This window comes from Pseudomonas sp. P7779, from assembly GCF_013386315.1.
Classification (GTDB): Bacteria; Pseudomonadota; Gammaproteobacteria; order Pseudomonadales; family Pseudomonadaceae; genus Aquipseudomonas.
On record NZ_JACARZ010000027.1, the window covers coordinates 1 to 54,230 of the forward strand.

Genomic DNA, 54,230 nt, shown 5'->3' on the forward strand with positions numbered 1-54,230 from the left:
CGGAACCATAGGCCGCCGTTACCCAAATAACGGATATGCCCCCTCAAATCCCCCGCAACGCCAACATCGCCAGATACAGCAGCACCACCCCACAAGCCCCATAGCTAACCCTCTGCCACATGGGCGAAGCATTCCGCCGCAGCAAGTTGACCAACCCCGCAATCAAAAAGCACGACAACACCGACGCCAGCATAAACCCCGCAAAAAACATCAACGTCTGCCCATGGCTAGGCGCCGCCCCGACTATCCCCGATAACGCACTCCCCAGCGCCCCCCAATAGACAATGTTCTTCGGATTGGCCAGGGAAATCGCCGCCCCCACCACCAGCGCATTCTGCCCGGACCTGGGCGGCGCACTCCCGGCCTCTGGCAAGTGCCAGGCATCCATCAGGCTGCGAATCCCGAGCCAGGCCAGATACAGCCCACAAACGGCCGTCAGCGGCACCCGCACCGACTCATGCTGGATCAACAACGCCATGCCCGTAAGCCCGATCACCGCCCACACGGCATCGCCCACCAGCGAACCGATCTGCACCAACAGCGCAGGGGTAAACCCATGCAGCAGCCCACGGCGCAGCGTCTCCGCCAGCACCGCCCCCGGCGACAGGCAAAACACAAACCCAAACACCAGCGCCGAAAAAAAGATCGTCAACATGCCTGCCTTCCTTCAAGTGATGGCCGGCATTTTAGGGAAGGGTGTGTAAGTCGTCTTGAACCAGATTGCGCTTTTCAGCCCTTGAGCACGCGTTGATAGCGCCCCGGTGTGATCCCGTAGGCCGCCCGGAAATGCCGATTCAGATGGCTCTGGTCAGCAAACCCCAAGGCATGGGCAACCTGCGACGCCGCAACGCCTGAGCGCAACAGCCCCTTGGCGCGCCGGGTACGCAGTTGCATCGCCCACTGGCGTGGACTCAGCCCGGTTTCTTTCTGAAAAGCCCGCAGCAGATGGAATTTCGACAGGCCCAACTCGTCACCAAGGGTCTCGAGTGCCACCGCCTGGTGCAGGTTTTCAGCCAGCAATTCCTGGGCCTTGATCACCAACCCGCGTCCCACCGCAGTGCTGCCAGGCAAGCGGACGCCGCTGCAACCGACGACTTCGCCGAGCAGCACCACCAGGGCTTCCTCACTCAGCTCACGGGCCAGCGGATCGACACTCAACGCACCTTCAATCGCCCCGGCGAGTTTCATCGCCAACGCCGGCTGGAAGCACAGCGAACGGTCGAACTCCAGGTGCGCCAGACCCAGATCAGCCGCCAATTGCTCGGCAGTCGCATACAAGCTGACAAACCGCCACGGCTGCCCTTCGGCCGCGCCTCCGCCTTGAATCTGCCCCGGGTTGTAGAGGGTGATGCTGCCGGGGCCGGCCTCGAAGGTGCGACGATCCAGCCACACCTGTTCCTCGCCGAGCAGGTTGACGCCGATCACGCATTCATCATGGCTGTGGCGGGCAAATGTCAGGCCGGTGCAGGCGGTGCTGCTGACTTCGTAGTTGCCCAGCCAGGCGTGCTGCATGGAACTCATTGAGGGGGCTCGCTGTGACCGTTGCCCGCGAGCATACGCCGGAAAAGACCTTCAGATCGACTACTCGCCCGGCTCTTCGGTTACGGCGTGGCGATGCGATCAAGCTCGGCCTTGATTTCGATGGGACTGAGGCTGGCGAACGGAATCTCGAAAAAAGCCCGGCAGCGCCGTTCAATGATTTCCAGGGTGGCGCGGAACGCGGCGTCGACCTGGGCTTCATCGCCTTGAACATCCGACGGGTCCTCCAACCCCCAATGTGCCTTCATGGCCGGGCCGAAATACACCGGGCAAGCTTCTCCAGCAGCCTTGTCGCATACGGTGACGACGATGTCTGGCGGGCTGCCTTCAAAGGCGTCGTTGCCCTTGCTGTACAAGCCTTCGGTGCTGATGCCGGCGGCTTTCAGCGTGGTCAGGCTGCGTGGCAGCACCTGGCCCTTGGGGAAGCTCCCGGAGCTGATGGCCTGGAAACCGTCCGGCGCCAGATGGTTGAACAAGGCTTCCGAGAGAATGCTGCGGCAGCTGTTGGCGGTGCACATGAACAGGACTTTCATCAAGCGAACTCCGTCAGAAACTCAGGCGCAAGGCCAGGGCGGCGAGGGTGATCAACAGTACCGGCAGGGTCAGCACGATCCCGACCTTGAAGTAGTAACCCCAGGTGATGGTGATGCCTTTGCGTGCCAGGATGTGCAGCCAGAGCAAGGTCGCCAGGCTGCCGATAGGGGTGATTTTGGGGCCGAGGTCGCTGCCGATCACGTTGGCGTAGATCATCGCGTCCTTGACCACGCCCACGGCGTGGCTGGCCTCGATGGAGAGCGCGCCGATCAGCACGGTTGGCAGGTTGTTCATCGCCGAAGACAGCAGCGCGGTGAGTACACCGGTGCCCAAGGCCGCGCCCCATACGCCATAGCTTGCGAAGGTGTCGAGCCAGGTCGCGAGGTAGTCGGTCAGCCCGGCGTTACGCAGGCCGTAGACCACCAGGTACATGCCCAGGGAGAAAATCACGATCTGCCAGGGCGCTTCCTTCAGCACCTTGCGGGTGGAGATTTTGTGGCCCTTGGCGGCGATCACCAGCAGTAATATGGCGCAGGCGGCAGAAATTGCGCTGATGGGAATACCCAGCGGTTCCAGGGCAAAGCAGCCCACCAGCAGGATGCCCAGCACCCACCAGCCGGCGCGGAAGGTGGCGCGGTCGTGGATCGCACTGGCAGGGTCGTCGAGGTCGGCCGGGTCGTAGGTTTGCGGAATGTCCCGGCGGAAAAACCATAGCAATACGGCGAGGGTCGCGGCGACGCTCACCAGGTTCACCGGCACCATCACTGCGGCGTATTCGTTGAAGCCGATCTTGAAATAGTCGGCCGAGACGATGTTCACCAGGTTGGAGACTACCAGCGGCAGGCTCGCGGTGTCGGCGATAAACCCGGCGCCCATGACGAACGCCAGGGTGGCTGCCGGGGAAAAGCGCAACGCCAACAGCATCGACATCACGATGGGCGTGAGGATCAGCGCCGCGCCGTCGTTGGCGAACAAAGCCGATACCAGCGCGCCCAGCAGCACCATGTACGCGAACAGTCGCCGACCGCGCCCACGGCCCCAGCGCGCCACATGCAAGGCAGCCCAGGCAAAGAAGCCCGCCTCATCCAGCAGCAGGCTGATGACGATCAACGCGACAAAGGTCCCGGTGGCGTTCCAGATGATGTGCCACACCACCGGGATGTCGGCCAGGCTGATAACCCCACAGGCCAGGGCCAGGATCGCACCCATCGTGGCGCTCCAGCCCACGCCCAGGCCCTTGGGCTGCCAGATGACCAAAATGATGGTGAACAGAAAGATAGCAACGGCAACAAGCATGAAAAGCTCTCCGCAGGATCAGCAGCAGGCGCTGGCCCGTTGTGGTCGGTCACCCATGGTTTCCAGACGCTGGGCGTCTGTTTTTAACCAGGCTTGGTTGGCTTGCAGGGTGGTGTCGAGCACTGCCGTCACCCACTCCGGCAAGGCCGGGTTGAGGCGGTAATAAATCCACTGGCCCTGGCGACGGTCCAGCAGCAACCCGCAACTGCGCAGTTGCGCCAGGTGGCGGGAGATTTTCGGCTGGCTGTCGTCCAGAGCATGGATCAATTCGCACACGCAAAGTTCGCCTTCACGCAGGATCAACAACGTCAGCCTGGCGCGGGTGGCGTCGGCCAGGCATTTGAAGACGTTGGGCGGGGAGAAAAGATCTGACATGGTCAGTGCCTTGATACATATGGAAATTCGAATATACGGATTTCCATATGTATTGGTCAAACCTTGTTTCGATTGACCTGCGTCAAGTGCCCGACAATCGATGACAAGTGGTTGAAATTAAACTGAAACACAAATGTCCTAAAGTGCCTGCCCATTGGTGATGAAGGAAGAAAACGTGTGACCCGTGCCACTCGCAACCTGCGCAAGACCCTGGATTCCGTCGCGGACAATAACGAAACCGCGGCGTTTGACCTGATGCGCGCCGTCGAAAAGCTCAGCGATGAAGTGCTGCGCCAGCGCCTGCTCAATACCATCCACCGGCTCAACCAGGACGCCCACGAACTGCGCGAAGCCCGGGACGCGGTGGAGCGGGTGTCGGTCAAACTGGCTTGAGCACGATCGTTCAAGACAATCCCTGATACCGCTGGCATGCTTGTCGACTGACTGTCGATGAGCTTGTTGTGTATGCCTAACGCTCTGCCTCTGAACGCCTTTTCCCGTGGCGCGATTGCGATCATTCCATTGTCCCTGGCGTGTGCGCCGTGGGGATTGCTGGCCGGTTCGACTGCAATTGATGCCCAATTCACGCCGCTGGAAGCCCAGGGGCTGTCGACCATCGTGTTTGCCGGTGCCGCACAATTGGTGGCCATCGGCATGGTCAAGAGCGGCGCCAGCCTGATTTCGATCCTGCTGACCACCTTGCTGCTGACCTCCCAGCATTTGCTCTACGGCATGCACATGCGTCCCACGCTGTCGCCGCTCAAGCCACGGTGGCGCATGAGCCTGGGCTTTTTGCTGACCGACGAATTCTTCGCCCTGGTCAGCCAGTACGACCGCCAGACCTTCAATCGCTGGTACGCCCTGGGCGTCGGCCTGACGTTCTATATCATCTGGAACGTCTTTACCTTCGCCGGCATCGTGCTCGGCAAAAGCATTCCCGGGCTGGATCAACTGGGCCTGGAATTCTCGATCGCAGCGACCTTTATCGCCCTGATCACCCCGGTAGTGCGCGACGTGCCGACCATCGTCTGCGTAGCCGTGTCGTTGCTGTGCTCGGTTTGGCTGAGCTACCTGCACTGGGAATCGGCGGTGGTGGTGTCCGGTGTGTTGGGGATGAGCGCAGGGTTTGCCTGCAAGCGGCTGGGAGTAGGGCAGCAATGATCTTCGTGATGATTTTTGGCATGGGCCTGATCGTGTTTCTCAACCGCTACCTGTTTCTCGAGCCGCGCCTGCCGGTGCGCCTCAATCGCGGGGCGCGGGAGTTTCTCGGGTTTGCCGTACCGGGGATGCTCACCGCCATCTGCGGCCCGATCATTTTCCTGGCTGATCACAAGCTCAACCTGAGTGTGGGCAACCCCTACCTGCTGGCCGGAATCAGCGCCGTGGCGTTGATGTTCTGGACCCGTAGCGTGCTGATCACCGTGTTGCTGAGCATGGCGCTGTTCTATCTGTTCCGCTGGCTGCTCTGACCAACAAACTCCTGCTACGGGGGGAGCAAAACCAAGGCAAAAAAAAGCCTGCGGGAGGGCAGGCTGGAAGGGAGACTTCTTAAAAATGAGCCTGCCGACTATAGGCGGCGAGGTCTTCCTTCACAGTGAAACAAAGTTCATGAATCTGTCAGCTATTCGATAACCGGGGCGGCGGCTTTCTTGTTGGCTTTCGCCTCGGCCGCCAGGCATTCCAGGGCAAATTGCTCGGTGTAGGTCATCTGGATCGGGGTGCTTTCGCCCTTCACGGTGCGCTCGCCGTCAAGGATGTAGCGGATGCGCTTGTCGGTCACGCCGATGCGTTTGGCGATCCACGAAGGCGTCTGGCCGATGCGGCTGATCAGCTTGTCGGCGTAGTCGGTGGAGGGGTTGTAGCGCTCGGCATTGGGTGTCATGGGGTTTCCGGGTAAAAGCGGGTTCGTAAGTAGGCGGCAGGGTGACGCAATAATCCTTCGGTGTCGCCTGCTAATGGTACAGTCGCGTTTTTTCCAAGGAAGCTTCGGTATGCGGATGGTGGTAATTGGCGCTTTGGTCCTGGCATCGCTGGCCGGTTGCGCGGGCTCGAAGATGAAAGAGGCGCGTACCGGCGCGCCCTACAAAACCCTGGCCTCGGACAAGGCTCCGCTGGTGGTTGCCCAGTGCATCCAGTTCGGCTGGCAGGATGAAGCGGTGTTCGGGGTGGATGCCGGTGGTTTCATGGAGCCTGCACAGGCTGGTGGCTTCACCATCTACACCACGGCAGGTGACTATTTTGTCGACGTGCGCAGTGCCGGCGCCGGCGCCTCCGTCAACTATTACGCGGCCCAGGATGACTATCCGGCCAAGCGCCGCCTGGCGGCACTGGCGACCTGCCTGTAATCCATTCCGTTAGAAAAGTTCAGAAATGCCCTGCGGACAGTCCCGCAGGCATTGTTTTAGTATTTTCCCGCTCACCCGGCGTGACGGCTCTTTACCGGTACAGGGATGTCGAGGCCGGAGCGTCGGGAGGGCAACTGTTTTCTAGCGGGGCATGTACCCCAGGTGCCAGCGCCGCGGAATCTTCAGCGACACCAGCCCCAACAGCGCCGACAGCACCCCGCTGACCAGCAGCGCACGAATCCCCATGTGGTGCTCCAGCAACGCACCGATCACCGCACCCACAAACATCCCGGCCCACGGGATCAGTTGCACGCGCCAGCCGTTGCGGCGTTCACCGAGCATCCAGCGGCCCAGTCCGCGACCAAAGCGTGACAGAGCCCCGGTGACATAGGTAAGCCCCACGGGCAACCCGTTCACTTCTTCGACGGCGGCATTCAGCATGCCCATGGCGATGATCGCTGCCAGCAACGCCGGCAATTGATCGGCAAACGGCCAGGCCGCAGCCCCGCACAGCAGGGTGGCGATGCACAGCAACAAGGGCAGGGCGTGGCGCCGGCTGACGCGGCTGACCATCACGCCCAGCGCATTCCCGGCGATAAACGTCGCCACCAGCAACGTCAGGCGCCCGGTAAGGCCCAGGTCGCCTTCGCTGATCGCCACGGCGAGGCGCGTGGTGTTGCCGCTCATGAACGACACAAAATCCCCGCTGGCCATGAAACCAATCGCATCGGTCATGCCCGCCAGCACGGAAAGGCTGGCCACCAGCAGCAACCCGACACGCCCGCGCCATTTGTGGCGATGCAGCAAGGCGGCGTTGGTGTAGGGCTTCAGGGATGAAGGCAGCATGGGGCCGGGTTCCTCGGTGAGATTATCCGGCCACTACCGTAGGGCGCTTCGTGCTCCGCTGCAATGACTTGGCGCACTTACAGGCGTTCGGCCAGTTGCTCCAGAAACATCGCCAGCCCGACTTCCTCGGCCTTCAAGCCTTTGCGCACTCGGGGCTTGGGCAGTTTCGCCAGTTCGCCCAGGCTGAAATGCTCCAGCACCGCCGGGTGGATGTAGCACTTGCGACACACCGCCGGCGTGTTGCCCAGTTGCTTGGCAACGTTCTTGACCATCTCCACCACATGTTTCCTGGCGTCGGATTCCGGCTGCCACTCAAGCTCGCGCAGCACTGCCAGCGCCAGGGCGCTGCCGGCCCAGGTGCGGTAGTCCTTGGCGGTAAAATCCGCGCCGGTCAGGGTGTGCAGGTAGGCATTCACATCGGTGGAACTGACGGTATGGCGCTCGCCGTTCTCGTCCAGGTACTGGAACAGGTTCTGCCCCGGCAACTCCAGGCAACGCTTGATCACCGTGGCCAGGCGCCGGTCCTTGACGCTGATCTGGTGCTCGATGCCGCTCTTGCCGCGAAACTGGAACAGGATCTCACTGCCCTTGATATCCACATGGCGGGTGCGCAGGGTGGTCAGGCCGTAGGAGCGGTTGTCGCGGGCATATTGGGTATTGCCGACGCGGATCAGGGTGGCGTCGAGCAGCAGCACCACCGTGGCCAGGACCTTTTCCCGATTGAACCCGGGCGCCTCGATCTGTGCTTCCAACTGTTTGCGCAACTTGGGCAGCGCGCTGCCGAACTGTTGCAGCCGGGAGTATTTGTCGGTGTCGCGCACCTCGCGCCAGCGCGGGTGGTAGCGGTACTGCTTGCGCCCCCGGGCATCCCGCCCGGTGGCCTGCAGATGGCCGCGCGGGTCGGCGCAGATCCACACATCGGTATAGGCCGGCGGCACTGCCAGTGCGTTGATGCGTTTGATTTCGTCGGCATCGGTTATGCGTGTGCCGTCGGCCTTGAAGTATTGGAATTTGCCCCGCAGCTTTTTGCGGGAGATCCCGGGCTGGGTATCGTCGACGTAATGCAGGTCGCGGGGCAGGTCGGCAAGCAACGCAGGATCGGGCATGGCGCAAATTCCTTGGCAGGTATTTCTGATTGACCGCAGGGTTTTGCGGTCGTGCCAACAAGTTTGCTCCCCCATAGCAGCTGTCGGGCAGTCAAGCCAGTACCGCCACCGCCTTGATTTGCGCCCACAGCGTCTGGCCGGGATGCAGCTGCAACTGGTCCCGCGAGTAACGGGTGATGCGCGCCAGCAGCGGCGTGCCGGCGGCGTCCAGGCTTACCAGCACGTGGGCTGCGTTGTCCGCCGGGATTTCCTGGGTCACCGTCACCGGCAGGCGATTGAGGATGCTGCTGTGTTCCTCGGCCTGCAGGCTCAAGCTGACGTCCCGCGCCTGGATCTTGAAACGCAACTGTTTGCCCAGCGCCAATGGTGCATGGGCCACGCGCATCTGCAATTGGCTCGCGGGCAATTGCAGGGTGAGCAACTGGTAGTGCGCGTCGTAGGCGCAGACCGTTCCGTTGATCACCACGCCGGCGTCGTCGCCCAGGGCCATGGGCAGGTCAAGCCGGGCCAGGGTTTCGCCGATGGGGCCGCTGGCCAGGGCCTTGCCGTCACTGAGCAACACGATGTGATCAGCCAGGCGCGCCACTTCGTCCTGGGCATGGCTGACGTACAGCACCGGAATCTCCAGTTCGTCATGCAGGCGTTCGAGATACGGCAGGATCTCGCTTTTGCGTTTGCTGTCCAGCGCGGCCAACGGTTCATCCATCAGCAACAGGCTCGGGCTGGTGAGCAGGGCGCGGGCGATGCCGATGCGCTGGCGCTCACCGCCGGAAAGGTGCTGCGGATGGCGGTCCAGCAGGTGGCCGATGCCCAGCAACTCGGTGGCGTGGGCCATCTCCACCCGGCGTTGCTGGCGCGGGATGCGCTTGAGGCCGAACTCCAGGTTGGCCAGTACCGACAAATGCGGGAACAGGCTGGCTTCTTGAAACACGTAGCCCAGGGCGCGTTTGTGGGGTGGCACGAACAGTCCTTTGCGGCTGTCTTGCCAGACCTCGTCGTTGATCTGCACGAAACCCTCTTCAGCCCGCTCCAGCCCGGCGATGCAACGCAGGCAGGTGGTCTTGCCGGAGCCGGAATGGCCGTACAGCGCCGTCACCCCACGACCGGGCAGGTGCAGGTCGACGTCCAGGGCAAACCCGGAATACTTCAGTTGCAGGCGTACCTCGATCATCGACATCAGCTCCAGCCCGCCTTGGTTTTACGGCTGGAGTAGAGCGCCAGCAACACCAGGAAAGAAAACACCACCATGGACCCGGCCAGCCAGTGGGCCTGGGCATATTCCATGGCTTCGACGTGGTCGTAGATCTGCACCGAGACGACCCGGGTCTTGTTGGGAATATTGCCGCCGATCATCAGTACCACGCCGAACTCGCCGACGGTGTGGGCAAAACCGAGAATCGACGCGGTGATAAACCCCGGGCGCGCCAGGGGCAGGATCACCGTGAAAAAGGTGTCCCAGGGATTGGCCCGCAAGGTCGCGGCCACTTCCAGCGGGCGAGTGCCAATAGCGGAGAAGGCGTTTTGCAACGGCTGCACCACAAACGGCATGGAATAGATCACCGAGCCAATCACCAGCCCGGCGAAGCTGAAGGTCAGGGTGCCCAGGCCCAGCCATTGGGTGAACTGGCCGAAGTAGCCGTTGGGGCCCATGGTCAGCAGCAGGTAGAAGCCGATCACCGTGGGTGGCAACACCAACGGCAAGGCCACCACCGCGCCAATGGGGCCGCGCCACCACGAGCGGGTGCGTGACAGCCAGAGGGCTATCGGAGTGCCGATGATCAGCAGGATGACCGTGGTCAGCGACGCCAGTTTCAGGGTCAACCAGATCGCGGAAAAATCGGCACTCGACAGCGGCATTTACAGCTCGTAACCGTAGGACTTGATCACCGCGGCGGCTTTCGGACCCTTGAGGTATTCAACCAGGGCCTTGGCGGCGGTGCTGTCCTTGCCCTTGTTGAGGATTACCGCGTCCTGCTTGATCGGGTCATGCATCGAAGACGGTACGATCCAGGCCGAACCGCTGGTGACTTTGCCGTCCTTGTAGATCTGCGACAGCGCTACAAAACCCAGTTCGGCGTTGCCGGTGGAGACGAACTGATAGGCCTGGGTAATGTTCTGGCCCTCAACGAGCTTGTCCTTGACCTTCTCGGTCAGGCCTTCCTTCGCCAGCACCTGGGTGGCGGCCAGGCCATAAGGCGCGGCTTTCGGGTTGGCGATGGACAGGTGCTGGAACTGGTTTTTCTTCAGCACTTCGCCCTTGGCATCGACGTAGCCTTCCTTGGCCGACCATAGCGCCAGGGTGCCGATCGCGTAGGTGAAGCGCGAGCCCTTGACGGTGTCGCCTTCGGCTTCGAGCTTCTGCGGGGTGGTGTCGTCGGCGCTGAGGAACACTTCAAACGGCGCGCCGTTCTTGATCTGGGTGTAGAACTGGCCGGTAGCGCCGTAGGCAGCGACCAGTTTATGGCCGGTGTCTTTTTCAAAGTCGGCGGCAATCGCCTGGATCGGTGCGGTGAAGTTGGCAGCCACGGCCACCTGTACTTCATCGGCATTCGCCGAGGAGAAGCCAAACGCGGCGATCAGGGTAGCGAGGGCCGTGGGGGCCAGGCGTGAGGCGCGAATCATCATCAAGAAGCTCCTTGGGGTTTGCGGCTTGTTAGGCAGAGGGGGACTACCGCTATGTATGGGAATATATAGCGGTTGGCCGCTGCCGGTACAGCGCAAAGTTGTCCCGGGAGTTCAGGTTCAGCGTCGGCCGAGTTTTTCCAGGGTTTGCGCGGCCAGTTCGAGCGTCAGGTCATGGCTGGAGATGTCTTTGCCGAGGCGCAGCGCCTGGCCCGACCACAAGTTGCTGAAGCCGGCTTCGTCCTTGGCCTTGAGCGGCATCAACGCACCGCCGGACAGCGGGAACGCCGGCGCCGTGGGGTTGATCGCGCCCAACTCACGCATTACGCGGTTGATGATGCCCCGCGCCGGGCGCCCGGTGAACAGGTTGGTCAGCGCGGTTTCACTGGCCTGGGCAGTGCGCAAGGCGTGGTGGTGTGACTTCGAGACGGTGGCCTCGGGGGTAAACAGGTACGCGGTGCCAATCTGCACCGCTGACGCGCCAAGGGCGAAGGCCGCGACAATGCCCCTGGCATCCCCGATGCCGCCGGCCGCAATCACCGGCACGCGCACGGCATCGACAACCTGTGGCACCAGCGCCATGGTGCCGATCTGGCTGTTCAGGTCGTCGCTGAGGAACATCCCGCGATGGCCACCGGCTTCGTTGCCCATGGCGATGATTGCATCGCATCCGTGCTGTTCCAGCCAGATGGCTTCTTCGACGGTGGTAGCCGACGACAGCACTTTCGCCCCGGTGGCCTTGACCCGGTCCAGCAGGGATTTTTCCGGCAGGCCGAAGTGAAAGCTCACCACTTCCGGGCGGAATTCTTCCACCACTTCACAGGCGGCGTTGTTGAACGGTGCGCGGTTGGAGACGGGCGTCGGCGCGTCAAAATCGGCGCCCAGCTCACGGTAGTAGGTTTCCAGCAGGTTCTTCCACTGAAGGTCGCGGTGAGCATCCGGCGTCGGTGGCTGATGGCAGAAGAAATTTACGTTCAGCGGCCGCGAACTGGCCTGGCGAATCGTGGTGAGTGCTTCGCGCAGTTGCTCGATGCTGAGCGCCGCCGCCGGCATCGAACCGAGGGCGCCGGCCTGATTGGCCGCAATCACCATGGCCGTGCTCGTGGCATTGGCCATGGGCGCCTGAATGATCGGTAACTCGATGCCCAGCAGGTCAAGAATTCGGGTGTCTGGCCAGGTGCTCATGGGACGCTTCTCCAACGGTGGAATGCTGTTCCGTCGTTTTAGCAGGGCCAGGCAGCACCAGGCCAGTCTGTATTATTCACTGGACGAATCCAGTGTTTCATGGGCGGTTATCAGTTGATGGCGTCACCCAGTACTGCATGAATCCGCTGGGCAATGTGCGCGGCGTGGGTTTCCAGGGCGAAGTGGCCGGTGTCGAGTAATTCCACCACGGCATTGGGGTTGTCGCCTTTGTAGGCATGGGCGCCCGGCGGGATGAAGAAGGGATCGTTCTGGCCCCAGATCACCAGCGCCGGAACTTGCGTGGCCTTGAAAAACGCCTGGAACGCCGGGTACAGCGTCAGGTTGTTGCGGTAGTCGAGGAACAGGTCCAACTGGATCTCGTCATTGCCGGGACGCTGCATCAGGAGCACGTCGAGCATGTAGGACTCCGGCGCCACCAGCTCCGGTTGCGACACGCCATGCAGGTACTGATAACGCGTGCCTTCCAGGCTGATGACCGCGTTGCGAATCACCTCGCGATTGGCCTGGCTCGGCTCGGCCCAGTAGGCCCGGATCGGAGCCCAGGCGTCACCCAAACCTTCCAGGTAGGCATTGCCGTTTTGCGATATCAGCGCGCTGACCCGTTCCGGGTGGGCCACGGCGAGGCGCAGGCCCACCGGTGCGCCGTAGTCGAACACATAGAGGGCATAGCGACTGAGGTTCAGGGCCTCGACGAAGTGGCCAACGGTGATCGCCAGGTTATCGAAGCTGTAGTGGTAATTGCGTTCGGCGGGGACTTCAGTGAAGCCGAAGCCTGGCAAGTCCGGGGCGATGATCCGGTAACGGGTGGCAAGCAGCGGGATCAGGTCACGGTACATATGGGACGAACTGGGAAAGCCATGCAGCAGCAACAACACCGGCGCGGAGGGGTCGCCGGCTTCACGGTAGAAAATGCGCACACCATCGGCATCAACGTGCTGATAGCGAACAACCGGGGCTGAAATCGACATGATCGGAGTCCTCTGCGTAACTGGTTAAATTGATTTGTCGGGTTACTCGTTTTGCAGGCTGCGCTTGAAAATGTAACCTGTCAAATTAATTTATTGGGTTACTTATTAGCAAATTTAGTAACTATTCAAAAGCAAAATCAGCGGTTACGATGGCGCGGACTTGAAGAGGATTCGCCATGCCCGCCATCACCCCATCCCCATTGGAACCCTACGTCCTGGCTGATCATCCCGTGCTGGACATGCTCAATACCCGGGCGAATGTCGACGGTGTGCCCTTTGAATTCTGGCAAGGCGATGCCGATGTCGAGCGCTGGCTGGTGCGGCTTGGCTGGGCCGAGGAGGGCGCAGTACCGGTATTTGAGGAGGGGGCACTGCTGGGCGCGGCGCGGGGATTGCGGGAAGTGATCCGCGTGTTACTGGAACAGCGCAAGGCCGGCCAGCAGGGCGATCCCGGCGCGCTGAATGCGTTCCTGCGCAAGGCGGTCAGTCACCCGCAACTGGCTTGGCCGGCGCCTGGCGAGTTGCGGCTGGAGCGCCAGCGCAAGGTGCAGACTGCCGAGCAGTTCCTGGCGCCGATTGCCGAAGCCGCCGCGACGTTACTGGTGGAAGGGGATTTCGGCCTGGTCCGCACCTGCGAACATCCCGAGTGCGTGCTGTGGTTCTACGACCGCACCAAGGGCCACAAGCGCCGCTGGTGCAGCATGGCGCTGTGTGGCAATCGGCATAAGGTGGCCGAGTTTCGCAAGCGCAAACTGGTGTAGACGTCCTCAGGATTCTGCCGGGCTTTCGCGCTCCAGCAACTGCCGCTTGCGCTCGACACCCCAGCGGTAGCCCGACAGATTGCCGTCGGCGCGCACCACGCGATGGCAGGGAATCGCCACCGCCAGGCTGTTGGCACCACACGCCTGGGCCACGGCGCGATAGGCGGTCGGCGCGCCGATGCGCTGGGCGATCTCGGCGTAGCTGGCGGTGCACCCCACCGGGATTTCCCGCAAGGCTTGCCACACGCGTTCCTGAAACGCAGTGCCGCGCAAGTCCAGGGGCAAGTCCAGGCCCAGGGCCGGCGCTTCGATGAAGCCCACCACCTGGGCGATCAATTGTTCGAAGTCGTGATCGGCACCCAGCAGATTGGCGCGGGGAAACTGGTCCTGCAGGTCGCGCACCAGTTTGTCCGGGTCATCCCCCAGCAGGATCGCGCACACACCGCGATTGCTCTGGGCCACCAGAATGGCGCCCAACGAGCATTGGCCAACGGCAAAGCGAATATCCGTGTTGGTGCCGCCGGCTTTGTAGTCGCGGGGCTTCATGCCGAGCAATTGGTCGGCAGCCTCATAAAAGCGGCTGTTGGAATTGAAGCCGGCGTCGTACAGCGCATCGGTCACCGAGTGCTGGTCCTTGAGGCCGTCCCGTACCTTGCGCGAGCGATGAGCGCTGCCGTAGCGCTTGGGCGTCAGGCCGGTCACCGCCTTGAACACCCGATGAAAATGGAACGGGCTCAAGCCGGCGAGGGCGGCCAGATCTTCAAGGGGCGGCAGGGTTTCGGCCTGTTCGATGTGCCGACAGGCCGCTGCCACCAGTTGCGCATGGCGTGCGGCCACCTGGGTCTGGTCCCCCGACGCGCGCTTGTTGGGCCGGTAGCCCGCCGCTTCAGCCTGTTGCGGGGTGTCGAAGAACTCGACGTTCTCCGGGCGCGGGCGCCGTGCGGAACTGCTGGGGCGACAGTACACACCGGTGGTTTTCACACCATAGACGAAGGTCAAGTCGGCCTTGGCGTCACGGGCGACAATCGCGGCCCAGCGGGGGTCTTGTTCGGTGGCGTGGCGCGCGGTCATGGTGGTGGCTCCTGGTTGAAGAATGCCAGGTTAGTCCCGTGGGGCATTCCCATCACTCCGATGCTTGCGGTCAAATTCATCCGGCCGTGCGAAACGTCAGGTTGATGCGCTGCGGCCCCATGACCGGATGCGTGCCGGGCTTGATCGGCATCACGCCGTGAAAGCGCAGGCGGTCCACGCCGCCCCATACCACTACGTCGCCATGGAACAGCGAGACTTTTTGCGTCTTGTCGCTGCGCTCATGGCCGCCGAACAGGAAGATCGCCGGTAAACCCAATGACACGGAGACCACCGGGGCGGCATAGCGCCGCTCGTTCTTGTCCTGGTGCAGGGACATTTTCGCGCCTGGCACATAGCGGTTGATCAAGCAGGCATCCGGCTCGAAATCGTCGAAACCTGCATCTGCTGCGGCCATCACGGCCAGTTCGCGCAATGCGGCCGGCAGGGCTGGCCAGGGTTGTTGGTTATTCGGGTCAATCGGGGAGTAGCGATAACCGGTCGAGTCGGTCGTCCAGCCCAATTCACCGCAACTGCTTAACGCCGCCGACATGGTAAAACCACCGGGCGTGACCATTTGCCGGAAGGGCGATTGAGCCAATACCCGTCGCAGTTCCGGTAGCAAACGCTCGACCCAGGGCAGGGCATAGCCCCTGAGGACGTAGGATTGTTCACCGATTTGCTCGCGCCCCGGGGGCTGTTGCAGCGCCTCATCGGCGAACAAATCGGCGGTTGATCCGGGAAGGGTCTTACTGCGCATCGTGAAAAATCACTCCCAAGGTATGCCGGGTACCACTGTGCAGAACACTGACCCCATGGCGCAAGGTCACCCGATGAAACCCCCTCACACTCGGCATGGGTCGCTGATTGACCGCGAAAATTACCGCGTCACCCTGGTTAAGAGGGACGACCTGGGCCCGGGATTGCATTCTTGGCCGCTGCTCCGTCAGCACCAACTCCCCGCCACGAAAGTCCTCTCCCGGCTGCGACAACAGGATGGCTACTTGTAGGGGAAACACATGTTCCCCGTACAGATCCTGATGCAGGCAGTTGTAGTCGCCTGGGCCGTATTGCAGCAATAACGGGGTAGGGCGTTGCTGCCCGGCAGCGTGGCAGCGGGCAATGAAGTCGGCATGGTGCACCGGATAGGTGATCGGCAGGTTCATCTGTTCGTTCCAGCGATTGGCCTGGGGCGCCAGGAACCCATACAGCTGTTCACGCAGCGCGCAGATCGGCGCTGGCAGCGGGTAGCGGAAATATTTGTATTCGCCCCGGCCAAAGCCGTGCCTGGCCATCATCACATGGGAGCGAAACAGTTCGGGTCGGGGGTAATGGCCGCTCAGTTCAGCGCATTCCTGCTGATCCAGCAGGGCCGGAATCAGTGCGTTACCCTGTTCATCGAGGGCTTGCTCGATGGCGGCCCAGTCCAGCTTGGCCAGGCGTTCATGCAGTGGAGTGGAAGGCATCGACAAGTTCCTGTGGCAGCGCATTAGGGCTGCCAGTCTAGAAAGTCGTCGGCGTCAGAACACTCCGATGCTTGCGCTCGAATTACAGCGCCTTGCTCACATTGATGTCGGTAATCTCATCGCTGGCATCGTGGATTTTCGCCAGGGCTTCCTTGGCTTCCTCCACGCTGCCTGCTTGCAGTTGGGCGAACTCGAAGCGGCGCTCACCGTTGAGTTTGTACTTGATCACATATTTGGTGGTAGTCACGGGCATTCCTGTCAGCTCAGTTTCGAATTGGTGCGGCGCACAATGCGGATCTTGTGGGACAAGGTCGGCTTTTTGGTCACGCTGATGGCGCGGCGGGTCACGACGTCCAGGGTGATGTTCCAGAACCCGGTGCTGGGCGCAGTGATTTTTGCCGGGAACTTGTCGAACGCGCCGCCGTGGTAAGTATGGCGGCCGCCGTTCTTGAAGCTGCGAAAGTTGGCATCGCTCATCAGGCGGATGTTGCAGGTTTGCGAGCATTCAATGACGACAATATCTCCTTCATTGAGGTGCTCACGCTGGTGGATGAATTTCATAAGGTGTCTCCAGAAGGGCTTTTTCTGAAAAATCAGAACGATACGTAGGTTAAGATGGAGTTTATCAGCCCCAGCACGTTTATTATCGGACCGTCGTCGACGACTTCGACAATTTAAAACAGTTATTTACCGAGTTATCAGGGATAAATCCTACGTGGGCGGGAGAAAAATACCTTCTTCGCTGTCGTAGGGTCTTTATCGGAGGTTTTTATATGAAGTGGAGTGTGTTGGTTCTGGCCCTGGCCCTGGCGTTGGGTGGATGTGCTTCGGTGGCGGATATCAAGCAGACCCCACCAACGCTGGCAGTGATCTCCGGGAAAAAACCACAGGAATACGCGGCGTGCGTTGTCCAGAAATTGTCTAAAACCCGCAGGCCTTCGCAGATCGAGCCTCACAAGGATGGTGTTCAAGTTATCGTACCGCAGAAGTTTTCTGCCGACCCGTCGGCCATTTTTGAAATTGAAGAGCGCTCCAGCGGGAGCAGTATCAAGCTCTACGAGAGCATGTCCAATGTGCCTATTCGTCCAGGTGACGTGAAGGCTGCGGGGGAAGCGTGCATTTCCGGCTGAGTCTGTAGCCGCCCACCTCGAATCCGATCAAGAAGCCCGTCCCTGCTGCCGCAGCGTCGGGCTTTTTTGTGCGCGATGTTCAGTACGCCGTCCTTTACTCGCGGATGAGTGTTGTCGCGATCGGGCCATTGCCCTACCATTTGTAGGCTTATGCCTAATTCGCCTAAGCATATAACTATAAAAATGGAGTCGTGATGATGTCTCTGGAACGAGTTCTGATGGGTAGCGCGTTGTTGCTGATGTTGGGCAATGCCCACGCGCTGGAGGGGAAAAACGTTTATATGCAGGGCGGCTCGCAGCCGGGAGCTGCGCCGTGCGTGGCCTGCCACGGGGCTGATGGCCTGGGGCTGGCAGCCGCGGGTTTTCCGCGTTTGGCCGGTTTATCGGCGGGGTATTTGCGTAAGCAACTGCACGATTTTAAAAGTGGCGCCCGGAACAGCCCGGTGATGCAGCCACTGGCCAACGCCCTCACGGAAGAGGAAGTCAGCGCTGTAACCCGGCAGCTGGCGGCAATGCCTGCGCCCGCACCTGTGCCGGTGCACCGCAGCGAGATGCCTACTGACGCTGCGCAAAAGATTGCCCTGCAAGGTGCGTGGGAGCGCCAGATTCCGGCCTGTGTCAGCTGTCATGGCCCGGCCGGCGTGGGCGTCGGCGACGGGTTTCCACCCCTGGCCGGACAATCTGCGGCCTACCTCGCGGCGCAGTTGAACGCCTGGCGCAGCGGCACGCGCCATAACGATCCGAATGATCTGATGGGCCATATCGCCAAATCCCTCAGCGCTGAAGAAGTGCAGGCCGTGGCCACCTATTTTGCCTCGTTGAGCGGCCAGGAGGCCAAGCCATGAAGCGCTTCTTGTTTGCTCCGCTGCTGGGAAGCCTGATCGGCGTACCCGTCCATGCCGCCCCTATTGCCATGGAAGACCAGTCACAGTTGCAGCCAGCCGGCGCTCATGGGGCTGCCGTGCAGTTCCAGCCGCCCAAAGAAAGCGAGCTGCCGGACAACGCCTACGGCAAGCTGGTGAAACAGGGCTACGCGCTGTTTGTCGACACCAAGCGCCTGGCGCCGCAATTTGTCGGTAATGGCCTCAATTGCAGCAATTGCCACCTGGACCAGGGTCGCCTGGCCAATTCGGCGCCGCTGTGGGGTGCCTACCCGATGTACCCGGCGTATCGAAAAAAGAACGACAAGGTCAACACCTTCGCCGAGCGTTTGCAGGGCTGTTTCCAGTTCAGCATGAATGGCGGCACGCCACCGGCTGCAGACAGCCCGGAGATTACCGCGCTGTCGGTGTATGCCTACTGGCTGGCGAGCAAGGCTCCCTTGGGCGTCGAACTGCCGGGCCGTGGCTACCCGGACGTGCCGGCACCCGCCAAGGGTTACGACCTGGCCCAGGGCGCAGAGGTCTACAAGGGCCAGTGCGCGGTGTGCCATGGCGCCGAAGGCCAGGGCCAGAAAGTGGGCGACAACTACGTGATGCCGCCGCTCTGGGGTAAAGACTCCTACAACTGGGGCGCCGGGATGCATCGAATCAATACGGCAGCGTCCTTCATCAAGCACAACATGCCCCTGGGCCAGGGCGGCAGCCTGACCGACCAGCAAGCCTGGGACGTGGCGGCCTACGTCAACCGTCACGAGCGTCCTCAGGACCCGCGCCTCGTGGACGGCTCCGTGGAGAAAACCCGGGTGAAGTTCCACGCCAATGACGGCGTCAATCTTTACGGGCAGACGGTCGATGGCGTACTGATCGGGCAAGGCATCCGTTAAACTGTCGATAACCCATAAAAAATGCCGCTGAATCAGCGGCATTGTCTTTTCGGAAACTCAGTCATGAAACGTGAGCAAGTCAGGGAACAGCATGCAGGGGGGCATATTTCTGCGACCCATGTGATTCAAAATCCCGCGGATACGGGCGAGTGGATCGTGTTCTTCAAGAAGAGCGGCGGTCGCAGTTACTTCCTGGTGGATGACCAGGATGAAGTCGAATCCTTCTCCCGCCTGGACGACTTGATCGAGACCATTCGCGGCCTGGGCATCAAGTTCGCCGAAATTCACATGTAATTATTTGCAGACCACCGTCACGCTGCGGGTCTTGTAGTTGCCGACATCCTTGCCCAGGGTCTTGTCGCTTTCTTTCAGGGCCGGTGTGCCTTCGGTGCCGACAATCCGGTAGCCGGTGCCCGCGCAGGACGCATCAGCCTTTTCATAACAGCTGGCCCAGGAGTTGGCTTCGCCGGAGCAGTCGATGGCCAGTCCTTGTTCGCCGTTCTTCAGGACCGTGTCGGAAGTGGTGGTGCAGCCACCTGTAAGCGCCAGTACCGCAATCAGTGCCAGGATCTTGTTCATGTAGGAGTCGTCATCAGGGTGTTGGAGGGGAGCGCTGACACTGTCGTGGGGCGTTACAGGCGAGATTATAGCGAACCGCCATCAACGTACAGACAAACACAAAAAAGCCCCGTCAAACGAGGCTTGATTGGCGTTACCGCGTTGTTACTTGGTTTTCGGACGCTTGCTCGACGCGTGGCCGGCTTCATCCACAAACACTTCGGCCACGGCACAGGCTTGAGCTTCGGTCGCGAATGCGCCGGCAACGCTGTCGCCATGGAAGTTGATCAAGTGCCAGCCGTCCGCTCGCTTGGTGATCAGGTAGCCGTTCACGCCTTTTGGTTCTGACATCTATCAATCTCGTTGTCTGGTTCAAGGGCGTAATGATAGCGCCAAACGGCGTGGGGCGGCGCAAGTTGTTGCAGGTCAGTGCCGATCGCCATAAAGCATGCTAAAAAGGTTGGAGCCCTTTGAATGACGGGCACAAGCCGACGATTTCTAACAGCGGCGAAGGTACTTGATTGAATGCCGGCGGAACTTACGCCGACATTTTTTCTCTATGTTGACATCGCAACGCCAGCAGGACCCATTGTAAGGTGACTGCGGCCTGATTAGACTGCGCCGAATTTCGTACGCACAGCCCTTTGTAAGGACTCATATGATCAAGAAATGCTTGTTCCCAGCAGCCGGTTACGGCACTCGCTTCCTGCCAGCGACCAAGGCCATGCCCAAAGAAATGCTGCCGGTGGTGAACAAGCCACTGATCCAGTATGGCGTGGAAGAAGCACTGGATGCCGGCCTGAACGAAATCTCGATCGTGACCGGCCGTGGCAAACGCGCCCTGGAAGACCACTTCGACATCAGCTACGAGCTGGAAAACCAGATCAAGGGCACCGACAAGGAAAAATACCTGGTCGGCATCCGTAAGCTGCTCGACGAGTGCTCGTTCTCCTACACCCGCCAGACCCAAATGAAAGGCCTGGGTCACGCGATCCTGACCGGTCGTCCGCTGATCGGTGACGAACCGTTCGCCGTGGTACTGGCCGATGACCTGTGTGTAAACCTGGAAGGCGACGGCGTCCTGACCCAGATGGTCAAGCTGTACCAGAAGTACCGTTGCACCATCGTCGCGGTTCAAGAGGTCGATCCTCAGGAAACCAACAAGTACGGCGTGATTGCCGGCGACGATATCGGTGATGGCCTGATCCGCGTACGCGACATGGTTGAAAAGCCAGCGCCGGAAGATGCTCCGTCGAACCTGGCGATCATCGGCCGCTACATCCTGACCCCTGACATCTTCAAGCTGATCGAAGAAACCGAGCCAGGCAAGGGTGGCGAGATCCAGATCACCGACGCCCTGCTGAAGCAGGCAAAAGACGGTTGCGTGATTGCCTACAAGTTCAAGGGTCGTCGTTTTGACTGCGGTGGCGCTGAAGGCTACATCGAAGCGACCAACTTCTGCTACGAGCACTTCTACAAGACTGGCAAGGCTTACTGATTCATCGTTGCCAGCCCGTTGAAAAAGCCTGCGAGTCGAAAGACCGCAGGTTTTTTTATGCCTTGCCCAAATAGCGGCTGGGGGCTTCGCCCAGTACCCGCTTGAACATTGCACCAAACACATTGCCGTTGGCATAGCCCATGTCCCGTGCAATAGCCCCCAATGGTCGGCCCTGGGCTAACTGGCAAACGGCTTCGGCAATCCGTAGCTGCTGGCGCCATTGGTTGAAGCTCAGCCCGGTTTCATCCCGAAACCGCCGGCGCAGGGTGCGCACGCTGGCGCCGATGGATTCACTCCAGTCTTCCAGGGTGGCCGGGTTCGCCGGGTCTTCCAGAAGCATTTCACACACACTGAGCAGGCGTTTGTCCCGGGGCAATGGCAGGCTGCAGCCTTCGGTTTGAGTCGCGGATATCAACTGGTGCAGCAGCAATGGCGTGAGCAGGGCAGTGTGGGCGTCGGGTGCGAGCATGCCCAGAATCAGCTCCCGCAGCAGTGGCTCTACCCTGATCAATCGGCAGGATTGCCACGCCGTGGGTAATTGATCGCTTTCCACGTACAGTGCGCGCATCGCAACCTCACCGACCATGTGCAATTCATGGTCGACACCCGGCGCAATCCAAAAGCCGTATGCCGGCGGGACGGTCCAGGCGCCCATGCGGGTCAGCACCCGGATCACGCCTTGGGTGGCGTGCACCAGTTGGCCATATTCATGGCTGTGCCAAATCTCCCGTGCGCCATCGACATAGTCATGGGCCCGAACCCGCAATTCCTCGCTGGTGCTGCGAGCGGGCGCCCCAAAGCGTTTACGCCAGATGTTGTCCAATCAAGAATGATTCCTGAGATGTAGGTTGGAACGGTCATTAATTGACCCGTGCGCGTAGAAGAATGACCGGATCTTTAACGCGATTCAATATTAAATAAGAACGATTAACAAAAAGACTTTTCAAGGAATCGTCATGTCCGGTGCGTTGTCTTCTCCTCCGTTTTACCTTTCCAGGCTGGCGCTGGTGGTGTTGGCGCTTGCTCCTGTTGTGTGGGCCGATGACGCGCCCATCGTGTTGAAGGACACCGCGGTGACAGCCGCCGAGGCCGAGCCGGCAGACGGCGTGGTGCCAGGCTATGTGGCGCGCAACACCACCGTGGGCACCAAAACCGGCGCGCCGATCGTGGAAACGCCGCAATCGATCTCGGTGGTCAGCCGCCAGCAGATGGATGACCAGGCGGCGCAAACCGTCGACCAGGCATTGCGCTACACACCAGGGGTTTACTCCCAGGATAACGACCTGCGGTTTGACCAGTTGAGCATTCGCGGCTTCGATGCCGACTCCTACCTCGACGGGCTCAAGCTCAATCGCACGACCTGGTTCGCTACGCCTCGGGTCGACCCTTGGTTTCTGGAGCGCATCGACGTGTTGCGCGGGCCAGCTTCCGTGCTGTACGGCCAGAGCGGGCCGGGCGGCCTGGTGGACATGCAGAGCAAGCGGCCGACGGATGAGCCACTGCACGTGTTGCAAATGAGCGTGGGCAATGACAACCGCTATCAGGCCGGCTTCGATTTTGGCGGGCGCCTGGACGAGCAGGGCGATGTGACCTATCGGCTGACCGGGCTGGGCCGCATGGCCGATACCCAGACCGATCACATCAAGGACCAGCGCATCGCCATCGCGCCGGCCATCACCTGGAACATCGACGACGACACCAGCCTGACCCTGCTGGCCAACTATCAATACGACCCGGAAGGTGGGCTGTTCAACCCGGTACCCGCGTATGGCACCGCGCTGCACAACCCGAATGGGCGCTTGCGCCCCGATGATTACCTGGGCGACCCGGACCGCGATCGCTTCAAGCGCAATCAGTTTTCCCTGGGCTACGCGTTCAGCCACCGGTTCAACGACACCTGGAGCTTTCGCCAGCACCTGCGCTATATGCATGATGACGTCGACTACTACCAGACTTCCCTCACCGGGCCGCTGGACGCCAACCTTGCCACCGCGCCGCTGTGGGCCAACGTCAATCATGAGCACCTTGGCCAGTTCGCCCTTGATAACCAGTTGCAGTCCGACTTCAGCACCGGCCCGGTCAAGCACACTGTGCTGATGGGGGCGGACTTCCAGCGGCTGTTGCAGACCATCAACCGGGGCGGTCAGTATTTCCCGAGTGCGATCAATATCTACAACCCCGACTTCAGCGCCTTGCCGAGGGTGCCGGTGTCCATCAACCAATACACCACCCAGAGCCAGTTTGGCGTGTACCTGCAGGACCAGCTCAGCTTCGACCATTGGCGCTGGCTGATCGGTGTGCGGCAAGACTGGGCGCGTACCTACGACAATCAGGACAGCGCGTTGACCGGCGCCAACCTGAGCAACACGCGCCAGCACGACGAGAAACTCACCTGGCGTTCGGGCCTGAGCTACGTGTTTGATAACGGCGTTGCGCCGTATGTCAGCTACAGCGAATCGTTCCAGCCGCAACTGGGCACTGACCGGCTGGGCGCGACATTTGTGCCGACCACCGGCAAGCAGTACGAAGCCGGCGTTAAATACCAGCCTGTGGGCTCCCGCAGCCTGTACAGCGCGGCAGTGTTCGACCTGCGTCAGCAAAACGTCCTGACCACCGACGATGTCGACCCCAATTTTGCCACGCAGAAAGGCGAAATCCGCTCCCGCGGCATCGAGCTGGAAGCCCATGCCGAGGTCACCTCGAACCTCAGCCTGATCGGTTTTTACACCTGGATGGACCAGCGCATCCTCAAATCCAATGACGGCGACCAGGGCGAACACCCGACCGGCATCCCGGGCAAGAGTGCCTCGCTGTGGGCGGACTACACCTTCCACGACGGCCCGCTGCAGGGCGTCGGTTTCGCGGCGGGTGCGCGCTACTTCGGGCCGAGCTACGGCAGCGCCGACAACACGCTGGAGGTGTCATCGCGCACGCTGTTTGATGCCGCGGCGCACTATGACGTGCAGAACTGGCGCCTGGCCCTCAACGCCAGCAACCTGTTCAACAAGGAATACCTGGCCTACTGCAGCAACGGTTTCCTTTGCTACTGGGGCGCAACCCGTTCGTTGCAGGCCAGCGCGACGTATCGCTGGTAAGGCGCTGACCTCTGGCGCGGCAGCAGGTATGCTGTTGTCCTGCCGAGGAGAGTGAAATGGCCTACGATTTTGACCTTTATGTAATTGGTGCCGGTTCCGGCGGTGTGCGCGCTGCACGATTCGCTGCGGGTTTTGGCGCCAAAGTGGCGGTGGCTGAAAGCCGCTACCTGGGCGGTACCTGCGTGAATGTGGGCTGCGTGCCGAAGAAACTGTTGGTATACGGCGCGCATTTCGCCGAAGACTTCGAGCAGGCCAGCGGTTTTGGCTGGTCCCTGGGTGAAGCGAATTTCGATTGGGCGACCCTGATCGCCAACAAGGATCGTGAAATCAACCGCCTCAATGGCATCTACCGCAACCTGCTGGTCAACAGCGGCGTAACCCTGCACGAAGGGCATGCGCGGCTGGTGGACCCGCACCAGGTAGAAATCAACGGCGAGCGTTTTACCGCCAAACACATTCTGGTAGCCACCGGTGGCTGGCCGCAGATCCCGGACATCCCGGGGCGCGAGCACGCCATTGGCTCCAATGAGGCGTTTTTCCTCAAGGAGCTGCCCAAGCGTGTGCTGGTAGTCGGCGGTGGCTATATCGCCGTCGAGTTCGCCGGGATTTTCCATGGCCTGGGCGCACAGACTTCGCTGCTGTATCGCGGCGACCTGTTCCTGCGCGGTTTTGACGGCTCGGTGCGCACGCACTTGAAGGAAGAGCTGACCAAGCGCGGCCTGGACCTGCAGTTCAACGCCGACATCGAGCGTATCGACAAACAGGCCGATGGCAGCCTCAAGGCCACCTTGAAAGATGGCCGCGTGCTGGAAGCCGATTGCGTGTTCTACGCCACTGGCCGACGTCCGATGCTCGATAACCTGGGGCTGGAAAACACTGGCGTCAAGTTGGACAAGCGCGGCTTTGTCGAAGTGGATGAGCTGTACCAGACCGCCGAACCGTCGATCCTGGCGATTGGTGATGTGATCGGCCGCGTGCAACTGACGCCAGTGGCCCTGGCTGAAGGCATGGCCGTGGCACGTCGCTTGTTCAAGCCTGAGCAATATCGTCCGGTGGACTACGCGATGATCCCGACGGCGGTGTTCAGCCTGCCGAATATCGGCACCGTGGGCCTCAGCGAAGAGCAGGCCCGTGAAGACGGGCACAAGGTGCAGGTGTTCGAAAGCCGCTTCCGGCCGATGAAACTGACCCTGACCGACTGCCAGGAAAAGACCTTGATGAAGCTGGTGGTCGACGCCGAGACCGACCAGGTCCTGGGTTGCCACATGGTCGGCCCCGACGCTGGCGAGATCGTGCAGGGCCTGGCGATCGCGCTCAAGGCGGGCGCGACCAAGCAGCATTTTGATGAAACCATCGGCGTGCACCCAACGGCGGCGGAAGAGTTCGTCACCATGCGCACGCCAGTGGCGCAGTAATCAGCCCTCGGTAGTTGCTTCCGGCACCGTCGCAACGACGGCTGCCAGGCGCAGCGCATCAATACTGGCCTGGGCCTTGACCAGGTCCAGTTCCAGGGTTTTGTTGGCCTTCTGATGCTCGGCCAGCGCTTCCTGGCGCGCCTGATTCTCCAGTTGGGCAACCCGCAAGCGCTCCTGCAACAGGGTACGCTCGCTGTCGATCACACTCACTTGCTCGCTCAATTGACGCTGCTGTTCACGGTCCTGGCGAGCCTGTTCCTGCAGTGCGCTCAATTCCTTCACGGTCACCCGATACTCGATCAGCAGGCGCTCGTTATCGCGGTGCAACTGAGTGATTTCATCCTGGCGCACCATCGCGCTCTGCTGGGCCTGGCGCAGCTCTGCCTGGACCTGCTGCAACTGGCCTTCATGGCGACGCTGTTCCTGCTCACGCTGGTCCTTGATCGCATTGCGGTAATGCTCCAGGGCGTCCCGGGCATGCAGGTGCTTCTCTTCCAGTGAGCGAATCTGCTCGTCCTTGTCGTTGATCCGCAACTCGTAATCGCTGCACGCCTGGCTCAGCCCGGCGTTGCGGGTTTGCTCGGTTTGCAGGCTGGAGCGAGTGCTTTGCAAGGCCGCGCTTTCATCGGCCAGGGCGGCGGACTGGATATCGAACTGCTGCTTGAGCTGGGAGTGGGCCGCTTCCAGCTCCTCAACCTGGGCGAGCAGGGCGGTTTTCTGTTGCTGGAACTGCGCCAGGGCCAGGTCGATAGGCTCCTGGGCCTTCTCCTTCAGGCGCTGGGCCAGTCGCGCCACCAGTTCACCCAGTTCGTCGTCGATGGGCGCTTCGGTGATGGTCTGGCGGGTTTCGCTTTCGTCCAGCTCCTTCAGATAGCGATGAATCGTGGTTTTCGAGCCGGTATTGCCCATCTCGATGCGTACTGCATCGATGCTCGGGTTTTCGCCACGGGCAAGGATCGCCAGGCGTGCCGTTTGAACTACTGCTTTATTGATGCCGCCGCGAGCCATGGAGTCTCCGTCGATTTGGTACTGTGGTACGTAGTATGTATATACGTACTATATCACGATTGTTTTAAAGCCGAAATTGATGATTTATCAGATGGGATATTGGCGTATTATCCCGTGTGATACAGGTTTGGAAATGGACAACAGCCAATGGCAGTACGGGCATGAGTGAGCTGGACCGTTATCTGAATGCGGCCACCCGCGATAACACCCGCCGCAGCTATCGAGCGGCAATCGAGCATTTCGAGGTGAATTGGGGTGGATTCCTGCCGGCGACCAGCGACAGCGTGGCGCGCTATCTGGTGGCGCATGCGGGCGTGCTGTCGGTCAACACGTTGAAGCTGCGTTTATCGGCGCTGGCCCAGTGGCACACCAGCCAGGGGTTTCCTGATCCGACCAAGGCGCCAGTGGTGCGCAAAGTCCTGAAAGGCATTCGCGCCCTGCACCCGGCTCAGGAAAAACAGGCGGAGCCATTACAGCTGCAGCACCTGGAGCAGGTCATCCAGTTCCTCGAACAGGAAGGCCACGACGCCCGAGGCGCAGAAGACCATCCCCGATGGCTGCGGGCCAAGCGTGACGCAGCGTTGATCCTGCTGGGTTTCTGGCGTGGCTTTCGCAGTGATGAGTTATGCCGGCTGAATATCGAGCACGTGCAGGCGGTGCCCGGTTCGGGCATCACCCTGTATCTACCGCGCAGCAAAAGCGATCGGGAAAATATCGGCCGCACGTACCAGACGCCGGCGCTGTTGCGGCTGTGCCCGGTGCAAGCCTATAGCGAATGGCTCAGCGCTTCAGCGCTGGTGCGCGGCCCGGTGTTTCGCGGCATTGATCGCTGGGGCAACCTGGGCGAGGAGGGCTTGCACGCCAACAGCGTGATCCCGCTGTTGCGCCAGGCGCTGGAGCGCGCCGGGATTGCGGCCGATCAGTACACCAGCCACTCCCTGCGCCGGGGCTTCGCTACCTGGGCTCATCGCAGTGGCTGGGACTTGAAGTCGTTGATGACTTACGTCGGCTGGAAAGACATGAAATCGGCCATGCGCTATGTTGAAGCGACGCCCTTTCTCGGCATGACCCGGGCATCCCTCGAGTGATTCAAGGTTTCTTCTATTAATACAGTCTCTTGATAGTGAAAACCAATCGTCAGCATCAGGTTTGCCAATGAGCCATCGGCCGGGAGAGTGGGTAGGATTCACCTCATCAACTTACTAAGCCCTTCTACAAACCTGACGGAGAGTCAACGATGCCTATCATCAACAGCCAAGTAAAACCGTTCAAAGCTACCGCCTACAAAAACGGCAACTTCGTAGACGTGACTGATGCTGACCTGAAAGGCAAATGGTCTGTCGTCTTCTTCTACCCAGCCGACTTCACCTTCGTCTGCCCAACCGAACTGGAAGACCTGGCTGACAACTACGCCGAATTCCAGAAACTGGGCGTCGAAATCTACAGCGTTTCCACCGACACCCACTTTGCCCACGCTGCCTGGCACAACACCTCGCCAGCCATTGGCAAAATCCAGTACACCATGATCGGCGACCCGACCCTGACCATCTCCCGCAACTTCGACGTGCTGATCGAAGAAGCTGGCCTGGCAGACCGTGGCACCTTCGTGATCAACCCTGAAGGCCAGATCAAAATCGTTGAACTGAACGATGGCGGCGTTGGCCGTGACGCTTCCGAGCTGCTGCGCAAAATCAAGGCGGCCCAGTACGTTGCTGCTCACCCGGGCGAAGTCTGCCCAGCCAAGTGGAAAGAAGGCGAGGCCACCCTGGCTCCGTCCCTGGACCTGGTCGGCAAGATCTAAGTCTGTGAAATGCCAAGGGCGGGTTACCGCACCTAAGTAAGCTGCATCCGCCCTAGAAACGCCCGGGCGAGATTCGCTCGGGCGTTTTTTTGTCTGCAATAAACCGAATTAATAGGAAATCGCCCGTATGTTGGACGCCAATCTTAAAGCTCAGTTGAAGTCATACCTGGAACGGGTCACCCAGCCGATCGAGATCGTCGCCTCCCTCGATGACGGTGCGAAATCCCAGGAAATGCTTGCCCTCTTGCAGGATGTAGCCAGCCTTTCGACGCTGATTACCCTGAAAAGCGATGGCAATGATGCGCGCAAGCCATCGTTCTCCATCAACCGCCCGGGTGCCGATATCAGCCTGCGTTTTGCCGGCATCCCAATGGGCCATGAATTCACTTCGCTGGTGTTGGCGCTGCTGCAAGTCGGCGGCCACCCCTCGAAGGCCAGTGTCGAAGTGATTGAACAGATTCGCGCCCTTAAAGGCGAGTTCAGCTTCGAGACTTACTTCTCGCTGTCGTGCCAGAACTGCCCGGACGTGGTCCAGGCGCTGAACCTGATGGCAGTATTGAACCCGAACATCCGCCACGTCGCCATCGACGGTGCGCTGTTCCAGGCTGAAGTCGATGATCGTCAGATCATGGCCGTGCCCAGCGTTTACTTGAATGGTGTGAACTTCGGCCAGGGCCGCATGGGCCTGGAAGAAATCCTCGCCAAGCTCGACACCAGCGGTATCGAAAAAGCCGCCGAGAAAATCAGCGCCAAAGATGCGTTCGACGTACTTGTCGTCGGCGGTGGCCCAGCGGGTTCGGCAGCGGCTATCTACGCTGCACGTAAAGGCATCCGTACCGGTGTTGCAGCCGAGCGCTTCGGCGGGCAGGTGCTGGACACCATGTCGATCGAGAACTTTATCTCGGTGCAGGAAACCGAAGGGCCGAAACTCGCCAGCGCCCTGGAGGCCCACGTGCGTCAGTACGACGTGGACATCATGAACCTGCAGCGTGCTACTGCGCTGATCCCGGCGAAAAACAACGGTGAACTGCACGAAATCCGTTTCGAAAGCGGTGCGACCCTCAAGTCCAAGACCGTGATCCTGGCCACCGGTGCCCGCTGGCGTGAAATGGGTGTACCGGGCGAGCAGGAATACAAGGCCAAGGGCGTGTGCTTCTGCCCGCACTGCGACGGCCCGCTGTTCAAGGGCAAGCGCGTGGCGGTGATCGGCGGCGGTAACTCCGGCGTTGAAGCAGCCATCGACCTGGCCGGTATCGTCAGCCACGTGACCTTGCTTGAGTTTGACAGCAAGTTGCGCGCCGACGCCGTGTTGCAGCGCAAGCTGTACAGCCTGCCGAACGTTGACGTGATTACCAGCGCGCTGACCAGTGAGGTCAAGGGGGATGGCCAGAAAGTTACCGGCCTGGCCTACAAGGATCGCGACAGTGGCGAATTCAAGACTATCGACCTGGAAGGCATCTTTGTACAGATCGGTTTGCTGCCCAACACCGACTGGCTCAAAGGCACTGTGGAGTTGACTCCACGTGGCGAGATCATCGTCGATGCACGTGGTGAGACTTCGCTGCCAGGCGTTTTTGCCGCCGGCGACGTAACGACTGTGCCGTACAAGCAGATCGTGATTGCAGTAGGCGAGGGCGCCAAGGCTTCCCTGAGTGCTTTCGATCACCTGATCCGCACTTCCGCCCCGGCATAAATTCCGGCCCGGAAATGAAAAACCCCATGAGTGATCATGGGGTTTTTTATTGCCGGCGGAACCTTACAGCGGCGTTGGCTGAATGATTTCAACCCAGTACGCATCCGGGTCTTTCACGAAGGCCAGGCTTTTCATGCGGCCGTCACTCAGGCGCTTCTGGAAGTCGCAGCCCAGTTTTTCAAAGCGCGCGCAGGCAGCAACGATGTCCGGCACCGAGATGCAGATATGGCCAAAGCCACGCGGGTCGGTGTTGCCGTTGTGGTAGGCAAAGTCCGCGTCGTTTTCGGTGCCGTGGTTGTGGGTCAGTTCGAGGATGCCCGGGATCGACTTCATCCACTGGGTGCGGGCGGCAGCGTCGGCCGGGATCTGGGCCTTGTCGACCAGGGCCAGGAAGTACAGGCTGAATTCGGCTTCCGGGAAGTCACGTTTTTCAACCAGGGAAAAACCCAGTACGCGGGTGTAGAAATCCAGCGACTTGGTGATGTCCTTGACCCGCAGCATGGTGTGGTTGAATACGAAGTTCGTGGTGGCGGCGTCAGGCTGGGCGGTGACGCCCGGGAAAGTGTTCAGTTCGTGCAGGCTCATGGGCCCTCCAGAGAAAAATGGGGCAAACGTGGCTCCGGTTGGAGCATCCCTTGGCTTGCGGCTGGCATCCGTGCAGCCGGTCCATGATACGCAGCCCTGCCGGTTGCGCCAAATGAAAAAGGTCACGCAACCCTTGCGGCCAGCGGGTGCAGGGGCCCAAACTTTGTCGCTTGAACCTTGAGTGTTTTTCGTAATGACCGGATTTCGCGCACCGTTGTTGAGTACCCTGGGCCTGTTGCTGGGCAGCACCGCTGCATGGGCGGCTGACCCGGAAATTCATTGGCCCAGCGGCTGGCAGGTAGAGGAAGTGGCGCCCGACGACCAGGCCCCGGCACAACCGTCGGCGGTGTCCCGCCAGCGGGCCATAAAGAATGATGAGAATGGCGCGACCTTGATGGTCATGGAGTTGACGGGCACGCCAATCGAAGCGGGGCATACGGTCAACCTGCAAGGTGTGCTGCTGGAAATGCGCAAATCCATCCAGAAGGACTTTGCCCAGGGTGGTTATCAAAGTGTGTGCACCAAGATGCACCCCACAACATTGAGCCGGCTTGAGGCATTGGAAACTACCTGTGTAATCACCGAGAACGGTCGGCATGTGCTGTCGCAAACGTTGGTGGGGGCTGTCGATACCGATAAGGCCTATGTTTTTTCATACGCAGGCCAGGCCGACGCTTACGAATCAAGCAAGGATGAAGTCAGTTCGGTGCGTGACAGCCTTAAACTTTGAGCGTTGTAGGCATCGCGACAAATAAGTCGATTTGAACAAAGTGAAATGTTTTTTAAAGTTCGTTTTTGAAAGTGCCAGCGTCCTGATTTGTTTCACTATCGATGCCTGTAAACAAAAAAGCCCTGCATGTGCAGGGCTTTTCTTAGTGCGTTTGTACTAGCCGCAAAGCATTAGCCGCGAAGCCAGGAGTCTACTGTGGCTGCGCCGTACTGTTCTTTCCACGCCTTCAGGCCGCGATGGTTGCCGCCCTTGGTTTCGATCAGTTCACCCGTGTGCGGGTTGTGGTAAACCTTGACGACGCGGGCACGGCGCTGTTTGGGTGCGGCAGCGACGGAAGCGCCGGACTTGCCCGGGTTAGGATCCAGGATGGAGATGATGTCGCGCAGGCTTTTGCCGTAGGTCTTCATCAGCCCTTGCAGCTTTTCTTCGAATTCGATTTCTTTCTTCAAACCAGCATCGTTCTTCAGGGATTCCAGCTGGGCAAGCTGCTCTTGAAGGGCTTTTTCTGCTGCGCGAAATTCGGCGAGTCTGGACAAAATCTATACTCCAATAGTGTATTTGGCTGATATCTACTGCAAACAAAGCGATAAGCCAAGAGCCTTAAGGCGACTCAATGAAAGTGGCCTTCCTGCCAATTCAGCACAGGCAGGAAAAATTGTAGTAGTTAATCAGTCATGAGTAAATCATGTCTTTTGTATAAATAACAATATTTCCGTTGAAGTGGCTGGCTATTCAATGGCTGTTCAGGAATCTAATGAACTCGTCGCAAGGTACAGGCTTGCCAAACAGGTAGCCTTGCAAGAAATCAACGCCTTGGGCCGCCAGATAGTCGCATTGTTCTTGTGTTTCGACGCCTTCGGCAACGATGCCCAGGTCCAGCTTGGCAGACAGTTCAATAATGCTGTCGAGTATATGCCGCGAGAGTGCATCAACACCGATCATTGCCACGAAGCTTTGATCTATCTTCAAGTAATCGACATTGAAGTTGCGCAAATAACCGAGGCTGGAGTGGCCGGTGCCAAAGTCGTCGATCGCGATCATTACCCCCATTTCATGCAGCGCCTGGAACAGCTGGCGGGTGATATCCGTGGGTTCGATCAACTCGCGCTCGGTCAACTCCAGGACCAGGATCACCTTGCCCGGCGGGAAGGCAGCGAGGAAGTCCCGGCAGTCTTCCACCAGCTCCAGGTCGTGACAATGGCGAGCGGTAATGTTGATGCCCACGTGAAAATTGTCGGCAAACTGCGCGGTGTGGGGCGCCAACTGTGCGGCGGTCTGGCGCATCAGGGCGCGGGTCATCGGTACGATCAGGCCCGAATGTTCGGCCAGGGGAATGAACAGGTCCGGGCGCACCAGGCCTTCCCTGGGATGATTCCAGCGCATCAGCACTTCACAGCCGGCCCACTGCCGGATGTTGTCGCCACGCACCACTGGCTGGTAATAGGGCACAAATTCATTGGCGCCCAGGGCCCGTTGCAGTTCCAGGGTCGGTGCCGATGAGCGCTTTTGCAGCCAGTGGGCGAGGATGCCTGCCAGCACGCCGAAAAACACCACCAGAACGAACAGTGCAGGATACCGCGCCTGCATGTAGCGCCAGGTTTCACCCTCCGGCATCCCGGCTTCCACGCTGTAGGTATACCGTGTGGAGTCGAGATGATGATGCGCGACGGAAAATGTCGGCAGCGTTGTGCTGTGCACCTTGCCATCCGCCGCCAGCCAGTTAGGCCCCACCTGCAACACCAGGTCGGTATATCGGCTGATCAGGCGCAAGGCGTTTGTCAGGTGGTAGCCATCGATGGAGGCAAAGGCCCCCCGGTCTCCCTCGGTGAGGCGATAAACAAGCAATGCGGTGTCGGGTGTCACCGGGTTGCCTTTCATCAGCCAGAGACGACCGCCGACGTAGTCCTCAGGGTTGACCGGTGACTGGTAGTTGCCACCAAACAACGAGCTGCAATAGATGTTGCGCTGCCAGGATAAGGTGGTGGCGCGCACGAACGGCCGGCGGGTGACCTGTTCCCGCAGCTTCAGTTGAGTCGGGTTATCACATTCATGGCCGGCCAGTGGCAGCAGGTCCTGGGCGGCGAGGGCGGTGTTGTCGAGCATCAGGTCAAACTGGCGCACGGCCTCCTGGGCGGTTTGCGCGGTGCTGTGCTCGAGGGTGCGCCCGGCTTGCCAATACAGGATAAGCACACCCAGCAAAATGGGCAGCGCGCCACTGAGCAGGGTGATCAGATGGCGAGTGGAGGCCTTTCGGGGGCCTTTGACGGTCAGTGGCATTTGCGCAGCCTGTAGCGGGAGAGGGCAATAGGACGCTCAAATGCGGTCGGGACAACCTCGGTGGCCTTCCAACAAAGCGTATTGGTATTGGCCATGATAGATGGCGGCAGGCGTCTGTGCATGTTCAATAAAGCTTCAACCGTGTGGCCAGTTGAATAAATGCCAGGGTTGCCGGGGAGGACTGCCGACGGTCCAGTACCGCCAGCCCCACCTGGCGTTTGACGGCAGGCTTGAGCGGTTTGATCAGGTAATCCGCCTGCGTGGATTCAGGCAGCGACAACTCGGCGACAATGGTCACGCCGTCGCCCCGGCGCACGGTGTCCAGGGTGCTGAGCAGCTGTGAGCAGCGGTAACGCACATCCGGCTGCAACCCTGCACCGACGAACAGCCTTGAGACCAGTTCGGCCGAACCGGCCTGGGTCAGGATAAAAGGTTCACCACACAGCGCTTTCAGGCTGACACTTGGCTGCGGGCCCAAGTGATGCCCCAAGGGCAGCAGCGCGACCAGTTGGTCCTCAATCAACGGGAACGTATCGAAGCGCTCTTCAGGCAGCACCACAAACCCAACGTCGACGCGCCGCTCTTCCAGCCACTGCGTCACCTGGCGATCGGGGCCTTCGTCGACATGCACCTCGATGCCCGGATGCTGCTCGCGAAAATGCTGCAGGATCGCGGGCAACAAGCGAATCGATGAGGTCGGCCCGAACGAGCCGATGCGCAGCGTGCCGCGCTTCATCCCGCGGGCATCGGCGGCTTCCTGTTGCAGCGTGTTGGCCAACCCGAGCATGGCCCGGGCGCGCGACAGCAGTTGTTGGCCGATATCGCTGAGTTCGACCTGGGACTGATGACGTCGGATCAACTCCACACCCAGTTCCTGCTCCAGGGATTTGATCGCATGGGACACCGCCGATTGGCTGATGCCCAGGCGATTGGCGGCGCTGGTGAAACCTTGCAGTTCGGCCACCAGGGAAAAGATTTCCAGTTGGGTAAGGGTCATGAGTATTTACTCATTTTACGATGATCGGGGATTAGCCAAACAATAAGCCAATCCCGTGTCTTGTGAGTAGAAATCTGATGAACCCGAGCCCTGACCGTCTGACATATCTGAAGCTGGCGGCCGTGACCATGATCTGGGGCGGCACCTTCGTTGCCGGGCGCTATCTGGCGGCAGGCCTGGACCCACTGTTGGCGGCGACCGTGCGCTTTGCACTGGCCAGCCTGGCGCTGCTGGCCTTCCTGGGCGTCGCGCGTATTCGCCTGGTGCGTCCGACCACCGCGCAATGGATGCAATTGATGGTGCTGGGCTTTTTCGGGATCTTTTTCTACAACCTGTGTTTTTTCTACGGCCTGCATTACATCAATGCGTCCCGGGCGTCGTTGATCGTGGCGCTGAACCCGGCAGTGATTGGCCTGGCCTCGTGGCTGCTGTTCAAGGAACGCCTGGGCTGCTTCAAGCTGGTGGGGATCGCGCTGTGCCTGGGTGGCGCAGGGCTGGTGATCGTCAGTCGCAACCCGCAGTTGCTGCAGGGCACGGCAGATGCGTGGGTAGGCGACTTGCTGATTTTCGGCTGCGTGGTGGGGTGGGGCGTGTACTCGCTGTTTTCCCGGGGTCTCAACCAGCGCCTGGGGCCATTGCAAACCGTGACCTGGTCGATCCTGCTGGGCACGCTGATGCTGACGATCACCACGCTGGTGACGGGCCGACTAACGATGGCCGCATTGGGCCGGATTGATCTGCCCCAACTGATGAGTTTGCTGTACCTGGGCGTGCTGGGCTCGGCACTGGCCTACATCGGCTACTACGATGGCCTGCGCCGCATCGGCGCCACCCGTGCGGGTGTATTTATCGCCCTCAATCCGCTGACGGCAGTGATCTGCGGCGCATTGCTGCTTGGCGAGCAACTGACCGTGCCGATGCTGCTGGGTGGGGCGGTCATTCTGCTGGGCATCTATCTGTGCAACAAACCCCTTGCGCGGGCCAGGGCAATGGGGATTTGATAAGAGTACGGACAAATCTGTTTACGCTGTGTAGAATCGATTTACGCATACAAGAATAAGGACTTGCGCTAACGCAAGCCTCGCCCGTCAGAGACTGATGTAACCATGAAGCTACTCGGGTCCCCCCTCATCTTTGGTGACTTCCTCGCCCGCAGCGTGCGGGGTATCTCCTGTGCGCCACCCGCTGACCTCATCCTTGCTCGCAAATAAACATTTGTTAATTACAAGAATGATGATGAGGCACCGAAAATGGCAGACCTGTACGAAAACCCAATGGGCCTGATGGGCTTTGAGTTCATCGAATTCGCATCGCCAACCCCGGGCACCCTGGAGCCGATCTTCGAGATCATGGGCTTCACCAAGGTCGCGACCCACCGTTCCAAGAACGTACACCTGTACCGGCAGGGCGAGATCAACCTGATCCTCAACAACGAACCCAACAGCATCGCCTCCTACTTTGCGGCCGAGCACGGCCCGTCGGTGTGCGGCATGGCGTTTCGCGTCAAGGACTCGCAACAGGCCTACAACCGGGCCCTGGAACTGGGCGCCCAGCCTATCCATATCGAAACCGGCCCGATGGAGCTGAACCTGCCGGCGATCAAGGGCATTGGCGGCGCGCCGCTGTACCTGATCGACCGCTTTGGTGAAGGCAGCTCGATCTATGACATCGACTTCGTGTACCTCGAAGGTGTCGAGCGCAACCCGGTGGGCGCGGGCCTCAAGGTCATCGACCACTTGACCCACAACGTGTACCGCGGCCGCATGGCCTACTGGGCGAACTTCTACGAGAAGCTGTTCAATTTCCGTGAGGCGCGCTATTTCGACATCAAGGGCGAATACACCGGCCTGACCTCCAAGGCCATGAGCGCCCCGGACGGCATGATCCGCATCCCGCTGAACGAAGAATCGTCCAAGGGTGCCGGGCAGATCGAAGAGTTCCTGATGCAGTTCAACGGCGAGGGCATCCAGCACGTTGCCTTCCTCACCGATGACCTGGTCAAGACCTGGGATGCGTTGAAGAAGATCGGCATGCGCTTCATGACCGCGCCGCCAGACACCTATTATGAGATGCTCGAAGGCCGCCTGCCGAACCACGGCGAGCCGGTGGATCAACTGCAGGCACGGGGCATCCTGCTGGACGGCTCGTCAGTGGCGGGGGACAAGCGCCTGCTGCTGCAGATCTTCTCGGAAACCCTGATGGGCCCGGTGTTCTTCGAGTTCATCCAGCGTAAGGGTGACGACGGCTTTGGTGAAGGCAACTTCAAGGCGCTGTTCGAATCCATCGAGCGCGACCAAGTGCGTCGTGGTGTGTTGACCGCTGACTGATCGCCTGGGCGATACACAAAAAAGCCCGACCGGGATTGCACCTGGCCGGGCTTTTTGTTGCCAGGCAGAAACATCGGGACATAGGCGGTTGCCAGCGGCCAGGAACGGAATTCACTGCCAGCGTTACTCAGTGTCATATGCCCAGTTGAGGTTCATGTATGACAGTCATTGCGCACACCGGTAGTCCACCTCCAGGTTTGAATCAGGCAGCAGCCGTCAACGACGTACCCGCCATCAGTCCCTTGGCCCCAACTGTTCCCTCCCCATTAAGTCCTGCCACTGTCGCCCGCGTGACGTTTTCCTCGAACGTGGAATGGAGCAGTGCGCAGGGCGAGCTGACCGCCGCAGGCGTCGAACTGGCCAATGCCGTATTGGCCCCGGGTACCTCATCAACCGTCGGCGCGCAGGTCTGCACGTTCGCGGTGGACGGGATCCAGTCGAGCGACATTCTGGTGGTCAAACGCGTACCCGCCTCTGAAACCGGAACGAATATCCTGTTGTACATTCCTGACGTGGAGGGCAATTCGTTCTTCGAATTCAATAACCTTGAAGAAATGAACGCCTGGCTCAAAGAGGTCGCCATCGACCCTGACAAGTTGGATGTATTTGCCGGGCATTTTTCCCGCAATGCGCCTGCCGATCAGACAAAGCGGGTAAAAGACACGATGACGCGCTTCGCAGCAGGCGATATCAATGCCGTGGTCGGGCCTTTTGGCTACGAAAAGGGCGATATCTTCAATCGCCTGGACAAGCACACAAGCGTGCCGCCGGTACCGGTCAACGGGCTGACGGGGACCTACCTGAAAGTTGAGACCCGTGATGGCCGGGTGACTTTCGCAGGCACACGTCCGGACGGAGAAACCGTACTCTATCAGTACGATGCCTACGGTAACTTCCATGGAGGAGGTAACAAGGGCAACTTCTACTTTGTGAAAAACGGCCTGAACAATGACCAGCCGCTGTCGCCTGTCTCGCGAGAGCAATACTTGAAAACGGTCGTCAGTGTCAGCCTGGATAATGTAGGTGCCAACGATTTATGGGGGCTGTTCGACGAGTTCATCCGCCAACTGAAGAATCCGGGTTCAGGCATTGGGACGGCCTTGATCGCACTGGGCGTGCCTGAGGATGTGGCGCAGTCCATCGAAAAAATCGTCAAAAACCCCGTCACCGGCACCTTGCTTGAACTCAACCATGGCAACCGGCTCGGTAAGCTGTTTGGCGTTGAAAAGGCGCAAATGGACGCCGCACTGACGCAAATAGGCGACGAAATCCAAGGCAGGATTCCGTATTACGGGGCCATCCGAGGGGGGTTGTCGCAAACGGCTGTAATGCTCGAAATGGCAGCAAAAAAAAGCGCTGTCAGGCCTTCTGCTGACGCACCAAATGCTTGAAGCCTTCAAACACCAGCACCATCACCGCGAGCCAGATCGGAAGATACGTCAGCCATTCCCCCGCCTTGATGCTTTCGCCCAACAACAAGGCCACGCCGAGCAGCAGCACCGGTTCTACATAGCTGAGCAGCCCGAACAGGCTGAAGGCCAACAAGCGGCTGGCGACGACGTAGCACACCAGCGCCGACGCACTGATCAAGCCCAGCATCGGGATCAAGGCGTACAAGCCCTTGTGGGCGTCGAGCACGGCAAAACCCTGTTCGCCGCTTTGCACGAACCACAGTGCCACCGGCAACATCAGCGCCATATCGAGCCACAGCCCGCCGAGGTGGTCGGTCTTCAGGCGTTTGCGCAGTACGAAGTAAACCGGGTAGCCGATAATCACTACCAGGGTTGCCCAGGAGAATCCGCCCACCTGATACAACTCGTTCAGCACACCAGCACCGGCGAAGAACACCGCAATCTTTTGCAGGCGTGACAATTGTTCGCCATACACCAGCCGACCGGTCAGCACCATCGTCAATGGCAGCAGGAAATAGCCCAGCGATACATCCAGGCTGCGACCGTTGAGCGGCGCCCACATGAACAGCCACAACTGCACCCCCAGCAGCGCCGAAGACACCACGACCCCGCCGATCAGCGCGGGTTTGGCCGCAACCAGCCGAACCAGTTCCCACACCCGTCGCCACTCGCCGCTGACAATCATGAACACGGTCATGCAGGGCACCGTCAACAACATGCGCCAGCCGAAGATCTCCAGGCCGCTCAAGGGCGTAAGCAGCGACGTGAAGTAATACATTACGGCAAACAACACCGAGGCCAAGACCGATAACACAACACCTTTAGACACACTGTCCTCACGAAAGCCGATTGATACAAAAGAAGGGGGGATTTCAGGGAGGGAATATAGTGCTTTTGAGGTGAGATGTTTGCTCTGTTTTGGAGCGGTTTATGGGAGGATTTCTCAGGTCCCCCCATAAAAGGGACTTATGGCCGGGCAACTCGCCCCGACACAAAGTGGCTCACATCATTGAACCCTGGCGTCGACGCATGCCCTGGCGTGACCAGCGAGTCGATGAATGCTTCGTCCTCCGCCGTGATCTTCACCTCCAGCGCGCCGGTGTAGGCATCCCACTGCGCCTCGGTGCGCGGCCCGACAATCGCCGAACTGACCGCCGAGTTGTTCAGGACCCAGGCAATCGCGAACTCGACAATCCCCACGCCACGGCCCTGGGTGTATTGCTGGATCTGCTGGGCGATGCGCAGGGATTCAACGCGCCATTCGGTTTCCAGGATGCGCTTGTCCTGGCGTCCGGCACGGCTGCCGGCTTCAGGCGTTACGTCCGGCGCATATTTGCCGCTGAGCACGCCACGGGCCAGCGGGCTGTAAGGCACCACGCCCAGGCCATACGCGGCGGCGGCGGTGATCTGCTCCACCTCGGCCTGACGGTTGACGATGTTGTACAGCGGCTGGCTGATGATCGGTTTGTCCACCCCCAGGCGCTCGGCCACGCGGATCACTTCGGCGATCCGCCAGCCGCGGTAGTTGGACAAGCCCCAGTGGCGGATCTTGCCCTCGCGGATCAAGTCGCCAATCGCTGAAATCGTGACTTCCAGTGGCGTGTTGTGGTCTTCGCGGTGCAGGTAATAGATGTCCAGGTAATCGGTGTCGAGGCGCGTCAGGCTGGCTTCCAGCGCATTGAAAATCCGCTTGCGACTCAGGCCGCTGCGGTTCGGCAGGCCATCCGCCGGGCCGATGCCGACCTTCGAGGCCAGCACCCAATCCTGGCGCTGGCGGGCGATGGCTTCGCCGACGATTTCCTCGGAGCGCCCTCCGGTGTAGACGTCGGCGGTGTCGATAAAGTTGATGCCTTGATCCCAGGCCTTGTCGATGATGCGCAGCGAGTCCTCGGTGTTGGTCTGCTCGCCAAACATCATGCTGCCCAGGGTCAGTGCGCTGACCTTCAACCCGGACTGGCCCAGTGTGCGGTAAATCATCGTGAACACCTCAAAAGGGGGAGACAGGCCCTATCCAATACCAGAGAGCAAGGCTCTGGAACAAGCCCCGCGACGGTTATTGCGGTAATAGTTCGGCGCAGCGCAGTTGCAGGAAGCGATGCAGTACCTTGACCCGCTCCGACACCTGCAACCGATGGGGACACATCAGATTGAACGGGGTCGGTTCGCCTTGCCAATCGGTGAGCAACGGCACCAGGCGCCCGGCCTTGATATCGCGCGCTACATCCAGCCGCGCTTTATAGGCGATGCCGTGCCCGGCCAATGCCCAGCGCCGCACGATCTCGCCGTCATCACTCAGGTAGTCGCCGCCGACCTCGACTTCCTGCAGCACCTCGCCCTGGCGAAAGTACCAGGTGTTGTTCGCCCGACCCTGGCGCATATAGCGCAGCGTGCTGTGTTGTGCCAGGTCCTGAGGGAGGCGTGGCGTACCGTGGCGCGCGAGGTAGTCGGGGCTGGCGCACGCCACCCGCGTGTGGTCGGGCACCACCGGCAACGCGACCAGGCTGGAGTCCCGTGGTACGCCGAAACGCAGGGCGATGTCGACGGTTTCGCGGAACAGGTCGGCATTGCTGTCGTTGAGCAGCAACTGAAGGCGCACGTTCGGGTGTTCGAGCTTGAACTCATCCAGCCAGCCCAGCAGCACATTGCGCCCGAAATCCGAGGGCGCGGCCAATTGCAGTAACCCGCTCAGGCTCTGGCCTTGCTGCTTGACCGCCTGTTCGCCTTCCGACAGCGCCTCCAGGGCCACGCGCACACTGTCGAGGTAGCGCCGGCCTTCTTCGGTCAGGCGCATGCTGCGGGTGGAACGCGCCAGCAGCCGGATGCCCAGGCGGGTTTCCAGGCGCTTGAGGGCAATGCTCGCTGCGGCCGGGGTCAGGCTGAGGCTGCGGGCAGCTGCCGACAGGCTGCCGGTGTCAGCAGTGCGCACGAACACTTCAAGGTCGAGGATTGAGCTCATTTGTAAAAATCCTTTAAAGATCTTGTCGTTTTACCGGGATTTTTCAACGATTGCCAAGCTGGGAAGATGAAAGCTCATTTTCTCAGCCAGGTATTTCCCCATGACATCTCCCCTCAACGGCAAAACCATCATCGTCATTGGCGGCAGCAGCGGCATTGGTGCCGCGGTGGCCAAGCAGGCCGTGGCACGCGGTGCCCACGTGGTGCTGGCCGGGCGGCGCTTGTCTTCAACCGTGGAGAACGGGGTGCGCAGCGAGCAGGTGGACGTGACCGACGCAGCCTCATTACAGCGCTTGTTCGAAACCGTGGGGCCGTTTGAACATCTGGTCTACACCGCAGGGCCTGCGGTGCAGGCCAAGGCCCTGATCGAGACCGACCTGAACCTGGCGCAAGACAACTTCAACGTGAAGCTCTGGGGTTCGCTGCGGGCGATCCAGTCGGCGCTGCCATTTCTCGCCGAGCGCGGCAGCATCACCCTGACGTCGGGGCAGTTGGGGCGCAAAACGGTTGCGGGGCAATTCATCAAGACCGGCATCAATGCGGCGACCGAAGCGCTGGGCAAGCAACTGGCCAAGGAACTGGCGCCACGGCGGGTCAATGTGGTCAGCCCGGGCGTGATCGACACCGAGGCGTATGCCGGATTGTCCGATGAGCAGCGACTGGCAATGTTTGCCAAGGCGGGCGGGGCGTTGCCGGTGGGGCGCGTGGGGCAGGCCGAAGAAGTGGCTGCCGGGTATGTGTTGGCGATGGAGAACGGGTTTATCACCGGTAGCGTGATTGATGTCGACGGCGGCGGATTACTCTAAAGGCAGCTGAATAAAAAAGGTCCCGCTTTCAGGCGGGACCTGCATTATCAGTAATAGGGCCGTGCTTAATAACGTGGCACCGGAACCGGTTGTGGCGGGTAGTAATAGCCTGGAGGCGGCGCCTGGTAATAGACCGGTGGCGGCTGTTGGATGTACACCGGCTGCGGTTGCACGTAAACTGGTTGCTGCTGCACATAGACCGGAGGCTGGGAGTTGGCGACCACCGAACCCACTACGAGACCGCCGACAACCGCACCCAGCAAAGCCGGGCCACCCCAGCCCCAACCACCGCCATGCCCGTACCCATAACCGTGACCCCAGCCATAGCCATATCCTCCACGGGCTTCTGCTTGCCCTGCGATGGCGAGGGTGGCAATGAGCAACATGGCTACTTTCATTTTTGAGAGTCGACTGATCATGATAAGTCCTCTACGTATGCACCGAACCGGTCTTGATAATATCCCCGGGCATATGCTTCAGACAGCGGTTTCGGACGGGATGATGGGGTACGAAAGTAAAGGCTGGGTAAAGGTTGTAGCCTATTTGTTACCTGGAATGGGCGTAGAGGTTAATACGGCTGTCAGGCGGTAGTTTGCCTATAAAAACACGCCTTTATATGAGCAGATAGATGACCGGCGCCGCCCTCGATATCGCGGCACCGGTCAGCGCTGATTCAAGCCTTGAGTGTGCGCGTCATGCGCAACGCCAACACACTGCCCGCGACGATCACCGCCGCCAGCAGGTACAGCGCCAGGTCCGTAGACCCGGTGGCATCTTTCACAAATCCGACGATATACGGGCTGAGGAACCCCGCCATCTGGCCCATGGAGTTGATCAACGCCAGACCACCCGCTGCCGCACCTGCGCTGAGCATCGCGGTTGGCACCGGCCAGAACATCGGCAGGCCGGTGAGGGCACCCATGGTGGCGATGGTCAGGCCGAGGATCGCAATGGCCGGCGTGGTTGCAAAGTTCACCGCAATCACCAGCCCGATCGCGCCCATCAGCATCGGCACCACCAGGTGCCAGCGACGCTCCTTGCGCAAGTCGGCAGAGCGGCCCACCAGCAGCATGAACACCGCCGCCAGCAGGTACGGGATCGCACTCAACCAGCCAATCACCAGGTTATCGCTGAAGCCCATGTTCTTGATGATCGATGGCAGCCAGAAGTTGATGGCGTACACACCGCTCTGGATGCAGAAGTAGATCAGGCCGAACGCCCAGATCGCCGGGTTCTTGAACACTTCCAGCAGCGAGTCGCTGGTGGTCTTCGGCTTGTTGGCCAGGTCGGTCGCCTGGTCGGCTTCCAGCACCGCGCGCTCATGGGGCGTGAGCCACTTGGCGTTGGCAAAGCTGTCGCTGAGCAGGAAGTAGGCGAGGGCGCCGAGGATCACCGTCGGCACGCCTTGCAGCAGGAACATCCACTGCCAGCCCGCAAGCCCGCCCTGGCCGGCGGCGAAGTGGTTGAGGATCCAGCCGGAGAACGGGCTGCCGAGCAGGCCGGATACCGGAATTGCCGACATGAACAGCGCCATGATCCGCCCACGGCGGAAGGTCGGGAACCACTGCGAGAGGTACAGCACCACGCCCGGGAAGAACCCGGCTTCAGCGGCGCCGGTCAGCAGGCGCAAGCCGTAGAAGTGCGTCGGTGTGGTAACGAACAACAGGCAGGTGGACAGGGCGCCCCAGACGATCATCATCAGCGCAATCCAGCGCCGTGGACCGAATTTGGTCAGCGCCAGGTTGCTCGGCACGCCGCACAGCACGTAGCCGATAAAGAAGATCCCGGCACCGAGGCCGTACACGGTCTCGCTGAATTTCAGGTCGTCGAGCATCTGCAACTTGGCAAAGCCGACGTTGACGCGGTCGAGGTAGTTGAACAGGTAGCAGATGAAAATGAAGGGGATCAGGCGCAGGGTGATGCGCTTGTATACGGCGTTTTTATCGTCATCGGTGGCCTGGGTAACAGCGGCGCTCTGTGACATGGCAGTCTCTCTTTATTATGATTTTTCGCGATGCGAGGGTAACGTTGATCGCCCAACGAGTCTCGGCCACCTCAAGGGGTGCTGTCTTTGTGCTCGCGCACAGTGAAGCATGGTTTGCGCTGTGCCTATGAACAACCGGTTTTTTTCAGGAATTTAGCCCCATGTTCGAGCTGGATCATGACCTGGCGCAGGATATCGTCAATCGCACCATGGCGATCCTGCCCTATAACGTCAACGTCATGGACAGCCAGGGCCTGATACTGGGCAGCGGCGAACCCGAGCGGATCAACACCCGCCACGAAGGCGCGCAGTTGGTGCTGGCCAACGGGCGGGTGGTGGAGATCGACGGCCAGACCGCTAAGCACCTCAAGGGCGTGCAACCCGGGATCAACCTGCCGCTGCTGCACGACCAGCGCCTGATCGGCGTGCTGGGCATTACCGGTGAGCCGGAATTGCTGCGCACCTATGCCGAACTGGTGCGCATGACCGCCGAAATGCTGGTCAGCCAGCGTCACCAGCAAGCCGAGCAACAATGGCGGCGCCAGCGCTGCGATGATCTGCTGGCACTGCTGCTGGCCGAGACCGGCGATTCGCCGCGCCTGGTGGATGAAGCCCAGCAACTGGGCCTCAAGCCGCAGCTGGCGCGCACGCCGTACCTGTTCGAGCTGGGCAGCGGCCAGTCGGCCGAGGCCTTGAGCGCCTGGCTGACCTCGCGCTACCCCGACAGCTGGTGCGTCAGCTCCGCGCAGTTTTCCCTGCTGTGGTGCCGGCCTGCGTCGGTGCAAGTCGATAACCCGCGCCTGCTGGAAAAGCTCGACGGCCTGGGCTGGAACATCCTGCGGGTCGCCGTCGGCGGGCAAGCGGACGGGCTGGCCGGCCTGCGCCGTTGTTACCGGCGGGTCGGCGACCTGCTCGCCTATGGCCGTGATGTGCTGCCCGAATCGCGGTTGCTGACCCTCAATCGCTACCGCCTGCCGGTCATGCTCTGGCGCCACCGCAACGACGACGCCCTCGACGAACTGCTCAACCCGCTGCGCAAGGTACTGGCCAAGGACAGCAACGGCCAGTTGCTGGCGACCCTGCGCAGCTGGTGCGACCACGACGGCCAAAGCCAGGCCTGCGCCGATGCCCTGGGGATCCACCGCAACAGCCTGCGCTACCGCATGGAACGCATCGCCGAGCTGAGCGGCGTCGACCCGCTGACCCTCGACGGCATGCTCGCGTTGTACCTCGGCGTGCAGCTATTGCCGCAAGCTTTGTCCAAATGAACAACAAACCCCAGCCACTCTTGTGCAATGGACCGGCGTTATTGCCGGTGCCAACTGGCAGCATGGGCGTTATAAAAACCGGAGAAAGCCCATGAAAATCATCATCGCCCCCGACTCGTTCAAGGACAGCCTGAGTGCTGAAGGCGTGGCGAATGCCATTGCCGAGGGGTTGGCCAGCGTGTGGCCCGACGCCGAGCTGATCAAGTGCCCGATGGCGGACGGTGGTGAGGGCACGGTGGAATCGGTACTCGCCGCCTGCCAGGGCGAGCTGCGCACCAGCCGTGTGCAAGGGCCATTGGGCGGCAGTGTCGACGCGCATTGGGGCTGGTTGGCCGAGAGCCACACCGCAATCATCGAAATGGCCGAAGCCAGCGGCCTGCAACTCGTGCCACCGGGTCAGCGAAATGCGTGTTCCAGCAGCACCTTCGGCACCGGCGAACTGATCCGCGCCGCCCTGGATGCCGGCGCCCAGCGCATCATCCTGGCCATTGGCGGCAGCGCCACCAACGACGGCGGCGCCGGGGCGATGCTAGCCCTGGGTGTGCAGTTGTTTGATGCCGAGGGAGCAGCGCTGCCCCTTGGCGGCCTGGCGCTGGGCAAGCTGTCGCGCATCAGCCTTGAGCAACTGGACCCCCGCCTGAACGAAGTGCGCTTCGAAATCGCCGCCGACGTGAACAACCCTTTATGCGGTCCTCACGGGGCCTCGGCGATTTTTGGCCCGCAAAAGGGCGCCAATCCCCAGCAAGTCGAACAACTGGATGCGGCCCTCGGCCATTTTGCCGATCACTGCGCCAGGGTATTGCCCAAAGACGTACGCGACGAACCCGGCAGCGGTGCCGCCGGTGGCTTGGGTTTCGCCGCCAAGGCGTTCCTTGGCGCGCAGTTTCGCGCGGGTGTTGAAGTGGTCGCAGAGCTTGTTGGGCTTGAGCAAGCCGTGCGTGGCGCCGACCTGGTGATCACCGGCGAAGGCAGGTTCGATGCCCAGACCCTGCGCGGCAAGACCCCGTTTGGCGTGGCGCGGATCGCCAGACAGCACAACGTGCCGGTGATCGTGATCGCCGGCACCCTGGGGGATGGCTACGAGCAAATGTACGCCCACGGCGTGGATGCCGCGTTCGCCTTGCCGTCCGGCCCGACTACCCTGGAACAGGCCTGCAGCGAGGCACCGCGCCTGTTGCGCGAGCGCGCCTCGGACATTGCCCGGGTCTGGAAATTGGTGGCTGCGCGTTCCCGATGAGTGCAGTGCAGGGCTCGCCATTCTGGGGCCTTGCCGCCTACACTGGTCGGCCACGTGTTTTTCAAAGGACGAAACACCATGCACACACCTGAACCCAAGATCGTTATCACGCGCTTCACCGAGGCCCATCTTGAAGGCGTCGCTGCGCTCTACAACGACCGGGCTGTATGCCGTCAGGTGCTGCAAATGCCTTTCCAGTCGGTCGAGGCCTGGCGCAAACGCCTGGTGCAGGACAACGAGCGGCGGCTACAGCTGGTGGCGCTGCATGCCGGTGAAGTGATCGGCCAGCTGGGTTTGGAACAGTATTTGCGCGTGCGCCAAAGCCACGTCGGTTCATTCGGCATGGGCGTCGCCACCGCCTGGCAGGGCAAGGGCGTGGGCTCCCGGCTGCTGGGCGCGGCGCTGGAGGTGGCGGATAACTGGATGAACCTGCACCGGGTGGAACTCACGGTGTACGCCGACAACGAAGCCGCCCACCGGCTGTACCACAAGTTCGGCTTCGAGACCGAAGGCCTGCTGCGCGACTACGCCGTGCGTGACGGCGCATTCGTCGACACGCTGACCATGGCGCGCATCCGCAAGCCGGCCTAGTCGTCCTGCAACGCAAACGCCACCGCAGCCTGCGCATGCAGCTCGGTGGTGTCCAGCAAGGGCAGGTCGCTGTGCTGCGGCTTGATCAACAGGCTGATTTCCGTACAGCCGAGGATGATGGCCTGGGCGCCACGGGCGGCCAAAGACTCGATCACCCGCTGGTACACCTCGCGCGATGCGTCGCTGATCACCCCGACGCACAACTCTTCGTAAATGATCCGGTGCACGGCCTGGCGCTCTTCAGCGTCCGGCACCAGCACGGTCAGCCCCTGCGCCGCCAGGCGTGACTTGAGAAACTCCTGCTCCATGGTAAACGCGGTACCCAGCAGGCCAACGCTCAGGGTGCCAGCTTCCACGGCCGCCGCGCCGGCAGCGTCTGCAATATGCAGAAACGGTATCGACACCGCCGCTTCAATCCGCGGCGCTACCAGGTGCATGGTGTTGGTACACAGCACGATGCACTCGGCGCCCCCGGCTTGCAGGCGGCGGGCGGCGTCTTCGAGGATCAGCGCCGCATCGTCCCAGCGCCCGGCGTGCTGGGCCTGCTCCACCGGGCCGAAGTCGACGCTGTACATCAACAGTTGTGCCGAGCGCAGCGGCCCGAGCTGGTCGCGCACGTTCTGGTTGATGATGCGGTAATACTCGGCGCTGGACTCCCAGCTCATGCCGCCGATAAGGCCGATGGTGCGCATGCGATGCTCCTGAATTGGACGGGCGAGGGCACCACATTACCCGCGCGCTGCGCTTTAGTCATACGCCGGTGTGCGGCATCTGCCATGATCAAGGCTCGCAACATGGGTCACCCAAGGAGCACGGCAATGGACGATGTACAACAACTGGGCGAGATGCTGCGTCATTACGCCGACAGCGAAGCCCACAAGAAACAGCAGTTCGAAGTGCAGTCGGCCCATTGGGCGCAGAAGATCGGCGAGTTGTTCGGCCAGATCGAGCAGTGGCTTGCGCCTGTGAAGACGGTCGGTTTGCTGGAAGTGCAGCGCGAGGCGTACGTGGCTTCCGGCCCCAGCGTGCCGGTGGAGACCTCCACCTTCAAGACCGAGAAACTGACCATCCATATCGCCGGCAAACCGGTGGAGTTCGTGCCGGATGTGATGGGCGCCGGCGGTTTGATTTCGCTGTCGGTGATGGGCTTGACCGCCGCCCGCTACGGCAGCATTTCCCTGGTATTGCTGCCGGGGAAAAACGACTGGCTGTGGAAGAAAACCAACGGTTTGAAAGACCCGGATACGTTCGGCTTCGATGCCAACTTCCTGGCGTTGCAGTTGCAGAGCCTGATTCCCCGCGAACGCGGCTAGTCGCTCAATGTGGTGCTTGTGTGGGAGCGGGCTTGCTCGCGAAAGCGGTGTGTCAGTCGCTGTATATGTTGACTGAACCACCGCATTCGCGAGCAAGCCCGCTCCCACAATTAGATCTCTATATTGCCCCAGTCCTGCTTTGTTTCCTCAGGCGCCACCGCGTTGACCCGCTTGCCCGTGGCCAGCTCCACCCGCCGTGCCACCTCCGGGTCATCGGCGAACGGCGTCAGGCTGGCCTCATCCAGGCTCTCCTTCGACTGGCCCCGCAGGCAATACTCAACCGCGCCATACAGACTGATCACCGCCGCCAGGTTCAGCGCTATCTCCCACATCAGGCGATCTGCGCGTCAAGCTGCGCCACCTTCAAATCCGCCACTCGCACCGTGCGCCAGGTGTTGTACGCCATCAGCAACATGCCGCTGAGGAAGAACACCCCGCCGACGAATCGCACCACAAATCCCGGATGGCTGGCCTGTAACGCTTCCACAAACGAGTAGGTGAGGGTGCCGTCATCGTTCACCGCCCGCCACATCAGGCCCTGGGTGATGCCGTTGACCCACATCGACGCGATGTACAGCACCGTGCCAATGGTCGCCAGCCAGAAGTGCATATTGATCAGCCCCACACTGTGCATCTGCGCGCGCCCGAAGATTTTCGGGATCATGTGGTACAGCGAGCCAAACGTGATCATCGCCACCCAGCCCAGGGCGCCGGCGTGGACGTGGCCGATGGTCCAGTCGGTGTAATGGGAGAGGGCGTTGACGGTCTTGATCGCCATCATCGGCCCTTCAAAGGTCGACATCCCGTAGAACGCCAGCGACAGCACCAGGAAGCGCAGGATCGGGTCGGTGCGCAATTTATGCCAGGCCCCGGAAAGCGTCATCATGCCGTTGATCATCCCGCCCCAGCTCGGCGCCAGCAGGATCAGCGACATCGCCATCCCCAGCGACTGCGCCCAGTCCGGCAGCGCGGTGTAGTGCAGGTGGTGCGGACCGGCCCAGATGTACAGGGTGATCAGCGCCCAGAAGTGCACGATGGACAGGCGATAGGAATACACCGGCCGCCCGACCTGCTTCGGCACGAAGTAGTACATCATCCCCAGGAAACCGGTGGTCAGGAAGAACCCCACGGCGTTGTGCCCGTACCACCACTGCACCATAGCGTCGGTGGCCCCGGAATACACCGGGTAGGACTTGAACCAGTCCACCGGGATCGACAGGTGATTGACCACGTGCAGCATGGCGATCACCACGATGAACGCACCGAAGAACCAGTTGCCGACGTAGATGTGCTGGGTCTTGCGCTGCACCACAGTGGTGAAAAACACGATCGCATAGGCCACCCACACCACGGTCATCCACACCGCGCCGCTGAACTCGATCTCGGCGTATTCCTTGGTGGTGGTGTAACCCAGTGGCAGGCTGACCAGCATGATCACGATCACCGACTGCCAGCCCCAAAAGGTAAAGGCAGCGAGCTTGTCCGAGTACAGCCGTACCTGGCAGGTGCGCTGTACTGCGTAGTAGCTGGCGGCGAATTGCGCGCTGCCGGCAAAGCCGAAAATCACCAGGCTGGTGTGCAGCGGGCGCAGGCGGCCGAAGGTGGTCCACGGCAGGTCGAGGTTCATCTCGGGCCACACCAGTTGCGAGGCGATCCACACGCCCATGGCCATGCCGACCACGCCCCAGACGATGGTTGCAATGACGAATTGACGCACGACCTTGTAGTTGTAGGCCTGTGCGGTTGATGGTGGTTGCATGCTTAGTCCTCCCACGGTTCCAAGTGGGCGGCACTGTAGGAAGTATGGGTAGAACAATACAGACTCAGACCCGGGTCATTAATACGGATCAGCCACTAACCTGCATTTTTCGCACGTTACCCCCGTCAATAAATCGTTTGTCCAACCCCCGCCCAATGACAAAACTGCAAGTCACTCGCAAAACAACAACGATTGGGCAAAAAACCATATGCAAATCGAGCGCAACTTTTACAACGGCCACTTCGCCGAACCTGCCAGCACCGCCCAAATCGCGGTCTACAACCCCGCGACCGAGGCCCAGGTAGGCCGGGTGTCCGCCGCCACCCCTGATGAAGCCATTGCGGCCGTCGATGCCGCCGCCAGCGCACAGAAAACCTGGGGCAAGCTCACCAGCATCCAGCGCGCCGAACACCTGCGGGCTTTCGCCGCCGCCCTCGAAACCTGCGCTGAAAGCATAGGCCGGGCGCTGGCCAGCGAATCCGGCAAAAGCCTCGACGACGCCAGCAACGAAGCGCGCTACGCCGCCCAGATCACCCGCTACCACGCCGAATGGGCACGCCGCATCGAAGGCGAAATCATCCCCAGCGACACCCCGGACGAAAACCTGTTCCTGCAACGCGAGCCCATTGGCGTCGTGGCTTGCCTGATTCCGTTCAACTACCCGGTCTATACCCTGCTGCGCAAAATCGCCCCGGCGCTGATTGCCGGCAACACCGTGGTGGTGCGCCCGAGCAACAACACGCCGTTGTCCGCCTTTGAAATCGCCCGCGCCGTCGAGCAGTCGGGCATGCCGGCCGGCGTGATCAACATCCTGACCATGGACCACGCCACCGCCGCCGCCCTGTGCACCCACAAGGCCGTGGGCCTGATCACCCTGACCGGCAGCGTCAACGCCGGGCGCATCGTGCTCGACTACTGCAAGGCCAACATCGCCAAGCCGTCCCTGGAGCTGGGCGGCAAGACCCCGGCGATCATCGAGGCCGACGCCGACCTGGAAAAAGCCGCCAGCGACATCATCGCTTCCAAGACCACCCACTGCGGCCAACTGTGCACGGCCGTCGAGCGGGTGTATGTGCAGGAAAGCGTCTATGACCGATTCCTGGCTCTGCTCAAGGCCAAGATCGGCGCCGTCAAATTCGGTGACCGTGCCACGGATGCGGGCCTGATGGGCCCACTGGTCAACGCCAGCTCCCGGCAGAATATTCACGTCATGGTCGAGCGCGCCATCGCCGACGGTGCTGTACTGGAAACAGGCGGCGTACTCCCCGAAGGTCCGGGCCATTTCTACCCGCCGACGCTGCTCAGCGCCTGCCGCCAGGACATGGAAATCATCCAGGAAGAAATCTTCGGCCCGGTGCTGCCGGTGCTCAAGTACCGCGATATCGACGAAGCGCTGGCCATGGCCAACGATCACCAGTTCGGCCTGTCGTCGGTGCTCTATACCGAGAACTACCGCACGGCCATGAAAGTCGCCAACGCCATCGAGGCCGGCGAGTTGTACGTCAATCGCACTCCGGCCGACCCTTACCAGGGTTTCCACGCCGGCTGGAAACGCTCAGGGCTGGGCGGCGATGACGGTAAGCACGGGATGCTTGAATTCACCCAGACCCGTTTGGTGGTCATGAAGTACTGATTCACCGACCACCGGCTTTACCTCAATAAAAACAATTATCGGGGCACCTGCACAGTGGGTGCCCGAGGTCTACAAGATGTCCAAGCCTGCACCCGTTGCCCAGGGTTTCGATGCCGTGTCCGCGGCTAAAAGCGACAAAGCCAGTCGCTACTTCCAATTGATGTTGCTGGTATTGGCTGCCGGGGCGATCTACCCGATCCTCTACCTGCGCCAGGTCTACCAGACCACCATGCTCGAGGTGTTCCAGATCAACCACAGCCAGCTGGGTTATCTGTACTCGATGCTCGGTACGATCTTCCTGCTCAGCTACCTGCCGAGCGGCTGGTTGGCCGATCGCCTGCCGCCACGCTTCCTGATCTTCTTTTCGCTGGTGGCCACCGGGGCCCTGGGTATCTGGTACTCCACCGTGCCGTCGATGACCGGCCTGATGATCATCTTCGGCTGCTGGGGCCTGACCACCGGCCTGACCTTCTGGGCTTCGGTGCTCAAGCGGGTGAAGATGATCGCCCATCACAGTGAGCAGGGCCGTTTCTTCGGCATCCTCGACGGCGGCCGTGGCCTGGTGGAAGCCTTGCTGGCGACCGTGGCCCTGGGGCTGTTCGCCTACGCCACCGAGACCCGCAGCCAAACTGCGGCCGAAGGCTTCAAGCACGTGGTCTACCTGTATTCGTTCGTGTGTATCGCCATTGGTTGTGTGCTGGTGCTGCTCAAGGACCCCAAGTCCATGGCCGAAACTGCGGCGGTGGAGAAGGGCAAGTTCAACCTGATCGCCGACCTCACCACCCTGGTGAAAATCCCCGAGCTGTGGCTGGTGACCGCCATCGTGTTCTGCGGTTACCACATGTTCTGGGCCACCTACAGCTTCTCCGATTACCTGCAAGGCAGCGGCATGACCGCCGTGATGGCCGGCACCATCACCACCATCAAGTTGTGGATGCGACCCATCGGCGGGATCGGCGGCGGCTGGCTGGGGGACAAGTTTTCGAACATCTCGGTGCTGATCGTCGCGCTGATGCTGGTGACCCTGGCGATGGTCGGCCTGATCGTGTTCCCGGCCATTGGCAGCCTCGGCTTGCTGATCGGCACGGTGATCTTTATCGGCCTGATGACCTACGCGATTCGCGGCCTGTACTGGGCGATCCTCGACAGCTGCGACATCCCGCTGCGCATCACCGGCCTGGCCATCGGCATCGTCTCGGTGGTGGGTTACCTGCCGGACACCTTTATCCCGCTGATCAATGGCTACCTCACCGACACATACCCGGGGCAGGTCGGCTACAACCTGTACTTCGGCTACATCGCCTTCATCGGCGTGCTCGGGACCCTCGCGGCCCTGACCTTGCGCGCCCGGATCAATCGTAAAAAATTCAACCAGACAGGTGCCTGAGATGAAAATCGTCGCCCTTGAAACCCATATTGTCGCCGTACCGCCGCCGCACATCGGCGGCATGTATTGGCTGTTCGTCAAACTGAAAACCGACTGCGGCATCGAAGGCGTGGGCGAGATCTACGCCGCCACCTTCGGCCCCAAGGCCATGCTGCCGATCATCGAGGACGTGTTCGAGCGCTACCTGCTCAACCACGACCCGCACCATATCGAGCGCTTCTTCCGCCAGGCGTACTCCAGCGGCTTCACCCAGCGTCCCGACCTGACCATGATGGGCGTGGTCAGCGGCCTGGAAATGGCCTGCTGGGACATCATCGGCAAGGCCGCCAACAAACCGGTCTATGAGTTGCTGGGGGGCAAGGTCAACGAACGCCTGCGTTCCTACACCTACCTGTACCCGGTCAACAGCAAGGGCGAGTACGACTACGACGACCCGGACCTGGCCGCCGAATGCGCGATCGAGAACATGAACAAGGGCTTCACCGCCGTGAAGTTCGACCCGGCAGGCCCGTACACCGCGTACTCCGGCCACCAGATCTCCCTGGAAGTGCTGGAACGCTGCGAAACCTTCTGCCGCAAGATTCGCGAGGCGGTGGGCGACAAGTGCGACCTGCTGTTCGGCACCCACGGGCAGATGGTGCCCTCGTCGGCGATTCGCCTGGCCAAGCGCCTGGAGAAATACGACCCGCTGTGGTTCGAAGAACCGGTGCCTCCGGGTCAGGAAGAGGCCATGGCCCAGGTCGCGGCCAAGACCAGCATTCCCATCGCCACCGGCGAGCGCCTGACCACCAAGTACGAGTTCTTCAAGCTCTTGCAGGCCGGTGGTGCATCGATCCTGCAAATGAACGTGGCCCGCTGCGGCGGCCTGCTGGAA

The 54,230-nt window shown here is 60.8% G+C and carries 61 protein-coding genes (1 of these 61 running past the window's edge); 27 read left to right on the forward strand and 34 right to left on the reverse strand.

Features of this window, described 5'->3' with window-relative positions:
• Positions 1-43: 43 nt before the first annotated feature.
• The 5 genes from HX869_RS09785 to HX869_RS09805 all read right to left on the reverse strand — a co-directional run bounded on the left by HX869_RS09785 (position 44) and on the right by HX869_RS09805 (position 3,744).
• The gene (locus tag HX869_RS09785) at positions 44-655 is read right to left on the reverse strand and encodes a LysE family transporter (protein ID WP_177035511.1); all 612 of its coding nucleotides are present in this window, start codon (positions 653-655) and stop codon (positions 44-46) included.
• Between the two features lie 74 nt (positions 656-729).
• Positions 730-1,521 carry an AraC family transcriptional regulator gene (locus HX869_RS09790; protein ID WP_023658815.1) on the reverse strand — a complete coding sequence of 264 codons (792 nt, stop codon included), beginning with the start codon at positions 1,519-1,521 and terminating at the stop codon, positions 730-732.
• An 80-nt stretch (positions 1,522-1,601) separates the two neighbouring features.
• Positions 1,602-2,072 carry an arsenate reductase ArsC gene (locus HX869_RS09795; RefSeq protein WP_087693911.1) on the reverse strand — a complete coding sequence of 157 codons (471 nt, stop codon included), beginning with the start codon at positions 2,070-2,072 and terminating at the stop codon, positions 1,602-1,604.
• 13 nt (positions 2,073-2,085) lie between these two features.
• Complete coding sequence (locus tag HX869_RS09800; protein WP_003212605.1) at positions 2,086-3,369, reverse strand: arsenic transporter; 1,284 nt, start codon at positions 3,367-3,369, stop codon at positions 2,086-2,088.
• An 18-nt stretch (positions 3,370-3,387) separates the two neighbouring features.
• Positions 3,388-3,744, reverse strand: a complete 357-nt coding sequence (locus HX869_RS09805; RefSeq protein WP_003212604.1) for a metalloregulator ArsR/SmtB family transcription factor — start codon at positions 3,742-3,744, stop codon at positions 3,388-3,390.
• Between the two features lie 177 nt (positions 3,745-3,921).
• On the opposite strand from HX869_RS09805, the gene HX869_RS09810 reads away from it, so the two are divergent.
• The 3 genes from HX869_RS09810 (at position 3,922) to HX869_RS09820 (ending at position 5,213) form a co-directional block, all read left to right on the forward strand.
• The gene (locus tag HX869_RS09810; protein ID WP_003212603.1) at positions 3,922-4,137 is read left to right on the forward strand and encodes a hypothetical protein; all 216 of its coding nucleotides are present in this window, start codon (positions 3,922-3,924) and stop codon (positions 4,135-4,137) included.
• 72 nt (positions 4,138-4,209) lie between these two features.
• Positions 4,210-4,905 (forward strand): AzlC family ABC transporter permease, encoded by a 696-nt coding sequence (locus HX869_RS09815; protein WP_003212602.1) that lies wholly within the window; start codon positions 4,210-4,212, stop codon positions 4,903-4,905.
• Positions 4,902-5,213: an AzlD domain-containing protein gene (locus tag HX869_RS09820; RefSeq protein WP_008432487.1), complete on the forward strand. Its 312-nt coding sequence runs from the start codon at positions 4,902-4,904 to the stop codon at positions 5,211-5,213. Before HX869_RS09815 ends, HX869_RS09820 begins: the two co-directional genes overlap by 4 nt.
• Positions 5,214-5,365: 152 nt before the next feature.
• Here the strand turns inward: HX869_RS09820 and HX869_RS09825 are convergent, their stop codons facing one another.
• The gene (locus HX869_RS09825) at positions 5,366-5,626 is read right to left on the reverse strand and encodes a hypothetical protein (protein WP_003212600.1); all 261 of its coding nucleotides are present in this window, start codon (positions 5,624-5,626) and stop codon (positions 5,366-5,368) included.
• A 109-nt stretch (positions 5,627-5,735) separates the two neighbouring features.
• Between HX869_RS09825 and HX869_RS09830 the strand changes: the two genes are divergently transcribed.
• Entirely contained in the window at positions 5,736-6,089 is a 354-nt protein-coding gene (locus HX869_RS09830; RefSeq protein ID WP_087693907.1) for a hypothetical protein, read from the forward strand.
• A 141-nt stretch (positions 6,090-6,230) separates the two neighbouring features.
• On the opposite strand, the gene HX869_RS09835 is transcribed toward HX869_RS09830, so the two are convergent.
• The 7 genes from HX869_RS09835 to HX869_RS09865 form a co-directional block, all read right to left on the reverse strand.
• On the reverse strand, positions 6,231-6,935 hold the full coding sequence (locus tag HX869_RS09835) for a YoaK family protein (RefSeq protein ID WP_003212598.1): 705 nt from the start codon (positions 6,933-6,935) through the stop codon (positions 6,231-6,233).
• A gap of 77 nt (positions 6,936-7,012) precedes the next feature.
• The gene (locus HX869_RS09840) at positions 7,013-8,041 is read right to left on the reverse strand and encodes a DNA topoisomerase IB (protein ID WP_102369005.1); all 1,029 of its coding nucleotides are present in this window, start codon (positions 8,039-8,041) and stop codon (positions 7,013-7,015) included.
• A gap of 91 nt (positions 8,042-8,132) precedes the next feature.
• Positions 8,133-9,218, reverse strand: coding sequence for a molybdenum ABC transporter ATP-binding protein (gene modC / locus HX869_RS09845; protein ID WP_178903024.1), 1,086 nt, complete (start codon positions 9,216-9,218; stop codon positions 8,133-8,135).
• Positions 9,218-9,898, reverse strand: a complete 681-nt coding sequence (modB, locus tag HX869_RS09850) for a molybdate ABC transporter permease subunit (RefSeq protein ID WP_003212595.1) — start codon at positions 9,896-9,898, stop codon at positions 9,218-9,220. Before modB ends, modC begins: the two co-directional genes overlap by 1 nt.
• Complete coding sequence (modA, locus tag HX869_RS09855; protein WP_256736759.1) at positions 9,899-10,666, reverse strand: molybdate ABC transporter substrate-binding protein; 768 nt, start codon at positions 10,664-10,666, stop codon at positions 9,899-9,901.
• A gap of 117 nt (positions 10,667-10,783) precedes the next feature.
• Complete coding sequence (locus tag HX869_RS09860; protein WP_178903025.1) at positions 10,784-11,848, reverse strand: nitronate monooxygenase family protein; 1,065 nt, start codon at positions 11,846-11,848, stop codon at positions 10,784-10,786.
• Positions 11,849-11,958: 110 nt separating this feature from the next.
• Positions 11,959-12,837 (reverse strand): alpha/beta fold hydrolase, encoded by an 879-nt coding sequence (locus HX869_RS09865; protein WP_177020091.1) that lies wholly within the window; start codon positions 12,835-12,837, stop codon positions 11,959-11,961.
• A gap of 176 nt (positions 12,838-13,013) precedes the next feature.
• On the opposite strand from HX869_RS09865, the gene HX869_RS09870 reads away from it, so the two are divergent.
• A complete protein-coding gene (locus HX869_RS09870; protein WP_087693903.1) occupies positions 13,014-13,598 on the forward strand; it encodes an ABATE domain-containing protein in 585 nt (194 codons plus the stop codon).
• Positions 13,599-13,604: 6 nt separating this feature from the next.
• Here the strand turns inward: HX869_RS09870 and ada are convergent, their stop codons facing one another.
• The 5 genes from ada to HX869_RS09895 all read right to left on the reverse strand — a co-directional run bounded on the left by ada (position 13,605) and on the right by HX869_RS09895 (position 16,693).
• Positions 13,605-14,669: a bifunctional DNA-binding transcriptional regulator/O6-methylguanine-DNA methyltransferase Ada gene (gene ada / locus HX869_RS09875; RefSeq protein WP_008432501.1), complete on the reverse strand. Its 1,065-nt coding sequence runs from the start codon at positions 14,667-14,669 to the stop codon at positions 13,605-13,607.
• Between the two features lie 76 nt (positions 14,670-14,745).
• Positions 14,746-15,426, reverse strand: a complete 681-nt coding sequence (alkB, locus tag HX869_RS09880; RefSeq protein WP_008432502.1) for a DNA oxidative demethylase AlkB — start codon at positions 15,424-15,426, stop codon at positions 14,746-14,748.
• Positions 15,416-16,132, reverse strand: coding sequence for a 2OG-Fe(II) oxygenase (locus HX869_RS09885; protein ID WP_177023086.1), 717 nt, complete (start codon positions 16,130-16,132; stop codon positions 15,416-15,418). The genes alkB and HX869_RS09885 overlap by 11 nt, the downstream gene beginning before the upstream one ends.
• 82 nt (positions 16,133-16,214) lie before the next feature.
• Positions 16,215-16,379, reverse strand: a complete 165-nt coding sequence (locus tag HX869_RS09890) for a hypothetical protein (protein ID WP_166742130.1) — start codon at positions 16,377-16,379, stop codon at positions 16,215-16,217.
• Between the two features lie 11 nt (positions 16,380-16,390).
• Positions 16,391-16,693 carry a DUF1883 domain-containing protein gene (locus tag HX869_RS09895; protein ID WP_003212586.1) on the reverse strand — a complete coding sequence of 101 codons (303 nt, stop codon included), beginning with the start codon at positions 16,691-16,693 and terminating at the stop codon, positions 16,391-16,393.
• A 212-nt stretch (positions 16,694-16,905) separates the two neighbouring features.
• Here HX869_RS09895 and HX869_RS09900 point away from each other — a divergent pair, with 212 nt between their 5' ends.
• The 4 genes from HX869_RS09900 (at position 16,906) to HX869_RS09915 (ending at position 19,321) form a co-directional block, all read left to right on the forward strand.
• Positions 16,906-17,262 carry a hypothetical protein gene (locus HX869_RS09900; RefSeq protein ID WP_178903026.1) on the forward strand — a complete coding sequence of 119 codons (357 nt, stop codon included), beginning with the start codon at positions 16,906-16,908 and terminating at the stop codon, positions 17,260-17,262.
• A gap of 194 nt (positions 17,263-17,456) precedes the next feature.
• Positions 17,457-18,107 (forward strand): c-type cytochrome, encoded by a 651-nt coding sequence (locus tag HX869_RS09905; protein ID WP_256344302.1) that lies wholly within the window; start codon positions 17,457-17,459, stop codon positions 18,105-18,107.
• Positions 18,104-19,027, forward strand: a complete 924-nt coding sequence (locus tag HX869_RS09910) for a c-type cytochrome (protein ID WP_003212583.1) — start codon at positions 18,104-18,106, stop codon at positions 19,025-19,027. The genes HX869_RS09905 and HX869_RS09910 overlap by 4 nt, the downstream gene beginning before the upstream one ends.
• Before the next feature lie 63 nt (positions 19,028-19,090).
• Complete coding sequence (locus HX869_RS09915; protein ID WP_003212582.1) at positions 19,091-19,321, forward strand: hypothetical protein; 231 nt, start codon at positions 19,091-19,093, stop codon at positions 19,319-19,321.
• On the opposite strand, the gene HX869_RS09920 is transcribed toward HX869_RS09915, so the two are convergent.
• Together HX869_RS09920 and HX869_RS09925 are read right to left on the reverse strand one after the other, a co-directional pair.
• Positions 19,322-19,606 (reverse strand): hypothetical protein, encoded by a 285-nt coding sequence (locus tag HX869_RS09920; RefSeq protein WP_003212581.1) that lies wholly within the window; start codon positions 19,604-19,606, stop codon positions 19,322-19,324.
• Positions 19,607-19,750: 144 nt separating this feature from the next.
• Complete coding sequence (locus tag HX869_RS09925; protein ID WP_003212580.1) at positions 19,751-19,936, reverse strand: hypothetical protein; 186 nt, start codon at positions 19,934-19,936, stop codon at positions 19,751-19,753.
• Between the two features lie 307 nt (positions 19,937-20,243).
• Here HX869_RS09925 and galU point away from each other — a divergent pair, with 307 nt between their 5' ends.
• Positions 20,244-21,083 carry a UTP--glucose-1-phosphate uridylyltransferase GalU gene (gene galU / locus HX869_RS09930; RefSeq protein WP_003212579.1) on the forward strand — a complete coding sequence of 280 codons (840 nt, stop codon included), beginning with the start codon at positions 20,244-20,246 and terminating at the stop codon, positions 21,081-21,083.
• Between the two features lie 55 nt (positions 21,084-21,138).
• Here the strand turns inward: galU and HX869_RS09935 are convergent, their stop codons facing one another.
• Positions 21,139-21,906, reverse strand: coding sequence for a helix-turn-helix domain-containing protein (locus HX869_RS09935; RefSeq protein ID WP_008432512.1), 768 nt, complete (start codon positions 21,904-21,906; stop codon positions 21,139-21,141).
• Positions 21,907-22,039: 133 nt separating this feature from the next.
• Here HX869_RS09935 and HX869_RS09940 point away from each other — a divergent pair, with 133 nt between their 5' ends.
• Positions 22,040-24,178, forward strand: a complete 2,139-nt coding sequence (locus HX869_RS09940) for a TonB-dependent siderophore receptor (RefSeq protein ID WP_134326572.1) — start codon at positions 22,040-22,042, stop codon at positions 24,176-24,178.
• A gap of 56 nt (positions 24,179-24,234) precedes the next feature.
• Positions 24,235-25,593 (forward strand): glutathione-disulfide reductase, encoded by a 1,359-nt coding sequence (gorA, locus tag HX869_RS09945; protein WP_178903027.1) that lies wholly within the window; start codon positions 24,235-24,237, stop codon positions 25,591-25,593.
• Here gorA and HX869_RS09950 read toward each other — a convergent pair whose 3' ends face one another.
• Complete coding sequence (locus tag HX869_RS09950) at positions 25,594-26,601, reverse strand: DNA-binding protein (protein ID WP_178903028.1); 1,008 nt, start codon at positions 26,599-26,601, stop codon at positions 25,594-25,596.
• Between the two features lie 161 nt (positions 26,602-26,762).
• Here HX869_RS09950 and HX869_RS09955 point away from each other — a divergent pair, with 161 nt between their 5' ends.
• The 3 genes from HX869_RS09955 (at position 26,763) to ahpF (ending at position 30,095) form a co-directional block, all read left to right on the forward strand.
• Positions 26,763-27,689, forward strand: a complete 927-nt coding sequence (locus HX869_RS09955) for a site-specific integrase (RefSeq protein WP_102369017.1) — start codon at positions 26,763-26,765, stop codon at positions 27,687-27,689.
• 149 nt (positions 27,690-27,838) lie between these two features.
• Positions 27,839-28,402, forward strand: coding sequence for an alkyl hydroperoxide reductase subunit C (ahpC, locus tag HX869_RS09960; RefSeq protein ID WP_003173835.1), 564 nt, complete (start codon positions 27,839-27,841; stop codon positions 28,400-28,402).
• Between the two features lie 127 nt (positions 28,403-28,529).
• Positions 28,530-30,095: an alkyl hydroperoxide reductase subunit F gene (gene ahpF / locus HX869_RS09965; protein ID WP_003212573.1), complete on the forward strand. Its 1,566-nt coding sequence runs from the start codon at positions 28,530-28,532 to the stop codon at positions 30,093-30,095.
• A gap of 63 nt (positions 30,096-30,158) precedes the next feature.
• Here ahpF and gloA read toward each other — a convergent pair whose 3' ends face one another.
• Entirely contained in the window at positions 30,159-30,680 is a 522-nt protein-coding gene (gloA, locus tag HX869_RS09970) for a lactoylglutathione lyase (protein WP_178903029.1), read from the reverse strand.
• Between the two features lie 193 nt (positions 30,681-30,873).
• Here gloA and HX869_RS09975 point away from each other — a divergent pair, with 193 nt between their 5' ends.
• Positions 30,874-31,410: a DUF4946 domain-containing protein gene (locus HX869_RS09975; protein WP_008432526.1), complete on the forward strand. Its 537-nt coding sequence runs from the start codon at positions 30,874-30,876 to the stop codon at positions 31,408-31,410.
• A 170-nt stretch (positions 31,411-31,580) separates the two neighbouring features.
• On the opposite strand, the gene HX869_RS09980 is transcribed toward HX869_RS09975, so the two are convergent.
• From HX869_RS09980 to HX869_RS09990, 3 genes are all read right to left on the reverse strand, one after another.
• Complete coding sequence (locus HX869_RS09980) at positions 31,581-31,946, reverse strand: histone-like nucleoid-structuring protein, MvaT/MvaU family (RefSeq protein WP_003212570.1); 366 nt, start codon at positions 31,944-31,946, stop codon at positions 31,581-31,583.
• A 196-nt stretch (positions 31,947-32,142) separates the two neighbouring features.
• A complete protein-coding gene (locus tag HX869_RS09985) occupies positions 32,143-33,687 on the reverse strand; it encodes an EAL domain-containing protein (protein ID WP_178903030.1) in 1,545 nt (514 codons plus the stop codon).
• Between the two features lie 124 nt (positions 33,688-33,811).
• Positions 33,812-34,684, reverse strand: coding sequence for a LysR family transcriptional regulator (locus tag HX869_RS09990; protein WP_178903031.1), 873 nt, complete (start codon positions 34,682-34,684; stop codon positions 33,812-33,814).
• 77 nt (positions 34,685-34,761) lie between these two features.
• On the opposite strand from HX869_RS09990, the gene HX869_RS09995 reads away from it, so the two are divergent.
• The 3 genes from HX869_RS09995 (at position 34,762) to HX869_RS10005 (ending at position 38,402) form a co-directional block, all read left to right on the forward strand.
• Complete coding sequence (locus HX869_RS09995) at positions 34,762-35,685, forward strand: DMT family transporter (protein ID WP_178903032.1); 924 nt, start codon at positions 34,762-34,764, stop codon at positions 35,683-35,685.
• A gap of 249 nt (positions 35,686-35,934) precedes the next feature.
• On the forward strand, positions 35,935-37,011 hold the full coding sequence (hppD, locus tag HX869_RS10000) for a 4-hydroxyphenylpyruvate dioxygenase (RefSeq protein ID WP_003212566.1): 1,077 nt from the start codon (positions 35,935-35,937) through the stop codon (positions 37,009-37,011).
• 158 nt (positions 37,012-37,169) lie between these two features.
• Positions 37,170-38,402, forward strand: coding sequence for a dermonecrotic toxin domain-containing protein (locus HX869_RS10005; RefSeq protein ID WP_256736760.1), 1,233 nt, complete (start codon positions 37,170-37,172; stop codon positions 38,400-38,402).
• Here HX869_RS10005 and rarD read toward each other — a convergent pair.
• The 3 genes from rarD to HX869_RS10020 all read right to left on the reverse strand — a co-directional run bounded on the left by rarD (position 38,371) and on the right by HX869_RS10020 (position 41,379).
• A complete protein-coding gene (rarD, locus tag HX869_RS10010; RefSeq protein ID WP_023658818.1) occupies positions 38,371-39,252 on the reverse strand; it encodes an EamA family transporter RarD in 882 nt (293 codons plus the stop codon). The genes HX869_RS10005 and rarD overlap by 32 nt on opposite strands.
• A 137-nt stretch (positions 39,253-39,389) precedes the next feature.
• Complete coding sequence (locus tag HX869_RS10015) at positions 39,390-40,400, reverse strand: aldo/keto reductase (RefSeq protein WP_008432538.1); 1,011 nt, start codon at positions 40,398-40,400, stop codon at positions 39,390-39,392.
• Positions 40,401-40,476: 76 nt separating this feature from the next.
• Entirely contained in the window at positions 40,477-41,379 is a 903-nt protein-coding gene (locus tag HX869_RS10020; protein WP_008432540.1) for a LysR family transcriptional regulator, read from the reverse strand.
• A gap of 100 nt (positions 41,380-41,479) precedes the next feature.
• On the opposite strand from HX869_RS10020, the gene HX869_RS10025 reads away from it, so the two are divergent.
• Positions 41,480-42,184 (forward strand): SDR family oxidoreductase, encoded by a 705-nt coding sequence (locus tag HX869_RS10025; RefSeq protein ID WP_178903033.1) that lies wholly within the window; start codon positions 41,480-41,482, stop codon positions 42,182-42,184.
• 65 nt (positions 42,185-42,249) lie between these two features.
• Here the strand turns inward: HX869_RS10025 and HX869_RS10030 are convergent, their stop codons facing one another.
• On the reverse strand, positions 42,250-42,603 hold the full coding sequence (locus HX869_RS10030) for a hypothetical protein (protein ID WP_023658819.1): 354 nt from the start codon (positions 42,601-42,603) through the stop codon (positions 42,250-42,252).
• A 254-nt stretch (positions 42,604-42,857) separates the two neighbouring features.
• Positions 42,858-44,168 (reverse strand): MFS transporter, encoded by a 1,311-nt coding sequence (locus HX869_RS10035; protein ID WP_003212559.1) that lies wholly within the window; start codon positions 44,166-44,168, stop codon positions 42,858-42,860.
• 161 nt (positions 44,169-44,329) lie between these two features.
• On the opposite strand from HX869_RS10035, the gene HX869_RS10040 reads away from it, so the two are divergent.
• The 3 genes from HX869_RS10040 to HX869_RS10050 all read left to right on the forward strand — a co-directional run bounded on the left by HX869_RS10040 (position 44,330) and on the right by HX869_RS10050 (position 47,264).
• On the forward strand, positions 44,330-45,436 hold the full coding sequence (locus HX869_RS10040; protein ID WP_003212558.1) for a sugar diacid recognition domain-containing protein: 1,107 nt from the start codon (positions 44,330-44,332) through the stop codon (positions 45,434-45,436).
• A gap of 91 nt (positions 45,437-45,527) precedes the next feature.
• Positions 45,528-46,673: a glycerate kinase gene (locus HX869_RS10045; protein WP_177008518.1), complete on the forward strand. Its 1,146-nt coding sequence runs from the start codon at positions 45,528-45,530 to the stop codon at positions 46,671-46,673.
• A 78-nt stretch (positions 46,674-46,751) separates the two neighbouring features.
• Positions 46,752-47,264: a GNAT family N-acetyltransferase gene (locus tag HX869_RS10050; RefSeq protein ID WP_178903034.1), complete on the forward strand. Its 513-nt coding sequence runs from the start codon at positions 46,752-46,754 to the stop codon at positions 47,262-47,264.
• Here the strand turns inward: HX869_RS10050 and HX869_RS10055 are convergent.
• Positions 47,261-47,956 (reverse strand): aspartate/glutamate racemase family protein, encoded by a 696-nt coding sequence (locus HX869_RS10055; RefSeq protein WP_003212555.1) that lies wholly within the window; start codon positions 47,954-47,956, stop codon positions 47,261-47,263. The genes HX869_RS10050 and HX869_RS10055 overlap by 4 nt on opposite strands.
• 126 nt (positions 47,957-48,082) lie before the next feature.
• Between HX869_RS10055 and HX869_RS10060 the strand changes: the two genes are divergently transcribed.
• Positions 48,083-48,577: a hypothetical protein gene (locus HX869_RS10060; protein ID WP_003212554.1), complete on the forward strand. Its 495-nt coding sequence runs from the start codon at positions 48,083-48,085 to the stop codon at positions 48,575-48,577.
• A gap of 110 nt (positions 48,578-48,687) precedes the next feature.
• Here HX869_RS10060 and HX869_RS10065 read toward each other — a convergent pair whose 3' ends face one another.
• A complete protein-coding gene (locus HX869_RS10065; RefSeq protein WP_178903035.1) occupies positions 48,688-48,909 on the reverse strand; it encodes a cbb3-type cytochrome c oxidase subunit 3 in 222 nt (73 codons plus the stop codon).
• Entirely contained in the window at positions 48,909-50,336 is a 1,428-nt protein-coding gene (gene ccoN, locus HX869_RS10070) for a cytochrome-c oxidase, cbb3-type subunit I (RefSeq protein WP_008432550.1), read from the reverse strand. The genes HX869_RS10065 and ccoN overlap by 1 nt, the downstream gene beginning before the upstream one ends.
• Positions 50,337-50,544: 208 nt before the next feature.
• On the opposite strand from ccoN, the gene aldA reads away from it, so the two are divergent.
• The 3 genes from aldA to HX869_RS10085 form a co-directional block, all read left to right on the forward strand.
• Positions 50,545-51,969 carry an aldehyde dehydrogenase gene (gene aldA, locus HX869_RS10075; protein WP_178903036.1) on the forward strand — a complete coding sequence of 475 codons (1,425 nt, stop codon included), beginning with the start codon at positions 50,545-50,547 and terminating at the stop codon, positions 51,967-51,969.
• A gap of 76 nt (positions 51,970-52,045) precedes the next feature.
• Complete coding sequence (locus HX869_RS10080; RefSeq protein WP_008432552.1) at positions 52,046-53,356, forward strand: nitrate/nitrite transporter; 1,311 nt, start codon at positions 52,046-52,048, stop codon at positions 53,354-53,356.
• Between the two features lies 1 nt (position 53,357).
• Positions 53,358-54,230, forward strand: the 5' portion of a protein-coding gene (locus HX869_RS10085) for a mandelate racemase/muconate lactonizing enzyme family protein (RefSeq protein ID WP_008432553.1). It continues 345 nt past the right edge of the window; only the first 873 of its 1,218 coding nucleotides appear in the window; the start codon lies at positions 53,358-53,360; the stop codon falls past the right edge of the window.

What these genes read in the sequence shown, in the direction of transcription:
- HX869_RS09785 (WP_177035511.1), bottom strand. Translation starts at nt 655, where the DNA reads ATGTTGACGATCTTTTTTTCGGCGCTGGTGTTTGGGTTTGTGTTTTGC.
- HX869_RS09790 (WP_023658815.1), bottom strand. Translation starts at nt 1,521, where the DNA reads ATGAGTTCCATGCAGCACGCCTGGCTGGGCAACTACGAAGTCAGCAGC.
- HX869_RS09795 (WP_087693911.1), bottom strand. Translation starts at nt 2,072, where the DNA reads ATGAAAGTCCTGTTCATGTGCACCGCCAACAGCTGCCGCAGCATTCTC.
- HX869_RS09800 (WP_003212605.1), bottom strand. Translation starts at nt 3,369, where the DNA reads ATGCTTGTTGCCGTTGCTATCTTTCTGTTCACCATCATTTTGGTCATC.
- HX869_RS09805 (WP_003212604.1), bottom strand. Translation starts at nt 3,744, where the DNA reads ATGTCAGATCTTTTCTCCCCGCCCAACGTCTTCAAATGCCTGGCCGAC.
- HX869_RS09815 (WP_003212602.1), top strand. Translation starts at nt 4,210, where the DNA reads ATGCCTAACGCTCTGCCTCTGAACGCCTTTTCCCGTGGCGCGATTGCG.
- HX869_RS09820 (WP_008432487.1), top strand. Translation starts at nt 4,902, where the DNA reads ATGATCTTCGTGATGATTTTTGGCATGGGCCTGATCGTGTTTCTCAAC.
- HX869_RS09825 (WP_003212600.1), bottom strand. Translation starts at nt 5,626, where the DNA reads ATGACACCCAATGCCGAGCGCTACAACCCCTCCACCGACTACGCCGAC.
- HX869_RS09830 (WP_087693907.1), top strand. Translation starts at nt 5,736, where the DNA reads ATGCGGATGGTGGTAATTGGCGCTTTGGTCCTGGCATCGCTGGCCGGT.
- HX869_RS09835 (WP_003212598.1), bottom strand. Translation starts at nt 6,935, where the DNA reads ATGCTGCCTTCATCCCTGAAGCCCTACACCAACGCCGCCTTGCTGCAT.
- HX869_RS09840 (WP_102369005.1), bottom strand. Translation starts at nt 8,041, where the DNA reads ATGCCCGATCCTGCGTTGCTTGCCGACCTGCCCCGCGACCTGCATTAC.
- modC (WP_178903024.1), bottom strand. Translation starts at nt 9,218, where the DNA reads ATGTCGATGATCGAGGTACGCCTGCAACTGAAGTATTCCGGGTTTGCC.
- modB (WP_003212595.1), bottom strand. Translation starts at nt 9,898, where the DNA reads ATGCCGCTGTCGAGTGCCGATTTTTCCGCGATCTGGTTGACCCTGAAA.
- modA (WP_256736759.1), bottom strand. Translation starts at nt 10,666, where the DNA reads ATGATGATTCGCGCCTCACGCCTGGCCCCCACGGCCCTCGCTACCCTG.
- HX869_RS09860 (WP_178903025.1), bottom strand. Translation starts at nt 11,848, where the DNA reads ATGAGCACCTGGCCAGACACCCGAATTCTTGACCTGCTGGGCATCGAG.
- HX869_RS09865 (WP_177020091.1), bottom strand. Translation starts at nt 12,837, where the DNA reads ATGTCGATTTCAGCCCCGGTTGTTCGCTATCAGCACGTTGATGCCGAT.
- HX869_RS09870 (WP_087693903.1), top strand. Translation starts at nt 13,014, where the DNA reads ATGCCCGCCATCACCCCATCCCCATTGGAACCCTACGTCCTGGCTGAT.
- ada (WP_008432501.1), bottom strand. Translation starts at nt 14,669, where the DNA reads ATGACCGCGCGCCACGCCACCGAACAAGACCCCCGCTGGGCCGCGATT.
- alkB (WP_008432502.1), bottom strand. Translation starts at nt 15,426, where the DNA reads ATGCGCAGTAAGACCCTTCCCGGATCAACCGCCGATTTGTTCGCCGAT.
- HX869_RS09885 (WP_177023086.1), bottom strand. Translation starts at nt 16,132, where the DNA reads ATGCCTTCCACTCCACTGCATGAACGCCTGGCCAAGCTGGACTGGGCC.
- HX869_RS09895 (WP_003212586.1), bottom strand. Translation starts at nt 16,693, where the DNA reads ATGAAATTCATCCACCAGCGTGAGCACCTCAATGAAGGAGATATTGTC.
- HX869_RS09900 (WP_178903026.1), top strand. Translation starts at nt 16,906, where the DNA reads ATGAAGTGGAGTGTGTTGGTTCTGGCCCTGGCCCTGGCGTTGGGTGGA.
- HX869_RS09905 (WP_256344302.1), top strand. Translation starts at nt 17,457, where the DNA reads ATGATGTCTCTGGAACGAGTTCTGATGGGTAGCGCGTTGTTGCTGATG.
- HX869_RS09910 (WP_003212583.1), top strand. Translation starts at nt 18,104, where the DNA reads ATGAAGCGCTTCTTGTTTGCTCCGCTGCTGGGAAGCCTGATCGGCGTA.
- HX869_RS09915 (WP_003212582.1), top strand. Translation starts at nt 19,091, where the DNA reads ATGAAACGTGAGCAAGTCAGGGAACAGCATGCAGGGGGGCATATTTCT.
- HX869_RS09920 (WP_003212581.1), bottom strand. Translation starts at nt 19,606, where the DNA reads ATGAACAAGATCCTGGCACTGATTGCGGTACTGGCGCTTACAGGTGGC.
- HX869_RS09925 (WP_003212580.1), bottom strand. Translation starts at nt 19,936, where the DNA reads ATGTCAGAACCAAAAGGCGTGAACGGCTACCTGATCACCAAGCGAGCG.
- galU (WP_003212579.1), top strand. Translation starts at nt 20,244, where the DNA reads ATGATCAAGAAATGCTTGTTCCCAGCAGCCGGTTACGGCACTCGCTTC.
- HX869_RS09940 (WP_134326572.1), top strand. Translation starts at nt 22,040, where the DNA reads ATGTCCGGTGCGTTGTCTTCTCCTCCGTTTTACCTTTCCAGGCTGGCG.
- gorA (WP_178903027.1), top strand. Translation starts at nt 24,235, where the DNA reads ATGGCCTACGATTTTGACCTTTATGTAATTGGTGCCGGTTCCGGCGGT.
- HX869_RS09950 (WP_178903028.1), bottom strand. Translation starts at nt 26,601, where the DNA reads ATGGCTCGCGGCGGCATCAATAAAGCAGTAGTTCAAACGGCACGCCTG.
- HX869_RS09955 (WP_102369017.1), top strand. Translation starts at nt 26,763, where the DNA reads ATGAGTGAGCTGGACCGTTATCTGAATGCGGCCACCCGCGATAACACC.
- ahpC (WP_003173835.1), top strand. Translation starts at nt 27,839, where the DNA reads ATGCCTATCATCAACAGCCAAGTAAAACCGTTCAAAGCTACCGCCTAC.
- ahpF (WP_003212573.1), top strand. Translation starts at nt 28,530, where the DNA reads ATGTTGGACGCCAATCTTAAAGCTCAGTTGAAGTCATACCTGGAACGG.
- gloA (WP_178903029.1), bottom strand. Translation starts at nt 30,680, where the DNA reads ATGAGCCTGCACGAACTGAACACTTTCCCGGGCGTCACCGCCCAGCCT.
- HX869_RS09975 (WP_008432526.1), top strand. Translation starts at nt 30,874, where the DNA reads ATGACCGGATTTCGCGCACCGTTGTTGAGTACCCTGGGCCTGTTGCTG.
- HX869_RS09985 (WP_178903030.1), bottom strand. Translation starts at nt 33,687, where the DNA reads ATGCCACTGACCGTCAAAGGCCCCCGAAAGGCCTCCACTCGCCATCTG.
- HX869_RS09990 (WP_178903031.1), bottom strand. Translation starts at nt 34,684, where the DNA reads ATGACCCTTACCCAACTGGAAATCTTTTCCCTGGTGGCCGAACTGCAA.
- HX869_RS09995 (WP_178903032.1), top strand. Translation starts at nt 34,762, where the DNA reads ATGAACCCGAGCCCTGACCGTCTGACATATCTGAAGCTGGCGGCCGTG.
- hppD (WP_003212566.1), top strand. Translation starts at nt 35,935, where the DNA reads ATGGCAGACCTGTACGAAAACCCAATGGGCCTGATGGGCTTTGAGTTC.
- HX869_RS10005 (WP_256736760.1), top strand. Translation starts at nt 37,170, where the DNA reads ATGACAGTCATTGCGCACACCGGTAGTCCACCTCCAGGTTTGAATCAG.
- HX869_RS10015 (WP_008432538.1), bottom strand. Translation starts at nt 40,400, where the DNA reads ATGATTTACCGCACACTGGGCCAGTCCGGGTTGAAGGTCAGCGCACTG.
- HX869_RS10020 (WP_008432540.1), bottom strand. Translation starts at nt 41,379, where the DNA reads ATGAGCTCAATCCTCGACCTTGAAGTGTTCGTGCGCACTGCTGACACC.
- HX869_RS10025 (WP_178903033.1), top strand. Translation starts at nt 41,480, where the DNA reads ATGACATCTCCCCTCAACGGCAAAACCATCATCGTCATTGGCGGCAGC.
- HX869_RS10030 (WP_023658819.1), bottom strand. Translation starts at nt 42,603, where the DNA reads ATGATCAGTCGACTCTCAAAAATGAAAGTAGCCATGTTGCTCATTGCC.
- HX869_RS10035 (WP_003212559.1), bottom strand. Translation starts at nt 44,168, where the DNA reads ATGTCACAGAGCGCCGCTGTTACCCAGGCCACCGATGACGATAAAAAC.
- HX869_RS10040 (WP_003212558.1), top strand. Translation starts at nt 44,330, where the DNA reads ATGTTCGAGCTGGATCATGACCTGGCGCAGGATATCGTCAATCGCACC.
- HX869_RS10045 (WP_177008518.1), top strand. Translation starts at nt 45,528, where the DNA reads ATGAAAATCATCATCGCCCCCGACTCGTTCAAGGACAGCCTGAGTGCT.
- HX869_RS10050 (WP_178903034.1), top strand. Translation starts at nt 46,752, where the DNA reads ATGCACACACCTGAACCCAAGATCGTTATCACGCGCTTCACCGAGGCC.
- HX869_RS10055 (WP_003212555.1), bottom strand. Translation starts at nt 47,956, where the DNA reads ATGCGCACCATCGGCCTTATCGGCGGCATGAGCTGGGAGTCCAGCGCC.
- HX869_RS10060 (WP_003212554.1), top strand. Translation starts at nt 48,083, where the DNA reads ATGGACGATGTACAACAACTGGGCGAGATGCTGCGTCATTACGCCGAC.
- HX869_RS10065 (WP_178903035.1), bottom strand. Translation starts at nt 48,909, where the DNA reads ATGTGGGAGATAGCGCTGAACCTGGCGGCGGTGATCAGTCTGTATGGC.
- ccoN (WP_008432550.1), bottom strand. Translation starts at nt 50,336, where the DNA reads ATGCAACCACCATCAACCGCACAGGCCTACAACTACAAGGTCGTGCGT.
- aldA (WP_178903036.1), top strand. Translation starts at nt 50,545, where the DNA reads ATGCAAATCGAGCGCAACTTTTACAACGGCCACTTCGCCGAACCTGCC.
- HX869_RS10080 (WP_008432552.1), top strand. Translation starts at nt 52,046, where the DNA reads ATGTCCAAGCCTGCACCCGTTGCCCAGGGTTTCGATGCCGTGTCCGCG.